The organism is Okeania sp. SIO1H4, from assembly GCF_010672695.1.
Classification (GTDB): domain Bacteria; phylum Cyanobacteriota; class Cyanobacteriia; order Cyanobacteriales; family Microcoleaceae; genus Okeania; species Okeania hirsuta.
In genome coordinates, this window is record NZ_JAAHGB010000034.1 from 1 (window position 1) to 57,671 (window position 57,671).

The window sequence follows — 57,671 nt, forward strand, 5'->3', positions numbered from 1 at the left end:
AAATTGTCTTTACTTTTCTCCAATATTTCCTCTTTTTCTCCAATATTTCCTCCTGACTCGGTCCTCCTGACTCCTGAGGACTCACAACATTTATTTATAAGTATTCAACCGTTAGCGTAGCTCCCCCTCCGGGGGAACATGATATAAGTAGGGCTTGCTGATTAATTCTCAAAGTATTGATAAATAAAGGTATTAGCCTTTTTGGGGTTCAAAAAAGTGCCAGCTTTTCGGTGCCTGTGAGCTGCAAAAAGCTAGTATTTTGGGCTGACTATGGTAGAAAAATCCCAAATTGACAATTCTTGCTCCTACCTCCTCGCTCATTCCCATTCCTCCCCTCCTGGGAGGGGGAGGGGTGAGGGGTGGGTTGTCTCCTGTCTCCAGTATTCCCCTCCTGGGAGGGGTTAGAGGTGGGTTGTCTCCTACCCCTACTAAAAGACTAGTGAAGCGCAAACCCTAAGTAGACAAAGAAAAGCAAGGAAAAACAGGAATTGTTCCAGTTAAAGCTAGATGGGTCATAGAAAGAACTAACCCCTGGATGGAAAGATGTAAATTATGAGTCAATGTCTAGAGTGCTTTGTAGACAAGACCTCATTTTTTCAGCTAAGATGCGCACACTGGGTTCTGAGAGAATCTTACTATGAGCGCCATGAATGTTATAAATTTCTAGTCCTTCTTCAGCTACACCTTCCCATCCATTTGTAGGATCGGAAGATGTTATAGTTGTATGTTTAGCTTTAAAAAGAGTTATTTTACCCGGATATGAATGTGGTGTATAGCATTGAGGAGATACAGACGGAGAATTTATTTTGTGATGCTTTTTAGTAACATTAGAAATTGATGACCTAATAGATAGATATAATTTTTTAGGAAATTGGGTAAACAACTTAGTTAACAATTTTTGTACCTTGTCGAATAAGTAAGGTAGTCTCTCTTGAGGTTCAAATAATAGAAAATTACCCCAATGAATATCAATATTTCGTATCACATTTAAAATTAATTTCTGGAAACGAGAAATCTTGTTCCAGTTTGGGGGAAGCTTAACATTTGGATGTATGGTATCAAACAAAATTAACTTGGCAACTGTTTGACCTTGTGCGTGAAGCTGTTTTGCCATTTCAAAAGCTACATTTCCTCCATTAGATACACCTAATAATATATAAGGTCCTTGGGGTTGAAAAGCTTGCATTTCTTGAATGTAGTGAGCTGCTAAATCTTTAGTAGGAGGTAGAGAAACTTTTTCTTCTTTCCCTTTTTTTGCCGCTAATCCATAATTTAGCCCATAAATTGGTTGTCTTTGACCCAAGTAACTTGCCAAAGGTCGGTAAAAACTTAAACCTTCACCGAGAAGATGAATAGCGAATAAGGGTGTTTTATCGCCCAGTGGTTGAATAGGGACTAATGATTGCCAAGATGATGACCATTTCTCTTCAGATAAAATCTTCGCTAGTTTTTCAACTGTTGGAGCTTGAAACAGAGCAGCTAAAGGTAAATCTTTGTGAACAATTTTTTCAATTTCAGCCAATAGTTTAACTGCCAAGATAGACTGTCCTCCTAAATCGAAGAAATTATTATAGATTCCGATAGGTTGAATTCCTAAAACTTTTTCCCAAATCTGAGTCAGTTGGCGTTCTAATTCGTTGCGAGGACCAACAAATGTATGTTCTAACGTTTGCTGAATGAGTGCATCTATCCATTTGATGATGGCATCAAATTCACCAGCTTCCAAACTCTGTTTAAGTTGTAAGCGTTTAATTTTACCCGTTGCTGTTCTCGGAATCGCTGATTTTTCAGTTAAAACTATATAATTGGGATTTATACCCAAGGTTTGAGTTACTTTTCCCCGAATTTGTTTAGCTAAATTGGCTAATTGACTTTCTTCCGTAATTAGTGTATTGAAGAAAATAGCTAACTCATCAGTATCACTTTCTTGTTGTCGAATATTACAGGCAACAGTATAAGAAGGTTCAACCCCTTCAACTGCTTCGACTACTAATTCAATTTCCTGACAGGAATAATTCTTACCATTGATAATGACGATCTCCTTTTCTCGTCCTGTCACCGTCAGGTAATTGTGATTGAGAAATCCTAAATCTCCAGTATTCAACCAACCATCTTCTGTAAAAAGCGTCCTATTCAATGTTGGATTATTGTAATATACACCAGTTCTGTTGACACCCCAAATCTGAATACGACCAACCTCACCCTCATTGAGTAAATTATCCTGGTCATCAACAATACGAATCCCACAACCCGGTAAAGGTTTACCAATTTGCACAAATTGTTCGCCACGCTGGTTATAACCCATTGCTATCCACTCACGGTTACTAGCAACAACTCCCGTTTCAGAAAGACCATAACCAACATTAAGGACATCCGCACCCAATCCCAATGGTTGTAAGGTCTGTAAAAAAGAACGGCAAGTTTGAGGCACAATTTTTTCCGCTCCTAAACCAATGGTTTCGATTGAAGTCAAATCCCAGTGAGGTTCGGAAATTTCCTGAATTTGCTCCATAATCTGTGTCATGGCAAAATTCGTTAAGACCGTTCCCTTCACCTTGTATTGATCGACAATATCTAACCAAAGTATAGGGTTTCCGAAAAAGCGTTCTGCAGGAAGATAAAGAGTTTTTCCTGATTTCGGGTTGACAATACCAAATCCTGACGCATTATCAAAAGGAACCCAAGTCAAGGAGCAGTAAGATGATTCAGATTTCTCATTCCCTGACAAAAATTGGCTAATAACTGTAACCGCATCAAAAGAAATCAGTTTTGGAGTACCTGTTGTACCGGAACTGGTGAGCAATAGAGCTAAATCTTCAGGTTGGTTGGAATGGAAATTCTGACTCGGAGCAAATTCTTGAGATTTTTCGATAGTTAGTAGGTTAGGAGTAGAATCTTTGAGAATATCGTTAATTGTTTCTGTCAGATTCTTGGTTGTCAAAATTACAGGATTATCTAACCCTTGCCAAACCTGTTGCAGTTTGGCATTTTGAGTAGTTGTGTTAGAACTATTGGGAGAAATTGTCACAGGTACGGCGACAAAACCACCCAAAAAACAACTCCAAACCGCTGCTACAAAATTATGACAATGTTCAAGATGAATGATGACAAAGTCCCCAGGAGATAAACCTTGTGCTTGTAAGTAACCGAGTAAGGTTGTGGACTGTTGCCAAAGCTCACCATAAGTTCTGGTTACTCCTTGCTCTTCCCTCAAATCAATTATTTCGCTTTCAGAAAAGCGTTCGATTTTTTGTTTTAAGGTTTCTGCTAGGGAGGATACGAACTCAACAGTTCCCGTCACTTTTTCCCCGTAGGCGATCGCTGCTGCTTTTTCTCCTATTTCATTCTTAGAGAACCCATCTAAACCTAAATTTGCTTGTAATTGAGTATCAATTTGTTGAAAATAATCAAAACGCTTGATGTGATTTAACGTTGCTTCTTTAACTGTCAAAAATTGGGCAGTTCCCGGTCGTAGATTATAAAGAAAAGACCCATTTCGTTGAAAGTCTAGGTCAGACACATCTGAGGGGATTTGAAGTTGAGTAATTTCTTGGTTAATCTGAGCAAGTTGTCTTTCTAATTCATTAAAAAGATCCTGACCTACCGGAGTGAATTTGGCATATTTGCGCAACTGCTCAAGTCCGATTTGCAGTTGTAAAGGAATCTTAATAAGTTGACTTTTGGTAAAGTCTAAAAGTTCACCAGTAGGGTTTGCTCGATAAACATTTAACCAGAACTGAGCAACGGGTGTATAAACATATATGGCATGGAAAATTCCTCGTAGGGGACGCAAATCTAAACGCCAAGGCGAATAATACAAATTGTTACCTTGACTCTCTTCAACTGAGTCCAACAAAAGGGGATTATTTTGTTCAATCAAGAATAAGCGATTATGGTGAAACTCGTGAATAAAGTTATCAGCTAATCTATAAGGATTTTCAATCACGCTACAAATTAGAGCGCCAGAAAAATCTGAGCTACTGAGGTTGGTGAAATTTCCTACACCTATCGGTTTGAGAGCTAATACCTGCATAAAATAATGCAATTGCTCAAAACTCTGAGGATGATATTGCTCAATCAGTGCTAGTCCATCTTTGACTAGAGTGACATATTGCCCCTGATACTTCATTCCTGCTTCAACAACTGCTTGACCATCTGGAAAAGCTGGAGAATTAAAACAATAAGGTTGAAATCGTAATTCCCGACTGGGAAGTTGAATGGTTGGGCATTTGCCTACTTTCAAATTTTCGTCACCTAATGTTGCATCTGGGGTTAATTCTAGGGTTTGTTTGTTGTTTGTGACTACAACTTCTAATTTTTCTGAATTAATACCGTAAATTTCTATTTTTCCATTCCCTTCTAGGTAAAGAGATGTACCTGGAATTGCTACTGGTAAATGACAAATTAAAGGGGTTTTAAATTGATAACTTTGCTGAGACAGAAAACCGTAAGCAAGTGCAAATAACTTAAACTGATTGAGGTGAAATATTAGTGCTTGAAGAGGTGTTTTTTGTTGAATTGCCTGACAATATTCTTGAGTAACGAGGGGTAAAGGTTTCTTAGTTATGGTTGCTGTGACTAGGTCTAACGCCAATAGACACCAATGATTGGCAAAAGGATCTGACCAAATTAAGCTAAACTTTTCTGATGCTTCTGTAGCGATTTGATGATAAACTTCTAAAAATTCTTGAATCTCCGAAATGTCTTCCTCAGAACCTTCAAACCTAGGGTGACGCATCAAAACTTGTTGTATGGCGATCAGGGTATTAATATTCTGCTGTTGGCGATCGTCAAACAGTTTAGGGTCAGTCCAAAAAAAACTTGATTGACCAAATTCATATTGATCTTCACCTATTTTAAGGTCTAGCTCTGTGTTTATTGACATTACAGCTCCATCTACATCTAATAGAATAACTTTACTTTTACATTTTCAGGACTTACGCTTTCCCAACCAATAAACCGGGTTTATTGCCCTGCTCTTGTTGTTCAAACCACGAAATTTCCTTTATAAACCCGGTTTCTGCGTAAGTCCTGATTTTAATATTATAGTAGGGACATTGTATACAACGTCCCTACTGTTTGAGTTGGTTACTTATCCATAGGTATTCATGGTTGAACCAACAGCATTTCAATCTCGATCTATTTGGAAGAAGGCTAGATCAAATCCTTGATTTTAGTCTACTCTATTAGTTAAAAATAGGGCCGCCGCCAGGGTTGCCTCCGCCGCCGCCAAACTCACCACCAGTAGCGCCGCGAGCAACGAAGCGAACAGCACAGTTGCTATTTTGTTGTTGCCCTTCCATCTGTGCAATTAAATTGCTGATTTGTTCTTTTTGTTCTGGGTTGAGTTGGCTATAGTTAAGACTTTTCATGGTTGTTTCCTTTTATTATTGAGGCATTTCAATGTCGATCTATTTGGGAGAAGGCTAGATCAAATCCTTGATTTTAGTCTACTCTATTAGTTAAGAATAGGGCCGCCACCAAACTCACCACCAGTAGCGCCGCGAGCAACGAAGCGAACAGCACAGTTGCTATTTTGTTGTTGCCCTTCCATCTGTGCAATTAAATTGCTGATTTGTTGTTTTTGCTCTGGGTTGAGTTGGCTATAGTTAAGACTTTTCATGGTTGTTTCCTTTTATTTGGTTATCTTTAATCACAACGATAATCTTAAAAAAAAACAAAAGCAATAGGAAGTTATAATTTTAATCAAATCTTCATCAAATCTTCATCAAACTAGGCTACATCTTCATCAAATCTTCATCAAACTAGGCTACTTTTCTCGGCGTTGCTGAAGCACGTGTATGATATTAATCCTAATTACTTAGGAGTCAACCCACCCGCGCGCCCCTCCCAGGAAGGGGAGTCAGGAGTCAGGAGGAGAGAGAATTACAAAGAACCTATCCCACTAATAAGACTTTTGCTAAAAACTCTAAATATGTTGATAGTTAAAAACGAAAAATCAAGCTTTTAAAACACATTTTACTTAAACAAATAAACTTGTTAAAAATAGTGGGATAGCTTCATCATAATTTGACTATTAATGGGATATATTCTTATATTATCGGCAATTTATTCCCCCTGTTGCCAGATGAGCTGTTGCCTGTTGCCTGCGCACAGCGCTATATTAGACATCTCCTATAATAAAAAATAAAATCAATTATCACACTAGATATATCAATTATTTCCCCTCCTGGGAGGGGGAGGGGCGAGGGGTGGGTTCCCTACTGCCTACAGCAAAGCTGCCTACTGCCTATGGGTGGAGGAGATGTCTATTAGAATAGAAAGTATTGAGGGACAATGATAATTTTACCATTCCCACACTTTCTTGATACACTACAGGAATATCCCAAATTTTTGCTCCGTTTCCAGTGTTCCCTCTTGAATTTATAGCAATGAGCGCTGGTATATTTACAAATTGTAGTAGGGGCAAAAGAGCTAGAAGTCTTATATTATCGGCAATTTATTCCCCCTGTTCCCTGTTCCCTGTTCCCTGTTCCCTGTTCCCTGTTGCCTGTTCCCTGCGCACAGCGCTATATATCATGTCCGGATAATAGCGTGATCAAAAACCTTTTCCCTTCTAACCTTTTCTTTCCTTCTGCCTCCTGCCTCCAGCATAGCTGCCTTACCTTCTCCAAAGTGTAAGTATTCAACCGGACATGATATTACACCTACCACCTAAGAACTTTATGAACGCACTACCCGAGCGGGCGTGATACTAAGGACTCGTGCAAAAATAACCTGAACAGTTTTTTTGATAGAAGCTATATTTCACAATTTATCCCAGATAAAATTTGTACAACTTATTTTTACATGGCTCCTAAGTGCAATTTCTACTCAACTTTTCATCCCTTTAAATCTATCTTTCGCTGACTCAAACGCCTCCTGCATAACACCTTGAATTTTCTTTGGATCTGGCTTTTTCCCTCCCATCAAATCTCCGAAATAAACACAGGCACTCTCACCTAACGCCCAAGTATATGCAGCAGACCAAGAAGCAGCGATCGCGCTCCCGAACCCAGGCACAAATTTAATCAACTCTCGCCCTACTGCTTGAGCAACAAAACCTCCACCAATAACACTAACAACTCCTCCTGCTTGAGATGGCGATATTGTTTGCCCATACAAATTTCCTAATAAACCTACCATGGACACTTGCAAAGCTGTTAATACTGGCATTGTGGCAAAAGGTAGAGGTACTGCTGCTACGGTGGCTGCCATCATAGTAAATGATAAAATATAACGTCGCCCCACATCTCGATAAATATTACCCAGTTGTTTGCTTGCTTGTTCGTCTAATAATTGATAAATTGTTTGTGCTTCTGCTTCTGGAAGTAATTCTGCTAAACTATCTCGAAAGGCTTCTAAACCATAAAATACAGGATTGTAGTCATCCTCTTCTAGGGTAAAATCGATAAGTACAGAGCGATCGCTCAACTTCCCAAAATCTTCCTGAATAGAAACAAAAGCACGGTTTATTTCTTCATATTCTGGAGGGTATTTGGGATGGTCATCAGTAGGGTTAGGATAAACTTCATGGAGACAAGTTACTGCTAAAAGACAAGGAATATTTGGATATTCTTGTCGCAACTGTTGTGCTATCTGTCGTAATGTATCGGTAGCAAAATCATTTATTTTTACGGTCAAAATCAAGATTCTGGCGCGGTTACTTTCCTGCTGTAATTCTCCGAGGAGTTCGTCAATAATAACTGGTGTTTCCTGTTTCACATCTCCCAACCCCACAGTATCAGTGAAAATCAATAAGGGCAAATCGTCGGAAGGATAAGCATAACGTTCGGTATGTTGGGTATGAGGGCGAAATCCTTGACCGACTATTTCTGGGGAAACTCCTGTTAAAGCACGCACGATGGAACTTTTACCTGCTTGGGGTTTACCAATTAATAGTGCTTCAGTGGTGGGAAGTTCTGCGCGTACTTTTGTTAATATTTCGGCTACTTTGGCTTCATCAATGCTAAACCATTGCACTAATGTTTGTGCTGCCCGGTCTACGGGTAACAGTTTCATTACACGGTTGCTGGTATCATTCCAAACTTCAGCGATACGATTTTTCCAAGAGTCTTTTTTTTGATCTTCAGTCGGTTGATGAAACTGTTCCGAATCAGTTGTTGTTTGGTTTATATCATGTTCCTCAGTCATTCTGAATATAGTAGGTAAATCTATAGGTTGACACTCCCCGTCCTAGAAGGACGGGGATTCTTTGATCGACGACCCGTCTTGCTCAACCAGACCGGAGTCAGGAAAAGTAGAGGACAGATCTCCCAAAGCGTTCGGATCAATGATCCAGGTTCCGGTGTGCCCCACCGTACCCAAGGCTATGTTTAGAATGTTGATTGCGGCGTTGTGGTCGCGGTCTAACTTGCAACCACATTTACAGACGTGAGTCCTAGTTGATAGCGACTTCTTCACTACCTCGCCGCACTCAGAGCAGTTTTGGCTAGTATATGCAGGATTTACAGCAACTGTGACTCTGCCAAATTTAGTGCCAAAATGCTCTAACCATTTTCTAAATTGATACCAACCTGCGTCATTAATAGACTTAGCTAGACAGTGGTTTTTCACCAAATTCTTAACTCTCAAATCTTCGTAGGCGACCAAGTCATTAGACTGGATTACGCAGCGCGCCAGTCTCTTGGCGTGCTCTTCACGTTGTCTACTTATTTTAAGGTGTTGTCTACCTAGTCTATTAACTGCCTTCTTACGATTGGATGAGCCTTTCTTTTTCCGAGAAACTCTGCGCTGATCAAACTTTAAACGTTTCTCCCCAGTCCTATAAAAACGGGGATTAGGTTCGGTGTTTCCTCTGGAATCAGTATAGAACTCTTTTAGTCCTACATCCAGTCCCACAGTCGCGTCAGCAGGATTTAATTGCTCCGTGACATCCACAGAGACGCAAAACTGAACATAGTAGCCGTCAGCCCTTTTGACTATGCGAACTCGCTTAACCTGCTTCTTGTCGAAGCGCCACAAGTCCCACGTACCTTTGAGTTTTAGCTTCCCAATTCCCTTCTTGTCGCTGAAAGTGATCGACTTTTTGTCAGGGGATATTTTCCATCCTGACTGCTTATATTCGACCGATCTACAATGCTTCTGGAATCGGGGGAACCCTTTCTTTCCAGGTACTTTCTTTTTGCAATTTTCAAAGAAACGAGAAATTGATGACCATGCTCTCTCAGCCGCAGCCTGTCGAGCTGTTGAGTTCAATTCATTAGCAAAAGGGAATTCTTTGGCCAGTATCTTGCAGTATTTACTAAGGTCGTACTTTCCTGTTCCCTTCTTATCCATCCACAGGCGAATACAGCTGTTTCGGATAAATTTAACCGTCCGAATAGCTTCATCAATAGCTGCATATTGGTTAACTTTGCCGTATGCTTTGAACTCAATAATGATCATCGAATCTCGACCTCCTTCGATATAATCTTACGCTAACACGCCTGACGAAAACTATCAAGTCTAGTTCTAAGAAAAGCCGTCCTAGAAGGACGGGGCTTTAAACCCAATTTTTTCGGTAAGTGGACTTATTTTATAAATGATTTGAAATAAATTTTATTCTGATTTTAAGTTTATCATGTAGAGAAGCTCTTTCTAGGCAAAAGTTTCCAATTTCCTTTTTGTAGATTTTTTTAGAATTGTTTTGCACTACTAGAATCATCACTTTTTCTAAAATTTATGACTATCCACAGGGTAGAATATTTGCTTCTTTTCTCAGTTTTAAAAGATGGTGAATTCCTCAAAAATGTTGCATCAGATTGGCGACTTTGTCATACAGAGGTAGCAGCAGCAAGCGATCGCTTGTTTCAGAATGGGGATATATTAGTCCTACTAACTACTAAAGAGGGAGTCAGGACTCCAGATGTGGTCTTAACCCTGTCCCAAATTAAGGCTGCGTTGGACGGAAAATTAAATATGGGTTACTACTTAAGTCCTCAAGGTGGAGCCAGGTGGGAAGCTCTATGTCATCCAGATTGGAATTGGTTTTACCAACAGAGTACTTTTTATGAGCGAAGAGAATCATACATCATCTGTTCCAGAATTTGATTAGAAGGTGCTTCTGTTACCCCGGAAAAAAATTTTCCTTATTGGAGAAAAATTTCTTTTTACAAATCGTTTATTTGGCACAACAACATTATCTACATAATATTGTTGGTTTGTGGGAGTAGAGACGTTGCATACAACGTCCCTAGAAACTTTCAATTTTCTCTTCCTATATTCTTACCCCTTCCTTCGTTTAAAGATTTTACCATCAAGATAGACTCAGACCGAAAACCTAACTTCTGGTAAAGATTAAGAGCGGGTTGGTTAGAGACAAACACTTGCAAACCAATTTGCCGATCGCCCCTAGCTTTTGCCCAATTTTCTGCATGGGTAACTAAAGCTGTACCGATACCAAGTCGTCTATGGGATGGGGAGACATACAGCAGAAATATATGAGTTACCCGATCGCCCTCTACCTGGTCTATGGCATTCCCCAACCACAGACAACCTATTGGTGAAGTTACAGGTTTATCTATGACCTCAACCCACCAAATAGGAGTTTGAGTTGATAAATAGCGATCGACTGTTTTAGCAAGATGGCTAAAATTTTGCTCTGGGAAAAGTTCTTGATAAGTCCAATGCATAAATTTAACCAGAATTGCTCTGTCTATACCGGAACCCTTACGAAGTTGGTAATTTGGAATTAACTTGCTAACCACTGAATATTACGAGAAATGAACATTGGGTGTGGATAGCATTGCCTCTTCTTGAGGATAACTTAATTCCTCTGTGGGAGCGGGTGCTGCTAGATCCCCTGGTAAAAAGATACGAGCGCTGACTGCTACCATAGCAATTAAAAATATGACGACTACGAGAAATGGAGCAATATATTGACGAAAAATTTGCATGGTTTTTGTATTAAATAGGGAGTAGGCAGTAGGCAGTAGGCAGTAGGGGAAAAGAATTGATAATTTTTGTAAGAGGGAGTAGGCAGTAGGCAGTCATTTCAGTTATCAGTTATCAGTTATCAGTACCTCTAGCTGTTTCGCAGCATTCCGTAGGAAAGCAAGAGGCTTGAAATACGGAATTCTATTTTCTCTTGGTCGATTAGATATGGCGAGGAAACCTCACCATCTCTCGACCGCTTTTTATCCCCTTAAAAGGGGAGGCGCCTATACCACGATTTTTCGGTAACTGCGCTTGATCTGTCGCTCCGCGACAAAAACTTTCTCCTCCTCTTCTCTCCCGACTCCTGGCTCCTGACTCCTGACTCCTGACTCCTGACTCCTGACTCCTCCCTAGACAAAATCGTCATCATCTAATCCTGGTCTTGGCATTGGCAAAATTTTTGATTTATTGAGCTGTTGCAACCAAACCCAACCGAGAACTCCAATAATTAGGAAGATCCAGCCAATGTTTGGCTTGAGCAACAGAAAGCCACCAGTTGCCAAAAGTGCCCCAAATAATAATAGTATAGATGCGAGTACCTTTTGTAAATCTTTACCTAAATCCTGTGCTGGAGATAAACCTGTTTTCATCCTTTGCTGTTTCCAACCAGGGCCACCGGGAAGTGTTCGTCGATAAAATTCGTCTAAAGTTGTATCAGACTCTCGTGGGGTTAAAAACATTGCTGTTACCCAGAGTAATGTTACGGTGCCAGTAATAAACATAATTCGCAAACCAAAGTCTTCAATTTTGAAAGCGGGAACTAAACTTGTTGTCATCCCTACGAAAAAACTAGCGACAATAGCGGTTAATTCTGCTGCTGCATTCACCCGACACCAAAACCAACGTAATATTAATACTAATCCTGAACCTGTTCCGATGGCTATTACTAATCTAAATACTGTTGCTACATCTGTTGCTAAAAATGCGGCAATTGCTCCTAAAACTGTTACTAATAGAGAAGAAAGTCGCCCCACTAAAACTAATTGTGGTTGAGTTGCATCAGGTTTAATAAATCTTCTATATAGGTCGTTAGTAATAAAAGAAGCACCCCAATTAATTGAGGTAGAAACTGTACTCATAAATGCGGCGACTAAAGAGGCAACAACTATACCTAAAATTCCTGGGGAAAGAAAGTCAATCATTAATTTGGGATAACCCAATTCTCGGTCTTCTAAATTAGGGTAAATTACAATGGATGCTAGAGCTACTAAAATCCAAGGCCAAGTTCTAATAACATAGTGCATGATATTAAATAACCAGGCTGCTTTTTCTGCTTCTGTTTCATTTTTCGCTGCTGCAAATCTTTGTACAAATTCTCCACCTCCATCACTTCGTCGCCAAGACCACCATTGAAGGGCAATATAAGCAAAAAATGTACTGGCAGTTATGCCTGCTGTTTTACTAAAATTAATCAAAGTATCGCCATTTTTACCAATAGTTAAAGGTGAAAGGGATAAAATATCTTTGTCTGGCATTACTTCAGGAACTTTTGTTATTAATTCTTGGATGCCACCGACACTATTAACAGCAAAAAAAGCGACAATAATTGCTCCAAATAGTGCTAAGAAAAATTGGAAAAAGTCTGTGGCAACTACTCCCCATAAACCGGATAAACCTGCATAAATTAATACAAATATACTGACACCTATAACACTTAGTAATTTGAGATTATTTTCACTAGCATCAATGCCTAAATTTTGCCAAATTTCTAATGCTTCGACAACTTTAACCATGGCTAACATAGCATAACCAATGGCAATACAATTCATGGGAATAGCAAAGATAAAAGCTTTAACTCCCCGGAGAATAGCAGCCATATTTCCACCGTAACGAAGTTCAGTTAATTCCGCATCAGTAATAACTTCCGAACGTCGCCACATTCTGGCAAAAATATAAATCATTATTACATGGGAAATACCAAAAATCCACCATTCCCAATTACCAGCAATTCCTCGGTTAGCTACAACTCCAGTAATATAGAGAGGAGTATCTATAGAGAAAGTTGTCGCTGCCATACTTGTGCCAGCTAACCACCAAGGAAGCGATCGCCCAGAAACAAAGAAGTCTGCTAAACTTTTTGAACCTTTGCGAGAAAGATATAGTCCCATCCACATTGTTAAGATGAGGTATATTAAAACAATCAGCCAATCAATTAGTTGCATAAATTTGTGTTTAATTGGGAGTCTGTGTGTGTGTGACTGTTTTTTGAGCACATAGTTTCAAACTTAAGAATATCATGGATTTTATAGATTAATTTACTGTTTATATTATTTATAGCAATCCTAAATAAAAAGATTAGAAAAAAAGGAAGGGGTTAGTATCATATAAAAAAATGCTAAAAAGCCAAGCTGAACCTAAATTATATAGCAGAATAAAGAAGGAAAAATATTGCTTTGTCTGAGTTTTAAGCTTTTTATATGTCCGCGCCCTTTGCTTCTACTGCTATATGAGTAAAAAAAACGCAATTAAGGGAATAATAGATTTATATTATGTGGATGAAAGCGGATTTAGTTTAGTGCTATATTTACTTTAACCACAGCAAAAAAAAGGATAAAAAGTATAAAGTAATATGAGTATAAGGTTAAATATTTTATAATTTATCAAAAAAAATAATCAATTTAAAAGTTATGTATTTGAAGGTTTTTTTAATAATATAATGATGATATTCTGCATATAAAAATTAAGTAATAACCTCTAAAAATTAACATTATTAGTAATAAATAATGCTTCTTTTTAGCATGTTCAAAAACTCTATAAGTGACAAACAGAATAGAAAAATAAGGATGAATAATATTATTTTTATCTACAGCTTAAAACTCAGACAACGCCAGATTTTTCCTTCTGCCTTTCCTAGGTCATGCTGGGCAAACAGCATAGCTGCTTTCTTCCTTCTTTCTTCTTTCTTCTTTCTTCTTCCTTCTTCCTTCTGCTATATCTTTACATCTGTAAAACTGGTGGGGACTTTCCATGAAAAGTCCCTACTACTTTGCCAGTTGGTAAACTCTAATCACTACCTAAAAGACTTACTAATAAAGCTTTTTGAGCGTGCATCCTGTTTTCTGCTTGATCCCAAACTCGCGATCGCTCTCCTTCTATCACTCCATCAGTAATTTCTTCATCCCGATGAGCTGGTAAACAATGCAACACGATCGCATCATCTGCTGCACTTTCTACCAACTTTTCATTAACCTGATAAGGCTGAAAAATAGGTATTCGACTATTAGCTTCCTCTTCTTGTCCCATACTTGCCCAAACATCAGTATAAAGTACCTGAGCACCCTTAACTGCCACTTGGGGATCTTCAGTAACTATAACTTCACTCTTACCATTAGTAATAGCTTTTGCTTGCTCCACAATTTCCACATTTGGTAAATAATTTGGTGGAGTTGCTATCCTGACATTCATCCCTACCATTGCACAACCTAACAGTAAAGAATTTGCCATATTATTACCATCACCAAAATAACTTAAAGTTAATCCATCTAGTTTGCCAAAACATTCTTGAATGGTCAATAAATCAGCCATTACCTGACAAGGATGTTCCCTATCTGTGAGAGCGTTAATTACAGGAATTTTTGTATAACTTGCAAAAGTTTCTAAATCTTTTTGCTCAAAAGTACGAATAGCTAAAATATCCAAATATCGGTCTAAAACTCTAGCAGTATCAGCCAAAGGTTCCCCACGACTAACTTGAGTAACATTAGGATTCAAATCAATAACTTGACCTCCCAATTGATACATTGCCACGGTAAAACTTACCCTAGTTCGTGTCGAAGCTTTAGAAAATAATAACCCCAAGACTTTATTACATTTGAGATTTATTTTACCTGATTTAAGTTTGCTTGCCAGTTGTAAAATTTCTTTTAATTCATCAGAACTCAAGTCTGCTAAACTTAATAAATTTCGTCCTTTTAAACTATCCATAATTTATCACTAATGTCAGGTTACCACTTATATTGTTTCAGTTAACATTGGAATTATTCAAAAAGTTGAAGCAGGTTTCATAACTGGGGTGAAAATTTTTACACCAAATTATTTATATTTCAAACCCGCCATGACAAATTCCAAAGCTACTAGAATTAATACTATTTCTTGATAAGTATAGTTTTACATTTACCAACTATTTAGAGCTAAGACTTTATAATGTCTTTACTCTAGTAAGTTAAAAGTTAATTTGGTTCAATCTATAACAATTTTTCCTCAAGTCCCAAAACAGCCGTCGAAGCATAAAGGCCACAGTCAGATACCTAATACCAATTTGATCAGTGTTTGTTACAAATAGTATCGGCAAAGAAGAAGTAAGAAGTAATAAACAAATCATAAAAAATCTAAATAGGTAGCTTAAAGGATTGGAGAGGTTCTTTTTAGGCATAATTTTCAGCCTTTTTTTTGTAGCATTCTATTTTTAAATTGGTATAACTAGGTTCATAAATTTTTGACTATTGGTTGAGTCTTGATGTAGCTGCTATTTGTCCTGCTAAAATTTGGCCACTATCTTCATACCTACTCTGGATGTTAGTCTTTTTCCAGCCACCAGAGGTATAGTTCTAAATTTGCTAATGGTTAACTAGCAGTAAATAAGAATGTATGAAATTAACTATGCAGAATATTTACTTGTCGGTATTCCTGATGTTTCAGTGCTGTAAAAAAAGCCAAATTAAGGATCAAATTTTACAGAATCTTAAGTTGTAGTCACAGCAACTCCTATAAAATCTAAAAAAATAAATTTACATTTTCAAAGACCATAAAAAATATTTACCAAGGACTACTAATAAGAGTAAAACCTGACCAATAGAAAGGATGAGAAAAATCTGTTTCTCCCAATATTTGTAAACTCTGAGGTAAAGAAATTTATACTCTAGAAAATTTCAATTTTTTATTTGTTAAATACACATCTCCTTGAATCATTTTAATTTGAGTTTTCCTAATTGTTTCGGCTTTCGTTGCTGCTGTTTTTAACTGTTCATAAAATTCACTCATTAAAGCTAAAGTACCAAGATCGTTAACATACCACAAACTTGCTAATGCAGATTGAACTCCCGCTTGTAAAGCTAATCCAGCAAAACCTAACTCCACATCTCGATCTCCAACGGCTGTTTTACAAGCACTTAAAACTAATAATTCTGCAGGAGGATTGTTCCAATTAATCTCTTGAATTTCGTCTAAATGGAGTTGAGTATCCCACAATTGAATATAAGAATTTTCGGGTTTTCCGGGTTTAAATTCTGCATGAGTTGCTAAGTGAATAATATTAAAAGATTGATAAGAAAGTTGATTTTTTAAGTTTTTTAAGGTGAAGTCTTGATTAAGAAATAATTTTCCAGGCCAACCTCTAGAAATATTTTTAGCTGAGATATTTTTTATGAGGTTTCTATTAACAATTGTTGATAGTTCAATTGGAACAGCAGGTAAGGGATTTTGGGCAGGAAATTCTGAAGCACCCATTGCCAAAATTCTGGCTTTTTGAATGGGAGTATAATTGGAATCGATTAAATTAAATGCAGGAATAATTGCTAGGCTATATTTCTCTACTAAAAATTGTTTTCCATCATGTAATGCTGCTATTGGTAGAGTACGCAAACCTGTTCCGAAACAAAACAATATTGTGTCTATTCTTTCTTCTTGAAGATTGGCTTCAAAGGGTTTAATTATCGATTTATAAAGTTGTTGGGTCAGACTTAAGTAAGAATTTGTGAAAAGCATCTGAGGATTAGTAATTTCATTATTAAATAATTTGACTTTACGAATGAGGCTTTCACGTTTGAGGGAGTCAATATCTTGAACTAAAGGTTTTTTTCCAGGATAAATTCAAAACAAAATGTAAATATTTTGATTCAGGAATTGCCCAAAATACGGCAGGTCTTATATTACTTTTTTGGCTAATTTCTAACAATTTTTGAGCAATGTCATTACCCGTTTTTGAAACTTCTGAAATTTCTCGGTCAAAATAATCTTCAAATTCTTTTTCTAGTCTTTGTTCCATTTTCATGACTTTTTCTGACAGGGTGAGATTAGAACTGATATTGTATCTATCTGTCTGACTTATATTGACATCTTCAGAAAGGATTTTGTCTGAATTAAAACTAAGCATAATAATTAGGGAAAGAATTAACCAAAAAATTGTTAGACTAACTTTGTATTTGCTCTTAGGAGAGAAGAATTTTCGGAACATATAATACTTGGTTTAATGAATTGAAGATTTAAAACTAGATTTAAGGTATTTGTCTACCCTTGGAAAATAATATAGCAATTCCCAAGAAGAGTGAGGTACAAAATTCCTTGATTTTAGGGAGTAGGGAGTAGGGAGTAGGGAGTAGAGAGTAGTAGTTCTAGTTCCGTAGGAATCTATAAAGAAGAAAAACAACTGTACCTCATTAGTTTGGGAAACGCTATATTAGCCAAGTAGGAAAGTATATTTGATGGCACATTCCGGATATTGCATAGATGATTAAATTCCTACTCTATCTACTCTCCTCTCTCCATATTTTACTAAACCCATCTACGACAAATAAAGATAAATTACTACATAAAAAATGGTATCACACCTATTCCCATAGGACTCCTGACTCCTGTCTTCCCCTCCTGAGAGGGGGAGGGGCGAGGGGTGGGTTGACTCCTAAGCAGTAACCTAAATATTTGTAGCAAAGATTTATCAAACTGGTAGAACTCAGTTTATATTTCTCTTTACTAATACCAAATTCAAAAAAGGCAGTTATACCAATTTTATATGAGGTTGCATAGAATGATGAAATTTATTAAATCGATCTATCTTTATCTACGCTTACCTACGGTCTATTCTGCTTGAAATATTATTCTATGCAGCTTCATCTCAATTTGGTATTACATCTTAATTTGTGATTTCTTCCTAAAAGAAAAAATTATAAATTCCATAAATTATAAAATTTCCTCTTTTTTCCTCTTTAATATTTATGTTTTTCTTTCCCTGTTCCCTGTTCCCTGTTCCCTGTGTCGTCACTGTAGCAATATTTTATGAAATTGGTATAACGATAATTTGGTTTGTTTTTACTGTGGATACTTCAGCCTGGTTAAAGTTGATCAACGTGGTATTCTATTTAAGACAAAATAAATATTTATATAAAAGAATGACAAACATTACTCCCACAGAAACTACTCCTAAATTGCTAGTTGTCGCTACTGGTAATCCGGGGAAATTTCAAGAAATGCAGGAATATCTAGCAGATTTGAATTTACAATTACAACTAAAACCAAAAGATTTAGAAGTTGAGGAAACTGAGGAAACTTTTCTAGCTAATGCTCGCCTCAAAGCTAGTGTTGTGGCCAAAGCTACTGGAAAATGGGCGATCGCTGATGATTCCGGATTGGCAGTAGATGCTTTGGATGGCAGACCAGGTATTTATTCTGCTCGTTATGCTCCTACTGTTGCCGAACAAATAGAGCGAGTATTAACAGAATTGGGAGATAATTCTAATCGTCAGGCACAGTTTGTCTGCGCTCTTGTCATTGCCAGACCTGACGGCACAATTGCATTAGAAACAGAGGGAATTTGCCGTGGAGAAATTCTATATAGTCTCCGTGGAAATGATGGGTTTGGTTACGACCCCATTTTTTATGTTCCTTCACAAGAAAAGACTTTTGCGGAAATGTCTGCTGAAATGAAGCGATCGCTATCTCATCGCGGTCAAGCTTTTCAAGTATTACTACCTAAGATGAAAGCTATTTTTGCCTAGTTTTCTGGGATACTATTTCTTTGATTAGCAGGGAACAGGGAAAAGTGGGAAAAAAAATTTCCCTGTCTTGCGGTTCATAATCAGTCTATACCAATCGCCTATCTTAAGACCATTTCACAATCCACCATCAGGTGATTTTTCTGAATATACCCAATTTTCTTCCCTATTCCCTGCTTGTAGTGCTATGCTTTCTAATAAGTATCGACGAACCGTATCAGCCTCTGTCACCGAACCAGCTAACGCCTTAATCAAAGCTGCTTGAGGGCGATAACGAAGTAACTCGGAAGTTGATGTAACCCAAATAGGTATAGGTCTAAACGTTCCTTGGGCTTTATCTAGAAGAATATTCATTGCCTCTACATTACCCATTTTGTAGAAAGGTCGCTTGGACATCACCTGAGATAAATCATCAAGGACGGTGTATTCTAAGGTTTCTCCTTCACGTTCAACCGCAAAATGTTCGCCACGAGCGAACTTCTTATTAACAAGAAAGGAATATTCTGGGTGAGCATAGGCAAATAACTGTAGACTCTCTTTAGTAAAAGAGGCATCACTCCGAAACCACTTCCCATCTAAATTTACCAAACAAAAATAGTGCCGAATATTTTTAGTAACCTTAAACCGATAAGCAGGTGGTAGAAATGGTATCAAGTATTTCGCTGCCACATTAGCTTCACCGTACTTAGCTTCAATTCCTAGTGCCCGTAATAATGCTACCTGTAAATTAGCTTTAGTCGTACACATTCCAAAACCAAATTCAAACGTTTGGGAAGCTTTGACAAACCAAAAGCCAAATCGGTAAGGCATTGTTCTCACATAATCCCAAATATTGATAGCTGATTCCCAATCATCCTTACCTTTCAATAGGTTAGCTACATAACGAATAGAAGGATGGTCAAAATCGCAATGATTAGTAACAATATCCTTTGCTACTTTAATCTCCTCGGTAAATTCCATCATTCTAATTTCCATATAAGGAGCAATTCCAATTAAGAGGTGAGACATCAAAATAGTTGTTTCTACATCATCTTTTTGAAATAATTTATCTCGAGTAACACACCACAAAGTGCAGCCATTTTCTCCGGCTTTTACTGTGCCTACACGCTCAGTTCCCAAAATAAAACCATTTTCGCCAATAAAATCTCCTGGGCCAATCCAAATTTCCGTGTCACCATAGTATAAAAAGACTTCACCTTCAAGTGTTATGTAGAGATGTTCTGATTTATCCCCATGAGTATACAAAACTTCATTTGGTCCTAAAACTACTTTTTTACCTAACCACTGTATTTTAAAAAGGACTTGTGGGGAAATCATCGTCGATAACTTTGTATCTGATAGCATTTTTAATTTTTGTACTAAACTATAACGTCTTAGTTTTTGTATATAATTTTCTAGTTTAAATTATAGCAAGTTTTTAGTTAAAATGAATTTATACTTAGGGCTTGATTTTGGCACTTCGGGAGCGCGTGCTGTGGTTATTGACTCTAACTTTCAAGTTAAAGCACAAACACAATATGTCTGGGAAAATACTCAACAAAATAAATTGCCTCATGTTTGGCAAACGGCTTTATTTAATCTAATTTCCCATATTCCCCAAGAAATGCGAGGGGAAATTCGAGCGATCGCTATTGATGGTACTTCGGCAACTGTACTATTGTGCAATAGTTATGGTGAACCTGTGACTGAAGCGCTTCTTTACAATGACAGTAGGGGAGTGGCAATGATGGATAAGTTGAAAAGTATTGCTCCTTCTAATCATCCTGTTATTAGTGCGACTTCTAGTTTTGCAAAGTTGTTATGGTTGATTGAAAATATTTCTCTGTCAAATCAAACTTATTATTTTTTGCATCAAGCTGACTGGTTAGGGTTTTTGCTGCATAGAAAACTAGGAGTGAGCGACTATAACAATGTTTTGAAACTAGGTTATGATGTCGGCGACTTATCTTATCCAGACTGGTTGACTGATTTTGTTAATTCTGAAGTTGGGGGAAATATTCTTTTACCTGAAGTCGTCACACCAGGTGCAATAGTGGGGAATGTTACTCCAGAAGTTGTTAATAGTCTTGGTCTCTCTCCTGAATGTGTTGTCTGTGGGGGTACAACAGATAGCATTGCTGCTTTTATCGCTAGTGGTGCTAATACTCCGGGAGAAGCAGTAACTTCTTTGGGTTCGACTCTGGTGCTAAAACTGTTGAGTCGCACTAGGGTTGATGATGCTAAATATGGAATTTATAGTCATCGTCTTGGAGATTTGTGGTTAGTCGGTGGTGCTTCTAATACTGGAGGTGCTGTTTTGCGACATTTTTTTACTGATGCTGAGTTGTCAAGTTTGAGTAGTCAAATAGACCCTAATACTGAAAGTGGGTTAGATTATTATCCCTTGCTACAAAAGGGCGATCGCTTTCCGATCAATGACCCAGAATTACTGCCAAGATTAGCGCCTAGACCAGAAAATTCTGTAAAATTTATTCATGGTTTGCTTGAAGGTATTGCTAAAATTGAATTACGAGGCTATGAATTGTTGCAAGCATTAAGCGCAGCTACACTCACCAATGTCTATACTGCTGGGGGCGGCGCTAAAAATCCTATTTTTACAGCGATTCGGGGACGGTATTTACAAGTACCTATTACGAAAGCTGTTTATACAGATGCAGCCTATGGTAGTGCTGTTTTAGCAAGTCGTCAGTTTATTGCACAATAGTTTTGAAATTTTTAACCGACCCACAAAAGCGATCGCCTTGGGGAATGGAATTTTACTTACACAGAGGGTAAATTAAGGTTTTTGCCTGATTCTAGCAATAGAATAGAGCCATCAAAAAAACTTCAACGTTATAGTTTTTCAACGGAATTCTTACCCACAAAAGCGATCGCCTTGGGGAATGGAATTATTGCACCGACGGTAAATTAAGACTTTTGCCAGACTCTAGCAATAGAATAGATAAATCAAAAAAACTTCAACGTTATAGTTTTTCGACGGAGGTTTGTATTTATCTATTGTACAATAGTTTTGAGATGTTTAACCGACTCACAAAAGCGATCGCCTTGGGGAATGGAATTTTACTTACACAGAGGGTAAATTAAGGTTTTTGCCTGATTCTAGCAATAGAATAGATAAATCAAAAAAAACTCCAACGTTATAGTTTTTCAACGGAATTCTTACCCACAAAAGCGATCATCTTGGGGAATGGAATTATTGCACCGACGGTAAATTAAGGCTTTTGCCAGACTCTAGCAATAGAATAGAGCCATCAAAAAAACTCCAACGTTATAGTTTTTCAAAGGGGTTCTTATTTATCTATTGTACAATAGTTTTGAGATGTTTAACCGACCCACAAAAGCGATCGCCTTGGGGAATGGAATTATTGTACCGACGGTAAATTAAGGTTTTTGCCAGACTCTAGCAATAAAATAGATAAATCAAAAAAAACTCCAACGTTATAGTTTTTCAACGGGGTTCTTATTTATCTATTGTACAATAGTTTTGAGATGTTTAACCGACCCACAAAAGCGATCGCCTTGGGGAATGGAATTATTGTACCGACGGTAAATTAAGGCTTTTGCCAGACTCTAGCAATAGAATAGAGCCATCAAAAAAACTCCAACGTTATAGTTTTTCGAGCTATCTTTGATATCAAATCCATTTAATTAGGTATAAAAATAATGTAGCAAACATTTATCACACTTGGTATAACATCATATCCGGATGATTAAGTATCATAAAAATATTCTCCCCTAAATATTGAAGAAATATCTCACATTTTCGCTCCGTTTCCAGTGTTCCCTCTTGAATTTACACCTATAGCAATGTTCGCTGGCATATTTACAAATTGCAGGAGTTGTCCAATAGCTAAAATTCTTATATTATCAGCTTTTTATTCCCCCTTCCGGAGCTGTTCCCAAATGAGCTGTTGCCTGCGCGCAGCGCTATACCATCGCGCCACCTAAGAATTTTATGTTCGCAGCGCGGAACGGAGTTCTATCGCGCTACCCGAGCTGACATGATATAACATGGTCATAACCTACACTCAAAAAGACCGTAATTTATCTTCATATTTTAGGAAGGTCTTGCTAAGATTTAAGTCCAGGTAGTTATTGCTAAAGTTTGTACTTTTACAAGTTGATCGGGAAAGTATTGATAGATTATTTCTTACTAATTTACTAATTAAATTAGAATTTATAGTATTTTATTAGGACTTATTAGTTATTTATACTTATTGAATTTTCTTGAAGAATTATTGAGAAATTGCTGGCAATATTAGGTCAGGATCAATTTTAAGCTTCAAACTCACCCATCTGGATGAGGCAAAAATCATCTAAATGAATGGGTTACTTTTTGAGTAATTTTAGGAGATAATAAAAAGTATCGAGTTGAGATGAACTTTATGAACAATGTTGTACTTTGCGAAAACAACAAACTCGTTGCTCAGGTTGCTAAATTAAGCGGAATGAGTTCTATTGAAGCAGCAAAATCATTATCCGCACTTGAAAGATTTACTACTTCAGATTTTCGTAAAATTAGACGGGCAGATAAAGAAGGAAAAAACGAAGGGAATGTTAAAATTCTTAACAATTTTATGCACAAAATGCCCGCTTATGATGGTGATATTTATCGGGGTATGTCTTTTAGTGAAAAATCAATAAAATCTTTTATTAAACAATTAAAACCCCACGGAGATTATACTTTAGATTCAGTCACCAGTTTTACTTGCGATCCAAAGATTGCTGAGACTTATTCCGGTCATTGTTACCAAGTAGTGATTCGGGTAAAGCATAATCATTCGGGAGTGTCTATTAGTGATTTTTCTGCAATGTATAGTGAAAGCGAAGTTTTAGTTCCCAAAGGTACTAAATATGAGGTAACTAATGTGCCCAAGGAAGTTAAATTAGGGAAAGTAAATTATGTTGACCTAGAAGAAATTTCCATTGAAGGGAATAATTTTGAGCATAATTAACCTTTGACATCCTCCCCGGCCTAAAGGCAGGGGGATTCCTACCGAGCCGTAGCTCCTCGGCGGGTTGACGTTTTGCTGGCGCAAAGCTCCGCTAACACAGGCTGCTGCACCCACCCCTCTTGCTCCCCTCCCGGGAGGGGATGGGGGTAGGTTACGCTTGCCTCCGCGTCCGTTTTTTGTCTCGGACTGCCCGCCCGCAACCAATATATTGATTGCTGCATTTTCATCACGGTCGTGTTTTGTACCACAGTTGAGACATTCCCACTCCCTTACTGAAAGGTCTAACTTTCCACCCTTGAATCCACAACATGAACACTTTTGTGATGTTGGTTCCCACTTGCTAATTACTCTAAAATCACGACCGTATTTTTCAGTTTTTCCTTCTAACAGTGTCCTAAATTGTCTCCAACCTAAATCTGATATGGCTCTGGATAATTTACGGTCTCTTGGTGCGCGTTCCGCAAGCGAGCTGTCGTCGTCGCGGGGTCGCACCGCTTTTTCACCATACCAGAAACGTTTAAATCTTCTAAAACAACTGTTTGGTTTTCACGAATTATTTTAGTAGATAATTTATGCAGAAAATCTGTCAAGCGTATCTTTTAGTTTGGCATGTTTGCGTAGCATTCTGTAGGAAAATTTGGCAACTCTTACTCTCGCTTTCTCATACCTTCTAGACCCCTTAGTTTTATGAGATAATGACTTACTTAACTTTCGATGCTTCTTAATTCTTTTCTTAAGTGGCTTAGGAGCATCAACTTTTGTACCGTCACTAAATGTAGCAAAGGTTGAAATGCCTAAATCTATACCTACTGAATTATCAGTTTTAGGTAAAGTTTCTGGTTGTATTTCTACTACAAAACTCAAGAAATATCTATGAGCTGAATCTTTGATTACTGTTACTGATGATGGGGCAGCGGGTAACTCTCTTGACCAGACTATTTTCAGCTTTCCAATCTTAGCCAAATAAACTTTATGTTGACCAACTTTAAATCCTCCTTTTGTAAACCTAGCAGTTTGCTTTGACTTTCTACTTTTAAATTTAGGAGGTTTTATAGGTCTACCTTTCTGTTGACCTTTTGTCGATTTGAAAAAATTTTGATAAGCCTGGTTTTAATCATTTAAAGATTGCTGCAATGGTATAGCAGAAACTTCTGATAACCATTCTCTGTCTTCAGTATTTTTCGATTGAGTGATAAACTGTTTTTGTAGTTGAGAATTCGTGGGTTTCTTTTCTCCCGATCTATATTTTTCTTGACAACAAGCTAGGCTATCATTCCAAACCACACGGACACAACCAAATAGCTTTGCTAATCAGTATTTTTGTCCCGGTGTTGGATAGATACGATACTTAAATCTAGCTTTCATAATTCCTATCTAAACTAAACAGCACGATAACATATTTATTAAAAAAAAACAACTAAAAAGTCACCCTAGAAGGGCGAGGCGTTAAACCCAATTTTTTGGTAAAAGTTATTTTTTCTTACTGTCTAAACCCCATAAATAAATTTAGGATAAACATTACTAGCAACTTAGATTCATATATGGATTTTTAGTAGTCATATTAATCTGATTTTTATCTATGATTTTCTCATATAGTTGGGAAAATTACTGGATTCATATCAGTTCCTAAGATGAGTTCCTTACCTTAGCGAGCAAGATGCCCGCACTAGAAACATTTAATTGTTAATATCTGTACTTCATCTACTTGGAATCTGCTGTATCAATTACTCCAATAAAAGTTTAGAAGTGTATTGTTGCATCCATTGCTAATGCTAAAATATCGGATGAATAAGAGCGAATATCACAAGCAAAAAAAGCAAGAATCATTAATACTTTTTCCTCGATTATCATAGGAATAGCAAAGCCAGTTATAACTCCAAAAGCTTTAGCAATTTGATTTCTCAAAAAATATCCTTCCGATTCAACCGAGACATTTAGTATCCATTCCGGCTGTTTGTATAACCAAACTCGTCCAGGTAATCCTTCACCTTCAGATATGATAAAGTCTTGACTACAGAGGTGAAATTTTTCTAAATTATCTTGGTAATTACCCCCAACAATATGGTAATAAGGGCTAAGTTCTAATAAATTATTTTCCCGGTTAGGCAACCAAATTTCACCATAATGAAAATCCGTCAATTTGCATATTTTACTTAGAGTATCTTCCAGATGAGTTACAGGTATTTGCCTGATTGATTTCTCCATATTTTAAATTATCAATTAACCTCAATTAGCAACTAATTTCAGCATTTTTTCTGGCATAAAACCACCAATTAACAATTAAACAACTGAGGTAATAAACCGCAAAACCATACAGTGCATATTCAGGATGACCAGCTTTGATTTGACCACCAAAAACTTTAGGAATAATAAACGCACCATAAGCAGCAACCGCTGAAGTCCAGCCTAAAACTGGTCCGGCTTGATTTGGTTCAAAAATAATGGGAATCATCCGAAAAGTTGAACCATTACCTATACCAGTAGTAATGAAAAGAATGAGAAAAAGGATGAGAAATGGCATGAAATAAACTTCAGGAGTTTGAGAAACACTTGCTTGTTTAACATAATAAGCTACTCCCAAAGCTGAACCAATCATCACAATTGTATCCCAATGGGTAACATTTGCACCTCCTAGTTTGTCAGACAACCAACCACCTAAAGGTCGAATCAATGAACCTACTAAAGGACCTAACCAAGCATAAGCAAAAGGATTAATAGCATTGGGATTTACTGTACCATCTGGTAACTCTCCAAATACAATTCTAATTAATAAAGGAAAGGCTGCTGAATAACCAATAAATGAACCGAATGTCATGGTATATAACCAAGTCATAATCCAATTATGCTTATTCTTAAAAATCCGGTATTGGGGAGTGAGGGAAATTTGGAAAGGCTTTTGCACCATGCCCATAATTACCACAGTCAAGGCAATTGTGATTGGTAAAACAATCCACATATTAATATTTACTACCAGAAGCATATATAACCCGATTGCTGCACTAACAAAAGCACAGAAAATTAGGGCAAGAGACTTTAATAAAGCTGTTAAAGTCTCTTTTATTGTTGAACCAACATCGGGACTAGCTGTTACTAAATTATTCATGTTAAACCAAGCATTAATCACTAGGATGACCAAAATAGGAACCCAAACCAGTCCACAGTTTTGTATCCAAACTAATGTTCCGGCAGTTTTATCTCCTATGTCTGTAGGTAAGGGAATTCCCTGTCCACTCAAGGTTCCGAATAATGGAATTGTCATTACAAAAGGTATTGAAGAAGGAGACAGGAGACAGGAGACAGGAGACAGGAGGAAAATTACATGGGGATTCTAACCCCAAGTAATTTTGAACACCGTGTAGACGGTGGGGTATTAAACCCACAAAGAAAATGATAAAACCTGCATGACGCTAACACCCACATTCCCCAAACCTGCATTTAAACCTAAAGCTGCTCCTTGATTTTTCTTGGGAAAGAAGAAGCTGATGTTAGACATGGAGGAAGCAAAATTTCCACCTCCAAAACCAGACAAGGCAGCTAAGATAATGAAAAGACTATAGGGAGTATTAGAGTTTTGTAGAGCTATCCCTGTACCTAATGACGGAATAATTAGTAATGTTGTGGTGATAACGATTACATTTCTTCCCCCGGATATAGCAACTAAGAAGGAATTTGGAATGCGTAAAGTTGCACCAGTAAGTCCAGCAACTGCACTCAAGTTGAAAAGTTGAGCTGTCTCAAATGGAAAACCTAAGTTCTTCATTTGTACGGTAATAATACTCCAATAGAGCCATATAGCAAAAGCACATAATAAACAAGGGATAGAAGACCAAAGATTACGATTTGCTATTTTCGATCCTTGTTGTTGCCAAAAATCTATATTTTCTGGATTCCAATTAGCTATTTTACTCATCAATAATTTACCAATAATTATGGTCTAATAGAATAGAAAGGAGATAGTAGGTTATGTTAAATAAGTCAGGTTATTTCTGTATGAAAACTCCGAACTGTGACTGCTTGTAAAACTTTAATATCTCTCAAGAGACTTATAACCATCAGTCTCAACTTTATTCAGCCCTTCCTACTTAGCTCCTAATTGATTATTAGTTTATTACCTTAAATTTCTTGGAAATGCAATGGCTTAAAAACATTTCTTTACTAAAACAAATATATGTTTAGAAATATATATAAATCTTATATAGCAATATGAAATCATTCGTGAGAAAAAATTGTAGGGGTTTGGTCTCTAAACCAAAGCGCCAAGGGATTTGGAGACCAAACCCTGCATTTAGAAAATCTGACAACATAAGCGCGGATTGCTATACCAATTACTGAATAATTAACAATTAAATAATTCATGTTTAAAGCTTCCCTTTTCAAGGGAAGAAACGGTAGTTTTGCTGGCGCATAATATCAAATCCGGTAGCATTGGTGTAATTTGTGGGGAGTTTGGGGAGTTTGGGGAAATAAGCTTCATATTTGGCAATAGCTGAAGATGGAACATTTTTTATACCGAACCCGAGCGGATTTGATATAACCCTCTTAATAGCTATCGCCGACATACAAAGGGGAAGTACTCTGTAAGAGCGAGCGTGTTATACTTTATTAACAAAAAAGATTCTAAGCATTTAGTTATTCGTGGTCAACTCTTCCTGCTGAATGCTTACTAAAGATTAGCTATAAATTATTGAACTGGCAAGAAAATAGTCATTATTTCTCCTTCTAAAGATTAGCTATAAATTATTGAACTGGTAAGAAAATAGTCATAATTTCCCCTTTTGTTGGTCGTTGTCGCACTACTAATTTTCCTCCCATTGCTTGAAAAAGATTTTTAGTCACCTTTAAATTTAAACTAAGATTACCTGTTTCTGGTTGAAACATTAATAAAGGACCGATAGATTTAAAGGGTGTTTTTGTGCAACTTGTAAAAGGTGAGTGACTTTTTCCACCCATATTAGAATCAGATTTAAGCTGTAATTTTAACTGACTTCCAGCTAACATTACTTCTACCTGAATAAGACTGCCAGGAGGTAAATTTCGCGAAAAGTTTTCAATCAAATTTCCTAATACTTGGTCAAGCATAACAGGGTCACTAACAACCGTTGGCATATTAGGAGGTAAAATAACTTTTAGAGTGTGATTTCTTTGAGTTGCCTTTTGTTGCCAATGAGGTATACTATTTTCAAAGACTTGAGCTAGAGGAATAGTTGTTAATTGTAGGTATGAATGTTTTTCTTTTAAGAGTTGCTGAGTTTCTAATTCTGTCGCTCTAAAAATTAGATTAAAGCGGTTTATTTGGGAAGTACATTCAGCATCAATCATTTGTAAACGCTTTTTTATTACTTCTTGATTTAGATGAGGACGTTTTAATAATAGGCGAGTTAAAGTCTGAATTGTGGCTAAAGGAGTTTTGACTTCATGAGCGATCGCTTGTAACAATTCTACATCAGGAGATTTGAAATTTTCAATGGGAGATTTTAGCGATACAGTAATTTCCCGGTCTTTTAGACTTTGGTCATCAGTATTGAGTTCTAATATTTTATTTTTACTATCTACAGTTGGTAAATTATCTAATAATAAACGACTAAATTTCATAACTATTTTATAGTCTGGTTCGCGGGGTGTAAATTTATCAAAAACACCGTCTAAAATTGCTAAATTTTGAGAATATTGATCGATTATTTTTTGATGTTTATCGACATTTTGAGAATAAAAATGGGTAGGTAATACTATTCGTTGACGTAAGATAATCCATGCTCTTTCAACTACTTCTGGGTCAAAAGAAAATTGAAAAGCTGGTGTATTATTTATGCTTTTTCCTAAGACCATAACTAAACTAAACTCAGCAGTTAAAACCAAACAAAACTGCTCATTTGTTATTGGGTCTTTAGTTGATAAAGGTAGTATTGGTATAACAGTAGATAAGGAATTAATACTATCTGCTGCTGGTAATAGAGGCAAACTTTGTCTTCTAAAAATGGATAACCAGTCTGAATTTTCCTGTATTTTACTGGTAAAAACTGAAGTATAAAAATTATTAGTTAAAGCAGGATTTGTTAAGATAGGAGTAGGACTAGATAATACTAATCCACGATATGATTTGATATCAGAGAATAACGAATTAGGAGTAGATTTTTTTGAATTGTCGATAAAATCTCTCTCATTTAATGAATAAATAGTTTTTGTCATCTCTTGATTTTGAAAATCTTGAGAACCAGACTTTTTTGATGAATTTTCCAATAATTGATTAACAGTAGCGATCGCACTATACCATTCCTTTTGAGCCTTTGAATACAAATTTTGATTTCTCTGTCTCATAGAAGGAGGAGAATTTTCTTTTGCCAGTTCCATTGTTTTTTTAGGCAAATCATCACTTGACATTTCGAGGGCAAAAATGTCACTTACAGTTGGTAATATATAGTTATAGTTGTCCATTTTTTTCATAATATAAATAAATAATCTTAATTTATTAACTGTTGAAGAAGGAAGAAGGAAGAAGGAAGAAAAAATGGATGGGGATAGTCTTCGACAAGCCGCTCCGCGTCTACAACCTCCAACCAATTGTAAACACCCCCGTTGACGGTGGGGTATTAAACCCAAAATAAAAAGATAAATTTAAACTTCTACAGAAACTTTAACTAGCTTTGCTAAAAAAAATAGTAAAATAAAATGCAAAACTTTCAATATTTTTTTCTTGTCTTATATCTTAAATTTTGTGTATTAAGTTTTCCGCACAAGAAGAAAAAATTGGATCATATTTAATTAATGGGAAAATTGCTCCTCTTCCTTAGTTATAGTCTTTCCCAAGCTAATGAGGTACAGTTGTTTTTCTTTTTTATCGATCCCTACAGAACCAGAATTACTACTCCCTACTCCCTAATGCCTAAAACCAAGGAATTTTGTACCTCACTCTTTTTGCGAATTGCTATAGATTGAAGCATTCCCCGATTAGTTGTCCAAAAAATAAGTAAATCATTAATACTTAGGGTATCGGTATTTATCCGTTACTGATGTTGGTAGAACCGAACTAAATAACCGCAATCTCCGCTTATTATGAAAAAAGTCAATAATTTGATTGTTGAATTGATAGAAAACTTTAACTAATAGCAATTCAATTGAAAGATTTCACAAATAATTTTGCTTCTGACTATCTGAAATAATTATTTGAAATTACTATAATATTAAAGTTTTTAGCTGAATCGGCAGCAAATTGAATAAGTTCGATGCCCATTCAATTTGTCAACATCCCACCTTTTTTAACTTATCAAAACCTCTAATGCCTGTATTACTGACTGACGCAAAAAATATGTTATCCGACTTGCTCGCTAATTATAGTTCTCAAGTGGATTATTTGGCCATTCGCCTAGAAGAATCTCAAGGAACAGATATTCTCTTGCGAGGCAACAAAATAGAAACCTTAAGCGAAGGTCTTTCCATAGGTGGTCAAGTTCGAGCTTGTTACCGAGGAGGTTGGGGTTTTGCCAGCTTTAATCAACTCTCAACCTTGAAAAACAGAATAGAAGAGGCGATCGCTGTGGCCAAATTGATTGGAGAAGAAGAAACAATTCTAGCTCCCATCCCCATAATTCAAGCAACTCATGCAGTTCATCTCACAGGTACAGATCCATGCCATATATCTTTGGCCAACAAAAAAGAACTATGCGAACATTATGGCCAAATATTGCGGAGTGTTGATGGTCGAATTGCCACCGTATCTGTTCGTTATGGGGATAGTACCCAAAAAGTAATTCTCGCTACTTCCGAAGGCACTATGCTAGAACAATCTTGGGTAGATATGGAAATACGTTTTGCTGCCACCGCCAGGGATGGGGAAACCGTACAAACAGGTAGGGAAACTACTGGTTCCCGCAAAGCTTATGAAGATTTAACTAATTTAGATAATTATGTTCGCAGTGCTGCGGAAAGAGCTGTAAATTCTCTAGCTTTACCAATTGTTCAAGGTAATACTTACACTGTAGTTATTGACCCAATTCTTACAGGTCTATTTGTTCATGAAGCTTTTGGTCATCTCTCGGAAGCAGATATGGTCTACGAAAATCCTGATTTATTGGAAGTAATGACAATTGGTCGGAGGTTTGGTCCAGAAAATTTACAAATATTTGATGGTGCTAAGGTGTCGCCCTTCCTAAATAATAATGTAGAAGAAGAAGTACATCGGGGTAGTTATATATATGATGATGAAGGTACTCCAGCAACTACTACCCAGTTGATTCAAGATGGCGTTTTGGTAGGACGTTTACACTCGCGGGAGACTGCGGGAAAATTGGGAGAAGCACCGACGGGTAATGCACGCTGTCTTGACTATCATTATCCACCTATAGTCAGGATGACTAATACTTGGATAGCACCAGGAAATACTCCTACTTCAGATTTATTTACTGATATTAAGGAGGGAGTTTATGCTCGCAACTGGTTGGGTGGAATGACTAATGGGGAAATGTTTACTTTCAGTGCTGGAGAAGCTTGGATGATTAGAAATGGTAAGTTAGCTGAACCCGTGCGGGATGTGACTCTTTCTGGAAATGTGTTTGAGACTTTGGCTGATATTGAGGCGATCGGCGATGATTTTTATTGGGATGAGTCAGGGGGTTGTGGTAAGGGTGGGCAAGATGGTTTACCTGTTGGTTGTGGCGGTCCGAGTTTGCGTATTAGGAATGTTGTTGTTGGTGGAGATGCTTCTGAAGTCTGAAGTCTGAAGGAAGAGGGAAGAAGGAAGAAGTCTGAAGTCTGAAGGAAGAAGGAAGAAGGAAGAAAGAGGGTGGGAAGTGTGGGGAGTGTGGGGAGTGTGGGGAGTGTGGGGAGATGGGGAGATGGAGAGGTGGGGATATCGAGAAAGATGTGGCAATGGCGCTCAGATGGAACATTTTTTTATACCGAACCCGAAAGGATTTGATATAACCCCTACTGAAATGACTCCTTTGCCAAAAACCCGTACCCCGTGCAAAGATACCATAAGGATTCTATAGCAATCGAAGCAAAGGGGGCGGACATATCAAATGCTTAAAATTCAGACAACGCCAGATTTTTCCTTCTGCTATATAAAAAACAAAAATATAGCAATCACCGAATCAGATGTGAGAATTGAGGTGTTCCTTTAAAGGAAGGAATATAGCAGTTATCTTATTGATATATTTTATTTTTTTCTTCTTCCCTGTTCCCTGTTCCCTGTTCCCTGTTCCCTGTTCCCTGTTCTCTAAAAGTATCCAATATCTCACAACTAAAATCATATTACTATACTAAGGATAAAAATCTCATGACATCTCCGCCTTTACTTCGACGAGAAATTGGTGTGTTCGGCGCTACCCTCATGGGTTTAGGTTCAATTGTGGGTACTGGAGTATTTGTCAGTATTGGTATTGCTGCTGGTATTTCGGGTCCATCGGTAATTATTGCGGTGGCAATAGGTGCTGTTGTTGCTATCTGCAATGGTTTTAATAGCGCCCAGTTAGCAGCAAATCATCCTGTGAGTGGTGGTACTTATGAATATGGTTATAAATATCTGAATCATTGGTTGGGTTTTATTGCGGGGTGGATGTTTCTGTTGGCGAAAAGTGCTTCTGCTGCAACTGCTGCTTTGGGTTTTGCTGGTTATTTGCTGAATGCTTTTGGTATCAATAATCAAACTTGGTTGGTGTTGACTGCTTTAACTGCTGTGGTTGTATTAACAATAGTTGTGTTAAGTGGAATTCGTCGTTCTAATTTTACTAATATTATTATTGTTTCAATTACGTTATTTTCTCTGGTTGTGTTTATCTTGGCAGGGGTGCCTCAAGTAGTATCGTCTGCTGGGGACAATTTAACGCCTTTTTTTCCTGGGGATAAACCTATAGCATCTTTGCTTCAAGCTGCTGCTTTAATGTTTGTTGCTTATACTGGTTATGGTCGTATTGCAACTTTGGGGGAGGAAGTTAAGGAACCACGACGTACTATTCCGAGAGCGATCGCTCTGACTATGATAGTTACTTGTCTGTTATATATATCGATCGCTGTGGTTACTGTGGTGGTTGGTCAGGAAGTTATTAATAAATTGTCTCAAGCAGATGTTAGTTTAGCTGCTCCTCTGGAAGTTATTGCTAGAGTGGGAGGTTTAGGTGTTCCTGTGATTCCGAAGTTAATTGCTATTGGTGCTATTACGGCAATGTTGGGAGTGTTGTTAAATTTAATTTTGGGTTTGTCCAGGGTTTTGTTGGCAATGGGGCGTCGGCGAGATGTACCGAGAGTTGTTGCTAGATTGAATAGTGAGCAAACTACTCCTTATATAGCTGTGATAGTCGTGGGAGTAGCGATCGCTTTTTTAGTTTTAATTGGTGATGTGAAAACTACTTGGTCTTTTAGTGCTTTTAATGTTCTGATTTATTATGCTATTACTAATTTTGCTGCTCTGAAACTTTCTCCAGAAGAAAGACTTTATCCTAAATGGTTAGGTTGGGTAGGTTTAGCTGCTTGTTTGTTTTTAGCTTTTTGGGTAGAGCAGCAAATTTGGTTAGTAGGTTTAGGGTTAATTTTTGTTGGTTTAATTTGGCATAGTTTAATTCATAGATTAATTAACGAATAGATTTAATTTTCCTCTCCTTTAAAGGTGAAAAAAGAAAATATTTTCTTTTTAGTCAATCCTCTTCTTTTCAAGGAGAGGTAATTGTTAATTAAGGTTTGCTGAAAAAGTCTTATGGGTGAAGGTAGGAGACAGGAGACAACCCACCCCTCGCCCCTCCGGTGGAGGGGAAGACAGGAGACAACCCACCCCTCGCCCCTCCGGTGGAGGGGAGAAATGGGAATGAGCGAGGAGGTAGGAGTAAGAATTTTCCCAAGATAGTTCTGCCCAACTCTTGACCAAAATCCTGAATTTTTGAACCATTACCACCTAAAACCTTGCACCCCCTCCAGAGCTAAAATTGCTCAAACCAATATCAGTCAATAATTTGATATTTAATCAGCAAACCCTAATAATTAATTATTAATTATTAATTATTAATTATTAATTGTTGAACCATTCTCCCCGGTGACTTATCCCGTAAATTCTCAAAAGAATCGTCATCAATACTTTCTAAATCTACCCTTTTCCTAAAATCTTGTAAAGCTGACCAAAAATCACCTACCTTTTTAATTTCTACTAAAACCTCTTGATTATCAGGAAAATCTACCTCCTCTAATAACTCAATAATTTTACCTTTTTTGATTCCTTTGACAAACATAAATTTACTCCATTTCTCTTGAAAATTACTTATAAAATCTTGCTCGACAACAATAATTTAGGCTTCTATAGTTTTTTAAGTTTTCTTATATTAACTTAATTTCCCTTGAAAGAGAAATCAGATTTGAAAGATTTAATAGAATTAAAAGTCTGAAATAAATTAGCTACTTGCTCACGACTCAATATTACTCAAATCCTTAAACTACTAATTCCTGAAAGCTGACCGCTAATTGCTGAATGCTTACACTAAAACCTTCCTCCTTCTTCCTTCTCTCCTAGATAACTAAAACCTTCTTCCTTCTTCCTTCTTCCCTCTTCCTTCTGCTTTTGAAAATAATAAAAGCTTACAGAAGTTGGAATCATAATTTCTCCCCCCTCCAATTTTTGGGAATTGCTGCTCAAATAATCCAGCAATACTTGTAATTGCGAAGGAGAAAAATATGTCGTATTAGCACCAACTATAAAATCTAGTAAATGTTTACCCAAATGAGAATCTTTCTGAAAACATTCTGTAATATTCAATGGAGATTCTATAATTTCTTGATGAACAGAAATATTGTGTTCAGAAAAGAATTGATGTAAATCGTCGCTAAAAAGCATTGATCTTTGATCAAGTCGCTGATTTACATAGTAATAAGGTTCGCTTATTTCTGTTTTTATGGCTATTACAATAATTGCTATCCCTTCTTCTCTCAGAAGTTCGTGAATTTTCTCAAAAGAGGATTCAATTTCTGAAAAATAGTAAAATGAATAAATTAATAGAATGATGTCAAAACTTTGGGATGATTCAAATTTTTCCAATTTAACCGGATGAATTTTAAATCTAAATTTCTCTGGTTTAAATCTGCTAAGTTCCTGACACCATTCTTGTGTTTTTGCACATTCTACTTTGTTTGGGTCTACTCCAAAAAGTGAATAGATTTGTTCAACTCAAGCAGCTTTGTCAAAAAAGGTTTCTCAAAAATTCCACTGCCACAACCTATACTCAAAATAGTGTAACTTTCTTCTGAAGACTTATATTTTTCTATGGCCTGAAATGTAGCTTCAAGGATTATTTCTTGTTCATTTTGCTGACTGCGATAAGCAATTAGTCCCTCCATATATTCTTGCTCATTAAGTTTGACGAGCTTGAGTTTTGGGTCTGAGATAAAGTTAGCGATCACTGATTTTTGTAAACTATCCATCATCATTTTTTCTATTTTTTCCTCTACCTTTGATTACTGATTATGTCAATTCCCAAAAATCACGCGATATTTCCTCAAGACTTCAGTTATTAAGTAATAAAATGTTTGTAAGGATTATAGGAAAAGACTGAGGATATTTTATTCGGTCGAACCCTATCCCTACTCCCTACTCCCTACTCCCTACTCTCAATTAAATTTACAATTTTTCTTTAGTCTTTTCAAATAACCAGTCCGGGATTGCGTGTTCTTTTTCATACACAGAATTATATTTATATTCTATTTTTTCCCAGTCAATTCTAGTATCCGATAAAACTTCTTCAGCAAACATATTTAATGCTTTACCAGATAAACCTTTTTCCAGACATTTTTTCATCATCAAACGACTTTCATCAATTTCGCCAATACATTCAAAGGGAGTATGGGTTGATAAACCTATCATTGCTTGAAAAATCGGCAGTAAATCTTCATCATCAAATAAATTTACCTGAAAAACTTCATCAACAATATCTGTCTGACAAAAAGCCATTAACCCTAACCAAACATAGGCACATTTCGGGCATTTTTTACACCAAGGTTTTTTAATATTACAGGAATGAATTTTCGGAATAACTTCAGGATATTTACTCAAGTTTTGAAAAATACGAAGGTCGTAAATAGGTTGTAGGATACTAAAGTATTTAAAATTAGATAAGAGATTATCCCGAATAAATTGGTCTAAAAGTTGTTCTGCTTCTAGACCTTTTCCCCATTGATGGTTAACTTCTCTGCCTATTTCTTCCCAAAACATATTTCCCGTATTAGCACTTTTTTCGTGAGCTAAACATAAGTAATTGTATCCTTTATCCAACATTAAAAATAATGATTCAAAGACAGATACTGGAGTTTCTGGAGCGATAATTCCTGAATTTTCTGGGAAATATAATTGAAAAAGAGGAAAGTCAACAAAATCATCAAAAATAGAAATTTTATGACTTTTAACTGGATTCACCTCTGCTACTACTCCAGCAATTAAATTATGTTGTAAATCTGCTTTTCCATAAATACTATGAGAATATTGCATAGAGGCAAAAGGAATATTTGCTTCTTCTAACATTTTCATAGCAACAATACTATCTTTACCACCGCCACAACCTGTCAGAATAGTACGATTATCTCCTAATATTGATACAGGATTAGCCTCTCCTAAATCTTGTGCATAAATAAATTCTGGTTGCTGATAATCTGTAATATTATTTTCATACCAATGCTGACCAAATACCCCTTGATAAATTTTGACAAAAAATTCTAAAACAGGTTTTTCTAAATGTGTAGCTATTCTAGAAATATCGTAATATTTCGGAAATAACGAACATAACTTCATCCCTTCAAATAAAGCAATATAACTTGCTATTTTTTCGATAAGTTCTTGAGAGTATTTTTGTTGCAAGGCAGAGAAAGATACATCCTGATAAAAAACTTTTGTTGAGAATTGAAATTTATCGGCACTATAGATAACATTTAGATGATGTTCGTGAATTGTAAAATCAGATATTTTAATCACTTCTATTTTCACGGAATTTATCTCCTTATCTTGCTAAATATTGCTAACTTCGTCAATGATAAGCAAATCAACTATCTGCTCAAATTGGTATTGATTAGTTTCTCGATCAAAAGACTCTTGTAATATAGGTTGAAAAAAATTCAATACATCTAATGTATTATCAAAAACACATTTTTTCAAATATATTTCTAGTATATTCTTACTTTCAAAATTTATCCTGTGGGAAAAACGGAATCTAATATTTTCATAATTTATTCCTAACGTATCCAAAATTTGTTTGTGGTCTTCAGATGTTAGAAAATATGTGGTATTTTTTCGTTCTGCATAATGGCTCAGATAAAAACTATATAAATTGTTGTAAGAAGATTTTTCAGCAAGTTGATAAATTAAAAACTTACCATTATCACCTAATAAATCTAAACAATAAAGATATACATCTGCCATTCTATTTGGATCGACAGTGCAAAGAGAATGAATTGCCCATTTGAAGAAGGAGACAGGAGACAGGAGACAGGAGACAGGAGGAAAATTACATGGGGATTCTCACCCCAAGTAATTTTGAACACCGTGTAGACGGTGGGGTATTAAACCCACAAAGAAAATGATAATATCGTAGCTATTAGTTTTTTCAACTAATTGTTGAAGATTTTCTGTCCCAGATAAGTAGGTTTTATTTATACTAAAATGCTGACAACTATCAAATTGTTTTTGCGCTACCTGTAGACAGTATTCTGAAATGTCAAGTAAATCTGCTGATATATGAATATCGCCCTCAAGTTTCTTGTCTAACAAACTAGGAAATTTAGCAGTACCACATCCTATATCTAGAAGCTTGAGTTTATTTTTAGCAAATCCTTTAAATAGATTATTAAATGAATATTCTTCAATTAATTTTTCATAATCTATTTGAGTCACCTGAAACCATGAATATAGGTCTAACTTTTCTGCTTGATAATAAGATTTTGAAGGATTAGAATTATCATTTGTTAATTTCATATTATTTTGAATTTTGTAGTTATAAAAAGGTCATTATAAGTATTATATAACAAATAATAATTATCATATGCTTGCTTTTTGAGAACTGTCTTAATTTTCAATTACTTATATTTTCATTATTTAATTATTTACCACCATCTTGTACCTGGTTCGCCTTTAAATGGCCCGACAATATCAGCAGTAATCCATCCTGCATAAAAATCTCCTGCTTGAGGCGTAGCTAACTCATCATTAACATAACAAGCATCCATTAAAGCAGCCACAAAACTATAGTATTCTTGAATAGCTACAAAATTTGCCGTAGGTTCAACACATCGCCAAGCGGCATTTTTTATATACTTTTCACCAATACAAACATCGTAATATTGATAAATACCTTTCCACTCACAAAAACCTTTCTTTGGTGTTTCAATTAGATGTTCTAATTTAATATCTTCGGGGGAAAAATAATAGGTAGGAGTATGACTCGTTTCTAAGACTCTTTTCCCAGACAAAATAGCCTTTTACTATAATATTTTAACGTCAATTTACCACCTACTACTGTTCTGATTCTTGGTGCAAATTAGACAAATCTTCTAAACTACTAAAATTATCAATTGCTCTTCCTAAATTTTCTAACTTTTCCAGAGATAACTTCAGTCAATTTTTTTTGACCAAAGTATTTTTGATGAAAGTTTTTTCTTTCTGTAATTACTTTGTTTGATTGAACTTCCTCTTTAACTAATATTCCTTGAAATTCTGGCATTTTTTCAAAAGCTTCAATCCATTTAGATACCAGATAAGAAAAAATAATGCTTGAGTCAGTTAGTAGGTAAAACTTTTTCTGAGTCATAACTTCTGTTAGTCTATAATTATGCCAAATTTTTACCAAGACCAGAGGAATGTTTTATTCAAGAATATTTAGAGCTTATTTACCTGTTATTACTACCCTTGAACAATCCTAAAACCAGCGTGTTGATAAAAGTTTGGACGGAACCAATTACGATAATATTTCAAAGCTTCTGTTCCATTAGTTATCCAACATCCCCCTAACATCATATTATGTTGACTATCAAAAAATGGAGCCGAATAATCTTCATAGAGTTGATGAGTTTTAAATCCTGAAAGAGGATTCAAATTATCAGTTAACCATTCCCAAACATTACCCCGTAAATCATATAATCCCGATTCATTTTTTGCTGTTTCTAAGAAACCAACAGGAGTAGGAGAACCAAATTTAAAATTCAGATTATAATTATCTACCTCTACTTCCCTACCATTTCCATAAGTTGCTAAATTATATTCAGCTTCACCCATTAACCTAGTATTTTCACCTTTCCAATTACAATAAGCCATTGCTTCATAATGATTAACTTCTACAGGCCAATCTAAGGGTAAATCTATTTCATCAAACATAGCTCGATATTTATAACCACCATTTTCAGCTATCCAAAATTTAGGATGTTTGATGTTATTTTCAGTTTTCCAATGCCAACTTTCTTGAGTCCAATAATCTTGATTTTCGTAACCACCAGCCTTGACAAATTCTAGAAAATCTGCATTGGTAATTAAATATTTACTAGCAACAAAAGACGAGACTTCTACTTGGCGATCGCCATATTCTATATCCCAACCAAAAGTAGGATTATCTTCTGGTTTACCTATTTTTACTACCCCACCAGAAACTTCAACCATTTCATTATTAATTGGCCTAGCATTTGTAGGAGCATATTCCCAATTACTAGGACGTTTTACTTTTTCTACAGGTAGTTGCCGAAACAACATGGATGAAGTTTCGATATGAATGCGTTGATGTTCGATACCCATCATCAATGCCCACAGAGGATGATTTTGATGGATAGGGAGATTTAGAGGGGTTTTCTCAATTAGGTCCAAAATGATTTGATAGACTTTTTCTCGATACTGCCAAACATCTTCAAGTTTAGGCCAGTTGATATGGGCGATCGCTTGGTCTAACTCTTCTGGTATTTCTGGATCTACTCCTAGCTCAAATAATATTTCGTAGTTAGGGTTGAGGCGTTTTTCTAATAATTCCACACGAATTAATTTATTGATGTAGAAAACCGCTGAATGTCCGAGATAAAAAATTAAAGGATTTCTCAAAGGGTCGGGATTGGAATAAAATGTTTCTTCACCGACTAGACTGTTCATCAAAATATCTTCAAGTTGCCAAGCATTATTAAAGTAATCAAGGATATCTTGGCGTAGTTTATTGTTAGTATTACTATTATCAAGTTTTGGTGGAGTAGTAGATTTTATCTGGTTCATAGTGTTATTAACGGGAAAATAATTTTAATTGTTTACTTTTGCAAGGTGTTTAAGATTTAGGATTCAGTTTTTTTGTGAATAAGTAATAAAGAAAGTAAAGGAAAACAACATTAAGTAGTAGCTTTCCACAAGGATTAGTAGGCACTCAAGACAGGATTATTTTTATGATAAAAAACCTCAATCTAGATTTACACTTCATTTGAAAACGCTATAGGTTTTAATATTTTACCGTAGGAATTTGGAAACCAAAACCCTACAGTTTTTTCCCACTAATTGCTGAGACATGACCTCTCTTTGGGCAACATTCCATAGGAAATGTTTACCATATTTTTTTTCTTCCTTCTTCCTTCTTCCTTCTTCCTTCAAATTAAGCTTGACAAAGAATTAATCCAAACCACTGTTTAGGGTCTGTCCAAACTTTTTTAACTTTAAGTCCTTTTTTTTCCAGCTCTACTTTAATAGCTGCTAAATCAAACTTGCGAGAAACTTCAGTCAGAATACTTTCCCCTTTCTCAAAATCAACCTTTAAATCTAGAATTTCCAAAGAGAATGTGACATTTTCTTGACAATAAAGACGCATTTCTATTTGCGATTTTTCTTGATTATAAATAGCTTTATGAGTAAATAAATCGAGGTCAAAATTGCCTTGGAAACGCCAATTTAAATGGGATAAAATATTCAAATTAAAAGCAGCCGTAACTTCTTTACTATCGTTATAAGCTGGTTCTAAAATTTCTTTGGGTTTTTGTAAATCAATACCAAGTAAAAAATAATTTCCTGGTTTTAAAGCATTAACAACTTTGTTCAAAAAACAGTCAAATTCTTGTGGTGGAAAATTGCCAGCAGAACTTCCCAGAAAACAAATTGTTCTGTTTAGGGAAGTTCTTTCAAAAGAGGTTTGTGTAGGGTGTGACTTTAGATGAACTAAAGTTTCATCATAAGTGCCAATAAATCCCTCAATGGAGAAATTTGGATATTTTTCTTGTAGCTCTAGTACGCTAGTTTTGAGTATTCCCCCACTTACATCAGTAGGTACATATCTAAAAGAACCACCTATTTTTTGATAAGCATCCAACAACAAGCGAGTTTTGGTCGAACTACCACTGCCTAATTCTACTAATTCACAACATCCAGTTAGTTGAGCAATTTCATCTGCATATTCCTCTAGAATAGAAGCTTCTGTACGAGTCGGATAATATTCAGGTAACTGACAAATATCTTCAAATAGTTCTGAACCGCGATCGTCATAAAAATATTTGGGGGGCAAATTCTTGGGACTTTTTGTCAATCCGGCAATCACATCTTGTCCATCATTTTTCACTGCTTGATAGTTGTCATTGATAATGGTCAAAGGTTGTGAGGACATTGTTTAACTCCTACATAATAGGTTGGATAATCAAGAGTTTTTTGTTAACAAATTCTGGACAAAAATTTGTCATCATAAAATTCTTCTGGAAAAATTTTAGTATAAATTTTCCTTGAAGTAAATGACTACCTTTGAGGAATAAAAGCAACATATAAATCTTTTAGTTATTTTATGGATTGAATGGTAGATCGCGCAAGTAGGGAATACCATAAATGGGAACAGGAATAAGGAAGAGGGAGGAAAGCTTAAAAGTCTGAAAAAAAACTTCAATTTATTCTAGATATTCACTAGATATTTACGCTTAGGTTTACACCAACTATAAAGTGCGGACATTATATAAATGGTAGAAGTAAGGAAGAAGAAAGAAACAAGAAGGAATAAGGAATAAATATTGAAAAAGATATAAAACGATAGATATAATTATCTAAGAATAAATTTAATTAGCTATTTTTAATACCAATTTCATGGGTGCATCTCAATTTTGAATAAAGCAAAAAAATTATCGCTTTTAGGGAACAGGGAACAGGGGACAGGGAACAGGGAATATATAGGAAAAAAGTATTTTTGCTTGCTATGAGATGCACCCAATTTCATATACTTAAACAACGGTTTTCAAGAATTAATAATTTAGAATTAATAATTTAGAATTACCTCTCCTTTAAAACGGATAGGATTAACTAATCATGAAAATTTTTCTTCTCTTGGTCGATTGGATATGGCGCAGGTTTCGGAGCCATCCCACCCTAACGGGAAGCTCCGAATATCAACCGCTTTTACCCTCTTAAAAGAGGAGGCTTTCAACCACAATTTTTCGGTAAAAGTAATCTATCAAGCTTAAAAACCAAGATGTCAAGTTATATGTAGTTTTACTTGAGGAAATTGGTATAAGCATATCTGAATTAATATATACCTTATTTTGAGCATTCTTTTTTAAAAGTGATCTTAGATAAAAACAATAGACATTGAATATTATTTACAATAAAACCAGCTTTTTCCCAAAAAAAATTTGGGCTTAATTAACTAACTATAAAACTATAAATTTAGATAGATTATTTTGTTGACGAAGAGTGATTTTTTGCTATTGTTATAATATTCAGTATTTATTGAATCCTTCAACGAGGAAAAAACATGAACAATCTTATGACTAAGTTTTTCAGCAGTGTGTGGCATAAATTCCCACAACAAATATCTAAATTAGTAGCTACATTAGTAATAACATTTGTTTTTCTGTTTGTCGGCACAATTTTTCTACCAGTACCTTTCGCCCAGGCAGCAATGGTCTTATACTGTGATGGATTGGATGCTGGTGGCAATCCTTATACAGCAACCTATCTAGATGGATTGTTTACTCAAGTCCGGTTTGATCGTTCTCCAGATTTACCCCCTGTAGTCTCGGAATTAACCTACGATACTGTAAATGGGCAAGGTCAACCAATTTACCGAGGTGGTTACTTGGGAGCAGCAGATGTAGTTCTTATCGATATATCAGGAGGTAATGTCAAACCTGGTTCAGAAGTATCAGTATCAGTTGACAACCAATGGAACTTAGAAAGGGGTATTTGTGGAGTTTAATTAATAATACCATTTCTTTGTAAGAATACCCTTGATAATTATTACCGAATAATTAAGGTTTAAAGCCTCTCCTTTAAAGGAGAAACAAGAAAAAATTTTCATTATGAGTCAATCCTCTTCTTTTCAAGGAGAGGTAATAATTAATAATTATTAATTATTAATTGTTGAATCAGACCTTAATTGTGCTGACGATTTTCATTTTTTATTAAGTAAAATTTCATATAGAAGTGGTGTTAGTTGTAGGGTGTGTCAGTTTCTTGCACCCTAAAATTATTATTAGATTAAATATCTAAGTTTTTAGTAGTAATAACCCACATCAAGTTAAATAAAATAGTTTTAATTAGGGTGAGCTGAAAAAGTTTTCTGATGTCTGGTGAAAGTAGGGAACGCCACATATGGAAATAGGTAAGAGTTTTCCCATCCTTTTTATTCTCTAAAAGTTGATAAATTTTGATAGCATAAAAGTTTAATTGTAAACATTCAGCTATTAGTATTCAGCATTTTCGTTTGTCATGTTGTGCAAACAGATGCATGAAAATACAGGACTTACTAAGGTTAGCTAGTGACCTTTTTCTTTCCTGTAGAATGCTGCATAAACATAATTTTGAATTCTCCTTCTCAGATAATAAGTTAATAACTGGTAAGTAATAGCTGATAGCTGACTGCTAACTGCTGTTTGCGCAGCATTCCGAAGGAAATGCTTACGCTTCATGTATAATCCTTTTAATTTTATTCAGTCAGTTCTAATTAGATTTGATTTGACTTAAATTTGAAGATTTGATGCCAAATTATTTCAGACAAAAACTTCCACACTATAAATATACAATTTTGCTCCTTTTAGTCCTGAATAGTAATTGTGGATCTCGCTGAAATGCAAACTATACTGTTACCAAAATAATTACCGAAAAATTAAGGTATAAAGCCTCTCCATTCATGGAGAAAAAAGTGGTCGTTAGCGCAGCTTCCCGAAAGGTGGGATGGTGAGGTTTCCTTGCCATATCCAATCGACCAAGAGAAGAAAAAAAATCCTTTTAGAGCTGATTTATTAACTGAGCTGTTTGCGCAGCATTCCGCAGGAAAACTCTTATGCTATCTAGGTCTCATAAATTTCTACTTTACTGGCCGACAATCGGTAAAACCTTTTTCCTGTAAGAAATTCAGCCTCTTAATATTTACTTTATAAATCAGCTCTTAGCCAATCCTCTTTTTTATAAGAAGAGGTAATTATTAATTATTAATTGTTGAAAATACACCACTACCTACTCCTTTTAGTTATGTATGTTATGTATAGTAATGATGAATGGTGGCTGAGATGCAAACTATACTGTTACCGAAATAATTACAATGCACCACTACTAAATTTTAATCTTAATAAAAATTAACTCTAAGAGGGATATATTAAACACAAATCAATTAATTTATCATACAATGCTAAATGAAGTTAAAGTCACATTTAGCTCGGGAATCTTCACATAAGTTAATCAAAAAATAACACTAGGCAATTACTGTACTTAATAGTTATATTGTAAAGGAGTTAAAATATAATTTTAACCCACCCTTGACGCTTACTCTAGACTCAAGTCCTCAAAATATAACTGTTATAAAAGGAGAACTTTATGAAGTGGCCTTGGTATAAATTTCCTACTCCCATTGCATTGTTAAAATTACTTGGATTTCGGAACAAATTAAGAGAAGAAAACCTTCATAATACGGCACAATTACCTACTCAAGATGATACCGAGTTACCTTTACCTCTACCTGACGATCGCCATTTAGTTGTGCGTACTGCTGATGGTAGTTTTAATGACTTGGAAGACCCCAAAATGGGTATGGCGGGTACCCGCTTTGGGCGTAATTTTCCACTTAAGAATGTTTATCCTAATGAAGAGAATTTACTTAATCCTAACCCTCGTATTATTAGTCGAAAGTTATTGACGCGAGAGGAATTTGTACCAGCGACTACCCTAAATCTATTAGCTGCTGCTTGGATTCAATTTCAAACCCATGACTGGTTTTCCCATGGAGATAACCAACAGGATAATAAGTTTCAAATTCCCCTGGAAGAAGGCGATCCTTGGCCTGAAGAATATCGACCTTTGGAAATTAAAAAAACTTTATCAGATACAACTCGTAGCGATGATAATACCCAAGGTCCTCCTACTTATATTAATAAAGTTACTCATTGGTGGGATGCTTCTCAAATTTATGGTAGCGATCGCGAAACAATAGATAAATTACGCTCCCATGTAGACGGCAAAATGTTAATTGAGGATGATGGTTTATTACCTATTAATTCTGAAAATGGTATCGATCTAGTAGGCTTTGACGATAATTGGTGGATTGGACTGAGTATGCTCCACACTATATTTGTCAAAGAACACAACACAATTTGCGACCATCTTAAACAAAAGTATCCTGCATGGACAGATGAAGACCTATTTGACCATGCTCGTTTGATTAATGCTGCTTTACTAGCAAAAATTCATACTGTGGAATGGACTCCGGGAATTCTAGGACTTCCTGCTTTGCAAATAGCAATGGATGCTAACTGGTGGGGTTTATTGGGTCAACATTTCAAGAAGATTTTTGGCCGTGTGGGAGATAGCGAACTGCTGAGTGGTATTATTGGTTCTTCTACTGACCATCATACAGCTCCCTACTATTTAACTGAAGAATTTGTCTCTGTGTATCGAATGCACCCATTAATGCCAGATGAATTTGAATTTTATTCGGTTAAAAACGGGAATTTATTACAAAAGAATAATTTATTTGAAGTTGCTGGTAATCGTACTAGAAATCTTTTAGAAAATTTAGAAATGTCGGATTTATTTTACTCATTTGGTATTAGTTATCCAGGAGCGATTACTCTATATAATTATCCGAGTTTTCTCCAGCAACTTGTAAGAGATAATGGTGAAGTTTTTGATTTAGCTGCTGTAGATATTTTGCGAGACCGGGAGCGGGGTGTTCCTCGTTATAATGATTTTAGAGAATTAATTGGTCGTGGACGAGTAAAATCTTTTGAAGAGATTACTGATAATGAAAAATGGGTGAAAGAATTACGAGAAGTTTATCAGAATAATATTGATAGTGTAGATTTAATGGTGGGTATGTTTGCGGAAAATCCTCCCACGGGATTTGGTTTTAGTGATACTGCTTTTCGTGTGTTTATTCTTATGGCGTCTCGAAGGTTGAAAAGCGATCGTTTCTTTACTGAAGATTATCGAGCTGAAATTTATACCCAATTTGGTTTAGATTGGATTGATAATAACAGTATGTTGACTGTTTTGCGTCGGCATTATCCGAGTTTAAGTCTGGCTTTATTTAGTGTGGAAAATGCTTTTGCACCTTGGCGAAAGGTGGGGTTTCAATAATTAATAATTAATAATTAATAATTAACAATTACCTCTCCTTGAAAAGAAGAGGATTGACTCAAAGGAAATTTTTTTCTTATTTCTCCTTTAAAGGAGAGGCTTTAAACCTTAATTATTCGGTAATAACGAAGTTAGAAGTCAGAAGCTATAAGGGTTATCATTTTAGTTAAACACACAACTTTCTAGATGTTTTAAATGCACAACAGTTTACTATTTCTTAAAAGTCTTGCTACATATTCTTGAGAATAGAGAGCAAGGAGTAGGAAGTAGGGTTTCACCGAATAAGATATTTTTGCTTAATGCCTAGAAAAAATTCTTGACGCTTACTTATTACTTAATATTTGACTTGGGTGTATCTCAATATTTGCAAAAATACTTTTTTCTTATTCCCTGTTCCCTATTCCCTGTTCCCTGTTCCCTAAAAGCGATAAATTTTTGGCTTTATTCAAAATTGAGATGTACTCTTTAACTTTTAACTTCCGCGTAGCGACACTAGCTATTAGAAAAGCAATAAAACCTATATTTAGGAAACAGAAAAAATGTTAGATATTATCAGCTTTAATCCATTTCGAGTAAAAATTCCATTTTTACTAGACATCATTATAGTTTCTGATTCAGAGCAAATAAAGAAAATTGAAACTTCGGGAGATGTAGACCGTTTACATACATACGATACTACTTCCTTACCTTGGTGGGCAAAAATTTATTTTAGAGCTACTAAATTTCACGATCAAGAGCGTGACTTATGGTTTTGTCCTTTCGAGTCAATTTCTAATCCTACCTATCAACAAAGAAGAGCATATCTTGAGGAAAAAGTGGCAACAAGTTATAGTGAAGCAGATGTCAAAAGAATTGCTGAACTTTTAAATAAAGATACAGAAGATGAAGTTCTTGCTTATGAAATGGTGCAAATAGTTAATCAAAGATTTTTTGATCAAGAAATTCCTCTACCTATTACTAAAACTGCCAAAAATACAGTACAAAGTTTAGGCGAAGCTATCTTGCCGTGGAAATATATAGCTGGTAGAAAAGCACAGAATCAACTGATGAATTACTGTGCAAAAAATCTTCCCAATGATGTTCATATTTTAGATGTCGGACATAATATTGGGGAGGTTGTGCAAGCAACAACAGGTGGATTAAGAACGTTAAAAAATAACCTAGATAAATCAGTAGAAGAAATTTTTACATCTAATCCTTTGACTCCTCAAGCACCACGAATAGCTGTGAAGGAATCAAATTTTGATGGGTTATTATCATCTCCTACAATTCCAGGAAAAACAGTTTTCATGTTTCAAATTGGAAAAGCTGCTATTGAAACCCAGGATATAAACTTTACTTTTAGCACTGGAACTTCAGAAAGAGTTTGTGTATTTAAAGATTTTTTTCTGGAATTTATGAAGGATTTACAACAAGAGTTGCGTCAGACAAAATCTCAAAGTTAGGATTAGGGTATTAGTAGTTAGTAGATATTGCAAAAAAAAATATTAATGGGTTGAGTTACTGAAAAAAAATTAAATACTAGGGATTGATTTGGAATTTATTTGGCTTTGTACTAAAACTCTAGAACAAAGTTAAGAACTCGATATTTTTCCCAGTAAGCATTTCCTAGATAAATATTTGGCGCAACTTCTCTAATTTCATCCCTAATTTTTTGAGCAATAAAAGATGTTTGAGAATAGTCAAGAATGATAGACTCTTCCTGATCAAGCCAACTTTTGCCTAAATAAACTTCTGCTTTAACAAATTCTAAATTTAGAGGAGTTATTTTATTGAGTAAATAACCTTTTTCTCGATAAAATATTTTACCTTGCCAAGCTAGAAATTTAATAATTGAGGAAACATTCTGAGAAAAAGAAGTACCAGGAGCAAATATTACTGTGCCTTTACTTTCACCATCAGGAATAATACCTGCATGGCTATTTTTGTAAAGTTCATCTAGCTCAGGCTGTAGCATATTCTGTAAGTCATTAACTGTAATTGTCATTTTTCTAAATTTTTAACTTCCAATAATAATCATAACTTAAGGTAGTTTATAGCTGGCTAATCTAATCGTTAATTATCCTTCTTTGGTATATTGTTGAATTTCTCGAAAAAGTAATGTTCAACAGGTTGTTTCTGTTGAAGATTTTTGGGGAGGAATATTTGCTGGATTTTTAGTTGGTTATACCGGAGAATAATTTATCAAATCATTATTGGAGTTGTGATTAACTCACAACTTACAGCACTTTTTAGGAAGCGTGAGGTACAGTTTTAAAATTAATCTTTTTTTCCCTACTCCCTACTCCCTAAAGTCCTAAAATTTTGACCTCATCAACTCCAAAACTGCTGTAATTAATTACTAAAATTTTCTGGCAATTCTATCTCAAAGTTTCTGAGCAAAAAAGCAAATTCGTCTGTAATTTCTTCAATAATTTTCGTAGTAGGTTTTCCTGCTCCATGACCTGCTTTAGTTTCAATTCTAATTAATACTGGATTATCTCCAACATGAGCTGCTTGTAAAGCAGAAATAAACTTAAAACTATGAGCTGGAACAACTCGGTCATCATGGTCAGCAGTAGTAACTAAAGTTGCCGGATAAGATATTTCTGGCTTTAAATTATGTAGGGGAGAATAAGCATATAAAGCTTTAAATTCTTCTGGATTATCTGGAGAACCATAATCATCTACCCACGCCCAACCAATAGTAAATTTAGGGAAACGTAACATATCCATTACTCCCACTGCAGGTAAAGCTGCACCAAATAATTCTGGTCTTTGAGTCATACAAGCACCTACCAATAAACCACCATTACTTGCACCAGTAATAGCTAATTTTTTCGATGAAGTCCACTTATTTTCAATCAACCATTCAGCAGCACTAATAAAGTCATCAAATACATTTTGTTTCTGTTGTTTTATCCCTGCTTTATGCCACTCTTCACCATATTCTCCACCACCACGAATATTGGCAACTGCATACACGCCACCCATCTCTAACCAAACTAATCTACTAATAGAAAAGTTGGGAGTTAGAGAAATACTAAATCCCCCATATCCATAAAGAATAGTCGGATTATTACCATCTAGCTTTACACCTTTTTTGTGAGTAATAAACATGGGAATTCTTGTACCATCCTTACTACTATAAAAAATTTGCTTGGTTTCAAATTCATCAGGATTAAAATCTACAGTTGGTTGACGATAAATTTTACTTTCACCACTTACCATATCGTACTGATAAATAGTTGATGGAGTTGTGAAACTAACATAACTATAAAATGTGGTTGTGTCATGACGTTTACCATAAAAACCACCCACAGAACCAATTCCGGGTAAGTCTACATTTCTGACTGGGGAACCATCAAGATTAAATATTTTTACCTGAGTATGAGCATCTTTTAAATAGAAAGCAACAAACTGATTATTAAGTGTGCCTACCCCTCTCAATGTATCTGTTGTTTCAGGAATAATTTCTTGCCATTTATCCTTATTTTCTCCTGTGACTAAAGAAGGAGATGGAGAATTATTAATATCAATGGCAATAACTCGTCTTTTCGGAGCATCAAAATCTGTGACAAACCAAAAGATATTATCATCATTATCAATTAGACGATATTCGGCTTCAAACTCACTAATTAGTTCTACTATCGGCGCATCTTCTATAGTTAAATCTTGATAAAAAACCAAATTTTTGCGGTCTGTACTTTGCCAAACTGTAATAACTAAATATTTACTATCTTCCGTGACATAGCAATTAAAACTCCATTCTTTTCGCTCTGGTTTTTCATAAATTAGTACATCATCACTTTGAGGAGTACCTAAACTATGGTAGTAAATTTTTTGTAAATAATTAGTTTCTTCTAATTCTCCTGCTTGTGGTTGTTCGTAGCGACTATAAAACAAACCTTGATTATCATTTTTCCAAGCTGGTACATTAAATTTTATCCATTGCAAAACATCTGGTAAATCTTCTCCTGTCTCAATATTTTTAATCCGCCATTCTTGCCAGTCTGAACCAGACTTAGAAATACCATAAGCGATTAATTTGCCATCTTTACTAATAGCAATTCCTGAAAGAGCGACTGTTCCATCTTCTGATAATTTATTAGGGTCTATCAAAACTTTTGGTTCGGCATCAAGAGTAGGCAAAGTGTATAAAATACTTTGATTTTGTAAACCATCATTTTTGTAATAAAAGTAGCGATCGCCTTGTTTGAAAGGAACGCTATATTTTTCATAATCCCAGATTTTAGTCAGTCGTTTTTTGATGTTTTCTCCTTCGGAAATTTCTGCGAGATAATTAAAGGTAATTTCATTCTGAGATTTTACCCACTCTTGAGTTTCTTCTGAATTAGGGTCTTCTAACCATCGATAGGGGTCGGCCACTTCTACACCATGATAATTTTCTACTATGTCTGTTTTGTGGGTGATGGGATATGTTAGAGGTTCTTTTGAATATTTCATATTTTTGATTTGTGAATGGTTGATTTAATCTTAGAAGTTGATTGGATTTTTATCAAGTAAAGAACGTCTAACTTTTGTCATTGTCACATCAGGAAAATCTCAATATTGTTGAATTTTTTGGATAATTTCTAGAGTTGTCTAGAAAATTTTCAGTGGTGCAAGGGTGGAGAGATATAAATGATTTACTCTATGGGAAATATCTCTTTGACTTTTGTCATTGTCACATCAGGAAAATCTCAATATTGTTGAATTTTTCGGATAAGTTCTAGAGTTGCCTAGAACATTTTCAGTGGTGCAAGGATGGAGGGATATAAATGATTTACTCTATGGCAAGTATCTCTTTGACTTTGGTCAATATTGTTGAATTTTTTGGATAAGTTATAGAGGTGCCTAGAACATTTTTAGTGGTGGAAGGGTGGAGAGATATAAATGATTTACTCTATGGGAAATATCTCTTTTGCTTTGGTCATTGCCAAACCAGAAAAATCTCAATATTGTTGATTTTTTTGGATAAGTTCTAGAATTGCCTAGAAAATTTTCAGTAGTGGAAGGGTAGAGATATAAATGATTTACTCCATCACAAGTATTTCTTGGATTTTTCTCATTCCCACATCAGTAAAATCTCAATATTGTTGAATTTTTTGGATAATTTCTAGAGTTGTCTAGAAAATTTTCAGTGGTGCAAGGGTGGAGAGATATAAATGATTTACTCTATGGGAAATATCTCTTTGACTTTTGTCATTGTCACATCAGGAAAATCTCAATATTGTTGAATTTTTCGGATAAGTTCTAGAGTTGCCTAGAACATTTTCAGTGGTGGAAGGGTGGAGAGATATAAATGATTTACTCCATGGCAAGTATCTCTTTGACTTTGGTCATTGTCACACTAGCAAAATCTCAATATTTTTAATTTTTTCGGATAATTTATAGAGTTGCCTAGAAAATTTTTAGTGGTGGAAGGGTGGAGAGATATAAATGATTTATTCCATATATATATTGTTGATTTTTTCGGATAATTTATAGAGTTGCCTAGAAAATTTTCAGTGGTGGAAGGGTGGAGAGAGGGAAATGATTTATTCCATGGCAAGTATCTCTTTGACTTTGGTCATTCCCACATCAGTAAAATCTCAATATTGTTGAATTTTTTGGATAACTTCTAGAGTTGCCTAGAAAATTTTTAGTAGTGGAAGGGTGGAGAGATATAAATGATTTACTCTATGGGAAATATCTCTTGGATTTTTCTCATTCCCACATCAGTAAAATCTCAATATTGTTGAATTTTTTGGATAACTTCTAGAGTTGCCTAGAAAATTTTCAGTGGTGGAAGGGTGGAGAGATATAAATGATTTATTCCATATATATATTGTTGAATTTTTCGGATAACTTCTAGAGTTGCCTAGAAAATTTTCAGTGGTGGAAGGGTGGAGATATAAATGATTTACTCCATCACAAGTATCTCTTGGATTTTTCTCATTCCCACATCAGTAAAATCTCAATATTGTTGAATTTTTTGGATAACTTCTAGAGTTGCCTAGAAAATTTTTAGTAGTGGAAGGGTGGAGAGATATAAATGATTTACTCTATGGGAAATATCTCTTTGACTTTTGTCATTCCCACATCAGTAAAATCTCAATATTGTTGAATTTTTTGGATAACTTCTAGAGTTGCCTAGAAAATTTTCAGTGGTGGAAGGGTGGAGAGAGGGAAATGATTTATTCCATGGCAAGTATCTCTTTGACTTTGGTCATTGTCACACTAGCAAAATCTCAATATTTTTAATTTTTTCGGATAATTTATAGAGTTGCCTAGAAAATTTTTAGTAGTGGAAGGGTGGAGAGATATAAATGATTTATTCCATGGCAAGTATCTCTTTGACTTTTGTTACTTCAATCAGAAAAACTAATTTCTTCATTATCGAGTTTAATTTGAAGTTTAGCTTTTACATTATCGCTAAACTTAAGATCCGATACCAGATGATTTAAGTCTTTGTAAGGATTACTTTTTCTATTATTTAGCAGCTTTTGAATAGTTTTGTTCTTAACACTTGTTCTTTTAAAAGCAATTATTAATTTTGCTTCGTTCGCTGTATTGATATTAACAGCAGTTGAGCTTGTCGAATGTGAGGATGAAGTTGATTTTGTTTCAATAATTTTCTCTATAGTTGAACTTGTTGAATTTGGTAATTTACTTGATTTTTTATCAATAACCTTATCTACTTGAATAAATTCAATATTTTGTAACTCTAGCTTTCTTTTAAGACGTTCTGGACATGAAGGAGCAATCATAAAAGCTAAGTCCGGAGGAGTATTTTCTGAAGGGTATGGATTAAATCCTAAATCATCTAACCATCGACTAAAATCATCCAAGTGTTCAATAATCAATTTATAATTTTTAGCTTCACCAAAAGTTCTAGCTATTACTCTATTATTATCAAGCAATTCTACATAACAATCTAAGGCATGCTTTTGTCCTGTTTTTTTGCCTTGAATTACTTTTGTAGTTTCCACTGTTGATAATGTGTATACTCTCTGTTGTAAATATTTTCCCCACCTTTTTTGACATTCTGCTTTGACTAATTCACAAGCATCACCTTCAAATTTCTGCTCTTCTGCTTCGGCAAAATACCTTTCATGTATTTCTAGAACTTTTCCTGAATAATATTGACAAAATTCTCTAAAATTTTTAGCTGGTCTCAAAGGTATATTCTGAATTTCTTGCCAAGCATTATTAAAATTTTTATATCCTTTATATGCTCCTTTAATTCTTTCATCTATCTCTTGTTTAATCATCATAAATTCTTTATCAGAACCTAAACTAAGATTAATCGTTGACTTTTTGACTAAACTTTTTAATACAGAGTCTCCTTCAATTAAAGAACTGACATTATCTGATGTACCTACCAAATAAATTAGCAGAGGAATACTTCTTCTAAATTTCTGAGCAGCTTGCTTGATTAATGCTCTAAAAATTACTCTAGTTTCTTCTATTTCTTGTTGAAATTTTTCTAATGAATCTAATTCATCTGTTAGATAGACAAAAGTAAATCTGGGGTCTACTTTTGTGACTTGAGATATCACATCAAAAAATAATTCAACAAAATTTACTTCACTTGTTGCGAAAAATTTACTAAATTTTGACCTAAAAGGATTTAATTTTATCTCTTCTCTAGTTCCTGTATTTAATAATGACCCTGCATCAAATTCTTCGAGAATGTTTTTAGCAACTTCTTTTACATCTGGCAATAAATTTTGATTATGTATTAATTGCCAAAAAGTATCTCCTAAAATATAACAGTAAAGTTTAATGCTAAAATTATGACTACTACCAACTGTCCGTAAATGAGAAAGTGGAAACTGAATTACTACAGAATGTTTTTCATAATTTGACTGAGTTGTTGTTAATTCATGCAAATAAGTTAATAGGGAAGTTTTACCACTACCAAGAAATGCCGCCACAAATCTAAATGTAAAAGATCTATCATCAAAAGTATGTTTAAGATCGTCTCGAAGCAATTCCGTTATATTTGATATTGAAGAGTTACCAGATAAACTTTCAGCTGTAGTTGTAGTATCATCTTCACCCTCTTTTCCTGGTAATCTTACATCACGTTCAACCCAAATATTTTCCACATAACCTTCTCCTGGTTGAATTTGCTGTAAAAACTTTCTAATATATCTTTTTTTTCCTGCATCTTCCGGCATAATTTAGTTCACCCATTGAATTAATTCTTTATTGTTTTCTTGTACCGCAAATACTAAACCATCAGATTTCAATTGCTCAAAATATTTTTCTAGTAGCAATTCAGAAATATGATTATTTTGCCTAAACTTTTGGCAAATTTCTTTACTACGAATAGCCACAACACCTTCCAATTCTTGACGCCTCCTTTCTTCAAGGTAAAGCTTTTTAAACTTATCTACAAAAGTCTCAAAATCCATATCCTCATTTTGATAATTTATCTGATTATATTTTGCTGTTAATTTTAAACAAGCCATCAGAGCATTTAAAATTTTAGGTCCTTTGTTAGACCTAAATTTATACTCCGTTGTTTGAAGATTAAGAACTAGAGCTTTCATTCCCATCTCAGTAACTTTAATTCTCCCTCGTTTAGGAGACTCCAATAACTTCAGCTCACATAAACTCTCACAAACCTGTTTTGCATTGGGGCGGCGTTTTTTAGATAAATGATTCCTAACTGTACTTCTAGTAACAGTTCCTTCTGTTGAATAAGCAAATGTGTAAAGCAAATAAAGCAATTGTTCAGTGGAAAGCTCTGTCATTAGTTCCTCTTATAAAATTTATGGCGTTGGTGAATTAGTGTATGATATTAATCTTAATTATTTAGGAGTCAGGAGTCAGGAGGAAAGAAAGAAGAAGAAAAATTAGTAGAGGGAGCAGGGGGCTAACTGATAACTTAAATAACAACTTAGAATAGAGTATCTCTACAAAATTTAAACTACCAATATACCTAAATTTTTAATTGGAGTAGAGGCTGTTTATTACTTATTTATTAATTTTCGGATAAGTTAAATTTTGATTCAAGTATGACACAATTTATTTCACTCAAAATACCCCCGTTAAAAGTAATCCCTATAGCTATTTTATAAGGAACATTTACTCATAAGAAAAACTCCTATTTTCATTGATTCAATAATTTACTTATTCCATACAGTTCAGGACTACTTTTAACATTAATAATCTCCTCAAAAACAACCTTTTATTTTTTCAGCATTAAATTACATTGAAGGATAAAAAAATTAAACTCTTAATTTATGCTGTTAACCCTGACATTGATAGATTAGGTAATCTGCTAATAACTAAATACTAATTTTTTTCCATACCTGAATCTGAATGAAATATAGTTAATTCTTGACCAAAAGACTCTCCAATTAATTTGTAAATTTCTCTTAAATCCTCATCTTTAAACGACTTAATCAATTTTTCTGCAGCCTTTTTAGGATTTTTAGGAACTACTACCCAAAGTTCTTGATTCAACTTACCTTCTGGCTGTTGCTCTAACCAATTTTTAACCGCATTTTTTCCTGATTCAGTAATTTGATAAAAACCTCTCCCACTACTTTTTGATTGTTCTAACCATCCTAAATGTTCCCATCGTTTTCTCCATAATTGAGCAGTGCTATGAGCATAATCCAAAATCTCTCCTATTTTCGGTGCATTTAAAGCTTGATTATCCGGGCAAGCTTCCACAAGTTTAGAGAATTTATGAAAATAATTTGATGGATTTCCTAAATCTTTGACCGGGTCTTCCGGTGTCTCAACTGTTTTTATTCCAGTTGATTCTAACCTGCTAATTAATTCTTCAATTTCTTTAGCTTCACAACCTAATCCATAAGGTGGTTGAGCACGACATAATTCTTCATAGCTATTAAATGGTTTTCCTTGCTCATCAAGCAATTGTTGATAAGCAGCTGGCTGTTTCATTAATTCACGCCATGCCTTTAATTGTTCCCCATTAACAACTACATCTTTTTTCAGAACAGATTGTAGTTTTAACTTAATAGCAAGTGCCCATTGGGGTGTGCCAGGAGTTGTGCTAATTCCTCCTGCTTTTCCTAAAGTTTCATAATCCATTTTTCCCTGGATAGCAAAGGATATAGTTTTCAAAGGTTTCTCAAATAAATTTTGATTTTTTTACCATTTTATTGGTAAGCATTCAGCAGTCAGCCATCAGCTATCAGCTATCAGGTATTTGTTATTAACTCATGATCATAACTAGAAAGGAATTATCCACCAATGAGAATTAAAATTCATTAATGAAATTGGCTATAACCTAACCTCAGTTATTACTTGCATAAGTTTAAAAGCTGATTACTGTTTGCGGAGCATTCCGTAGGAAATGCTAATAACTGAATGCTTACTTTTATTGTTTATTAACTCATGCCTTAATAGACTTATTTTGAAGTAAGAATCTTTTCTTCTCACCCCTGAGAGCTAACTAAAATGGTATTAGTAGGTATATTTGCTTGACAATCAAATTTGTCAGCTTTCTTATACCTCCTATTTGTATATTTTAGATTGTAGATTCACTAAGTCAACTATTGCAGAAACAATTCTATTAATTTGGCTACTTTTGCTATGAATAAGTTCTTTGTAATA

Annotated in this window: 54 protein-coding genes (1 of these 54 running past the window's edge); 16 read left to right on the forward strand and 38 right to left on the reverse strand. The window is 35.2% G+C overall.

Features of this window, described 5'->3' with window-relative positions; all coding sequences use genetic code 11:
- Positions 1-192: 192 nt before the first annotated feature.
- The 6 genes from F6K06_RS20070 to F6K06_RS20095 all read right to left on the reverse strand — a co-directional run bounded on the left by F6K06_RS20070 (position 193) and on the right by F6K06_RS20095 (position 9,408).
- Positions 193-450, reverse strand: coding sequence for a hypothetical protein (locus F6K06_RS20070; protein WP_287240784.1), 258 nt, complete (start codon positions 448-450; stop codon positions 193-195).
- A 100-nt stretch (positions 451-550) separates the two neighbouring features.
- Positions 551-4,885 (reverse strand): AMP-binding protein, encoded by a 4,335-nt coding sequence (locus F6K06_RS20075; RefSeq protein ID WP_124155396.1) that lies wholly within the window; start codon positions 4,883-4,885, stop codon positions 551-553.
- Positions 4,886-5,186: 301 nt separating this feature from the next.
- The gene (locus F6K06_RS20080; protein WP_124155395.1) at positions 5,187-5,372 is read right to left on the reverse strand and encodes a hypothetical protein; all 186 of its coding nucleotides are present in this window, start codon (positions 5,370-5,372) and stop codon (positions 5,187-5,189) included.
- 86 nt (positions 5,373-5,458) lie between these two features.
- Positions 5,459-5,623: a hypothetical protein gene (locus tag F6K06_RS20085; protein WP_161564691.1), complete on the reverse strand. Its 165-nt coding sequence runs from the start codon at positions 5,621-5,623 to the stop codon at positions 5,459-5,461.
- Positions 5,624-6,834: 1,211 nt separating this feature from the next.
- The gene (locus tag F6K06_RS20090; RefSeq protein ID WP_287240781.1) at positions 6,835-8,154 is read right to left on the reverse strand and encodes a GTPase family protein; all 1,320 of its coding nucleotides are present in this window, start codon (positions 8,152-8,154) and stop codon (positions 6,835-6,837) included.
- A 42-nt stretch (positions 8,155-8,196) separates the two neighbouring features.
- The gene (locus F6K06_RS20095) at positions 8,197-9,408 is read right to left on the reverse strand and encodes a transposase (protein WP_287240779.1); all 1,212 of its coding nucleotides are present in this window, start codon (positions 9,406-9,408) and stop codon (positions 8,197-8,199) included.
- A gap of 276 nt (positions 9,409-9,684) precedes the next feature.
- Between F6K06_RS20095 and F6K06_RS20100 the strand changes: the two genes are divergently transcribed.
- Positions 9,685-10,053: a hypothetical protein gene (locus F6K06_RS20100; RefSeq protein ID WP_124155392.1), complete on the forward strand. Its 369-nt coding sequence runs from the start codon at positions 9,685-9,687 to the stop codon at positions 10,051-10,053.
- Positions 10,054-10,205: 152 nt separating this feature from the next.
- Here F6K06_RS20100 and F6K06_RS20105 read toward each other — a convergent pair whose 3' ends face one another.
- From F6K06_RS20105 to F6K06_RS20135, 7 genes are all read right to left on the reverse strand, one after another.
- Positions 10,206-10,634, reverse strand: a complete 429-nt coding sequence (locus F6K06_RS20105; protein ID WP_375340278.1) for a GNAT family N-acetyltransferase — start codon at positions 10,632-10,634, stop codon at positions 10,206-10,208.
- 81 nt (positions 10,635-10,715) lie between these two features.
- A complete protein-coding gene (locus F6K06_RS20110; protein WP_124143773.1) occupies positions 10,716-10,898 on the reverse strand; it encodes a hypothetical protein in 183 nt (60 codons plus the stop codon).
- A gap of 390 nt (positions 10,899-11,288) precedes the next feature.
- Entirely contained in the window at positions 11,289-13,100 is a 1,812-nt protein-coding gene (locus tag F6K06_RS20115; protein ID WP_124143772.1) for a sodium:solute symporter family protein, read from the reverse strand.
- 841 nt (positions 13,101-13,941) lie between these two features.
- Positions 13,942-14,862 (reverse strand): ornithine carbamoyltransferase, encoded by a 921-nt coding sequence (gene argF, locus F6K06_RS20120; protein ID WP_124143771.1) that lies wholly within the window; start codon positions 14,860-14,862, stop codon positions 13,942-13,944.
- Between the two features lie 927 nt (positions 14,863-15,789).
- On the reverse strand, positions 15,790-16,641 hold the full coding sequence (locus F6K06_RS20125; RefSeq protein WP_240038817.1) for a CHAT domain-containing protein: 852 nt from the start codon (positions 16,639-16,641) through the stop codon (positions 15,790-15,792).
- A gap of 67 nt (positions 16,642-16,708) precedes the next feature.
- Complete coding sequence (locus F6K06_RS20130; RefSeq protein ID WP_240038816.1) at positions 16,709-17,029, reverse strand: hypothetical protein; 321 nt, start codon at positions 17,027-17,029, stop codon at positions 16,709-16,711.
- A 431-nt stretch (positions 17,030-17,460) separates the two neighbouring features.
- Complete coding sequence (locus tag F6K06_RS20135) at positions 17,461-17,583, reverse strand: hypothetical protein (RefSeq protein WP_287308856.1); 123 nt, start codon at positions 17,581-17,583, stop codon at positions 17,461-17,463.
- Positions 17,584-18,041: 458 nt separating this feature from the next.
- Here F6K06_RS20135 and rdgB point away from each other — a divergent pair, with 458 nt between their 5' ends.
- Positions 18,042-18,647, forward strand: a complete 606-nt coding sequence (gene rdgB, locus F6K06_RS20140; protein ID WP_124143770.1) for an RdgB/HAM1 family non-canonical purine NTP pyrophosphatase — start codon at positions 18,042-18,044, stop codon at positions 18,645-18,647.
- Positions 18,648-18,761: 114 nt separating this feature from the next.
- Here the strand turns inward: rdgB and F6K06_RS20145 are convergent, their stop codons facing one another.
- Positions 18,762-19,988, reverse strand: coding sequence for a cyclic nucleotide-binding domain-containing protein (locus tag F6K06_RS20145; RefSeq protein WP_124143769.1), 1,227 nt, complete (start codon positions 19,986-19,988; stop codon positions 18,762-18,764).
- An 82-nt stretch (positions 19,989-20,070) separates the two neighbouring features.
- Here F6K06_RS20145 and F6K06_RS20150 point away from each other — a divergent pair, with 82 nt between their 5' ends.
- From F6K06_RS20150 to F6K06_RS20170, 5 genes are all read left to right on the forward strand, one after another.
- The gene (locus F6K06_RS20150) at positions 20,071-21,348 is read left to right on the forward strand and encodes an FGGY-family carbohydrate kinase (protein WP_124143768.1); all 1,278 of its coding nucleotides are present in this window, start codon (positions 20,071-20,073) and stop codon (positions 21,346-21,348) included.
- An 81-nt stretch (positions 21,349-21,429) separates the two neighbouring features.
- Entirely contained in the window at positions 21,430-21,555 is a 126-nt protein-coding gene (locus tag F6K06_RS20155; protein ID WP_275670305.1) for a hypothetical protein, read from the forward strand.
- 5 nt (positions 21,556-21,560) lie between these two features.
- On the forward strand, positions 21,561-21,728 hold the full coding sequence (locus F6K06_RS20160) for a hypothetical protein (protein WP_287240771.1): 168 nt from the start codon (positions 21,561-21,563) through the stop codon (positions 21,726-21,728).
- A 137-nt stretch (positions 21,729-21,865) separates the two neighbouring features.
- Positions 21,866-22,024, forward strand: a complete 159-nt coding sequence (locus F6K06_RS20165; RefSeq protein WP_287240769.1) for a hypothetical protein — start codon at positions 21,866-21,868, stop codon at positions 22,022-22,024.
- Between the two features lie 1,005 nt (positions 22,025-23,029).
- On the forward strand, positions 23,030-23,599 hold the full coding sequence (locus F6K06_RS20170) for an ADP-ribosyltransferase (RefSeq protein ID WP_161564375.1): 570 nt from the start codon (positions 23,030-23,032) through the stop codon (positions 23,597-23,599).
- Here F6K06_RS20170 and F6K06_RS34095 read toward each other — a convergent pair.
- The 6 genes from F6K06_RS34095 to F6K06_RS20185 all read right to left on the reverse strand — a co-directional run bounded on the left by F6K06_RS34095 (position 23,555) and on the right by F6K06_RS20185 (position 26,702).
- Positions 23,555-24,091 (reverse strand): zinc ribbon domain-containing protein, encoded by a 537-nt coding sequence (locus F6K06_RS34095; protein WP_205127631.1) that lies wholly within the window; start codon positions 24,089-24,091, stop codon positions 23,555-23,557. The genes F6K06_RS20170 and F6K06_RS34095 overlap by 45 nt on opposite strands.
- A complete protein-coding gene (locus F6K06_RS34100) occupies positions 24,010-24,189 on the reverse strand; it encodes a transposase (protein WP_287274869.1) in 180 nt (59 codons plus the stop codon). The genes F6K06_RS34095 and F6K06_RS34100 overlap by 82 nt, the downstream gene beginning before the upstream one ends.
- On the reverse strand, positions 24,170-24,652 hold the full coding sequence (locus tag F6K06_RS34105) for a transposase (protein WP_338043136.1): 483 nt from the start codon (positions 24,650-24,652) through the stop codon (positions 24,170-24,172). Before F6K06_RS34105 ends, F6K06_RS34100 begins: the two co-directional genes overlap by 20 nt.
- A gap of 57 nt (positions 24,653-24,709) precedes the next feature.
- Positions 24,710-24,883, reverse strand: coding sequence for a hypothetical protein (locus F6K06_RS34110; RefSeq protein ID WP_338043135.1), 174 nt, complete (start codon positions 24,881-24,883; stop codon positions 24,710-24,712).
- Between the two features lie 456 nt (positions 24,884-25,339).
- On the reverse strand, positions 25,340-25,804 hold the full coding sequence (locus F6K06_RS20180; RefSeq protein WP_124143766.1) for a GAF domain-containing protein: 465 nt from the start codon (positions 25,802-25,804) through the stop codon (positions 25,340-25,342).
- Positions 25,805-25,829: 25 nt separating this feature from the next.
- Entirely contained in the window at positions 25,830-26,702 is an 873-nt protein-coding gene (locus tag F6K06_RS20185; RefSeq protein WP_287308855.1) for a hypothetical protein, read from the reverse strand.
- 25 nt (positions 26,703-26,727) lie between these two features.
- Here F6K06_RS20185 and F6K06_RS20190 point away from each other — a divergent pair, with 25 nt between their 5' ends.
- Positions 26,728-26,931, forward strand: coding sequence for a hypothetical protein (locus F6K06_RS20190; RefSeq protein WP_287308854.1), 204 nt, complete (start codon positions 26,728-26,730; stop codon positions 26,929-26,931).
- 38 nt (positions 26,932-26,969) lie between these two features.
- On the opposite strand, the gene F6K06_RS20195 is transcribed toward F6K06_RS20190, so the two are convergent.
- Together F6K06_RS20195 and F6K06_RS20200 are read right to left on the reverse strand one after the other, a co-directional pair.
- Positions 26,970-27,509, reverse strand: coding sequence for an MFS transporter (locus tag F6K06_RS20195; protein WP_287240761.1), 540 nt, complete (start codon positions 27,507-27,509; stop codon positions 26,970-26,972).
- A gap of 827 nt (positions 27,510-28,336) precedes the next feature.
- A complete protein-coding gene (locus tag F6K06_RS20200; RefSeq protein ID WP_124143764.1) occupies positions 28,337-30,031 on the reverse strand; it encodes a sensor histidine kinase KdpD in 1,695 nt (564 codons plus the stop codon).
- Between the two features lie 41 nt (positions 30,032-30,072).
- On the opposite strand from F6K06_RS20200, the gene F6K06_RS20205 reads away from it, so the two are divergent.
- From F6K06_RS20205 to F6K06_RS20220, 4 genes are all read left to right on the forward strand, one after another.
- The gene (locus F6K06_RS20205; RefSeq protein WP_275670304.1) at positions 30,073-30,201 is read left to right on the forward strand and encodes a hypothetical protein; all 129 of its coding nucleotides are present in this window, start codon (positions 30,073-30,075) and stop codon (positions 30,199-30,201) included.
- Positions 30,202-30,872: 671 nt separating this feature from the next.
- Positions 30,873-32,306: a TldD/PmbA family protein gene (locus F6K06_RS20210; protein WP_287240804.1), complete on the forward strand. Its 1,434-nt coding sequence runs from the start codon at positions 30,873-30,875 to the stop codon at positions 32,304-32,306.
- A 69-nt stretch (positions 32,307-32,375) separates the two neighbouring features.
- Positions 32,376-32,510 (forward strand): hypothetical protein, encoded by a 135-nt coding sequence (locus F6K06_RS20215; protein WP_287274765.1) that lies wholly within the window; start codon positions 32,376-32,378, stop codon positions 32,508-32,510.
- Between the two features lie 360 nt (positions 32,511-32,870).
- Entirely contained in the window at positions 32,871-34,172 is a 1,302-nt protein-coding gene (locus tag F6K06_RS20220) for an APC family permease (RefSeq protein ID WP_287240758.1), read from the forward strand.
- A gap of 406 nt (positions 34,173-34,578) precedes the next feature.
- Here F6K06_RS20220 and F6K06_RS20225 read toward each other — a convergent pair whose 3' ends face one another.
- From F6K06_RS20225 to egtD, 10 genes are all read right to left on the reverse strand, one after another.
- Positions 34,579-34,809: a hypothetical protein gene (locus F6K06_RS20225; RefSeq protein WP_287240756.1), complete on the reverse strand. Its 231-nt coding sequence runs from the start codon at positions 34,807-34,809 to the stop codon at positions 34,579-34,581.
- Positions 34,810-35,054: 245 nt separating this feature from the next.
- Complete coding sequence (locus F6K06_RS20230) at positions 35,055-35,729, reverse strand: methyltransferase domain-containing protein (protein WP_287240802.1); 675 nt, start codon at positions 35,727-35,729, stop codon at positions 35,055-35,057.
- Positions 35,708-35,998 carry a hypothetical protein gene (locus tag F6K06_RS20235; protein WP_287240754.1) on the reverse strand — a complete coding sequence of 97 codons (291 nt, stop codon included), beginning with the start codon at positions 35,996-35,998 and terminating at the stop codon, positions 35,708-35,710. The genes F6K06_RS20230 and F6K06_RS20235 overlap by 22 nt, the downstream gene beginning before the upstream one ends.
- A gap of 190 nt (positions 35,999-36,188) precedes the next feature.
- Positions 36,189-37,544 (reverse strand): hypothetical protein, encoded by a 1,356-nt coding sequence (locus tag F6K06_RS20240; protein WP_287240753.1) that lies wholly within the window; start codon positions 37,542-37,544, stop codon positions 36,189-36,191.
- Positions 37,545-37,565: 21 nt separating this feature from the next.
- On the reverse strand, positions 37,566-37,976 hold the full coding sequence (locus tag F6K06_RS20245) for a hypothetical protein (RefSeq protein WP_287240751.1): 411 nt from the start codon (positions 37,974-37,976) through the stop codon (positions 37,566-37,568).
- Between the two features lie 99 nt (positions 37,977-38,075).
- Positions 38,076-38,528, reverse strand: coding sequence for a methyltransferase domain-containing protein (locus F6K06_RS20250; protein ID WP_287240749.1), 453 nt, complete (start codon positions 38,526-38,528; stop codon positions 38,076-38,078).
- A 128-nt stretch (positions 38,529-38,656) separates the two neighbouring features.
- Positions 38,657-39,022 (reverse strand): DUF427 domain-containing protein, encoded by a 366-nt coding sequence (locus tag F6K06_RS20255; RefSeq protein ID WP_287240747.1) that lies wholly within the window; start codon positions 39,020-39,022, stop codon positions 38,657-38,659.
- 98 nt (positions 39,023-39,120) lie between these two features.
- Positions 39,121-39,360 carry a hypothetical protein gene (locus F6K06_RS20260; protein ID WP_287240745.1) on the reverse strand — a complete coding sequence of 80 codons (240 nt, stop codon included), beginning with the start codon at positions 39,358-39,360 and terminating at the stop codon, positions 39,121-39,123.
- Between the two features lie 92 nt (positions 39,361-39,452).
- The gene (gene ovoA, locus F6K06_RS20265; RefSeq protein ID WP_287240743.1) at positions 39,453-40,796 is read right to left on the reverse strand and encodes a 5-histidylcysteine sulfoxide synthase; all 1,344 of its coding nucleotides are present in this window, start codon (positions 40,794-40,796) and stop codon (positions 39,453-39,455) included.
- Between the two features lie 367 nt (positions 40,797-41,163).
- Positions 41,164-42,162 carry an L-histidine N(alpha)-methyltransferase gene (egtD, locus tag F6K06_RS20270; protein ID WP_287240741.1) on the reverse strand — a complete coding sequence of 333 codons (999 nt, stop codon included), beginning with the start codon at positions 42,160-42,162 and terminating at the stop codon, positions 41,164-41,166.
- 1,128 nt (positions 42,163-43,290) lie between these two features.
- Here egtD and F6K06_RS20275 point away from each other — a divergent pair.
- The 3 genes from F6K06_RS20275 (at position 43,291) to F6K06_RS20285 (ending at position 48,553) form a co-directional block, all read left to right on the forward strand.
- Positions 43,291-43,734 carry a hypothetical protein gene (locus F6K06_RS20275; protein ID WP_124143758.1) on the forward strand — a complete coding sequence of 148 codons (444 nt, stop codon included), beginning with the start codon at positions 43,291-43,293 and terminating at the stop codon, positions 43,732-43,734.
- A 1,616-nt stretch (positions 43,735-45,350) separates the two neighbouring features.
- The gene (locus F6K06_RS20280) at positions 45,351-47,108 is read left to right on the forward strand and encodes a peroxidase family protein (RefSeq protein WP_287240739.1); all 1,758 of its coding nucleotides are present in this window, start codon (positions 45,351-45,353) and stop codon (positions 47,106-47,108) included.
- 539 nt (positions 47,109-47,647) lie between these two features.
- Positions 47,648-48,553, forward strand: coding sequence for a hypothetical protein (locus F6K06_RS20285; protein ID WP_124154610.1), 906 nt, complete (start codon positions 47,648-47,650; stop codon positions 48,551-48,553).
- A 110-nt stretch (positions 48,554-48,663) separates the two neighbouring features.
- On the opposite strand, the gene F6K06_RS20290 is transcribed toward F6K06_RS20285, so the two are convergent.
- From F6K06_RS20290 to F6K06_RS20305, 4 genes are all read right to left on the reverse strand, one after another.
- Positions 48,664-49,095 carry a hypothetical protein gene (locus F6K06_RS20290; RefSeq protein ID WP_287240737.1) on the reverse strand — a complete coding sequence of 144 codons (432 nt, stop codon included), beginning with the start codon at positions 49,093-49,095 and terminating at the stop codon, positions 48,664-48,666.
- A gap of 347 nt (positions 49,096-49,442) precedes the next feature.
- A complete protein-coding gene (locus F6K06_RS20295; protein WP_287240736.1) occupies positions 49,443-51,554 on the reverse strand; it encodes a prolyl oligopeptidase family protein in 2,112 nt (703 codons plus the stop codon).
- 1,886 nt (positions 51,555-53,440) lie between these two features.
- Positions 53,441-55,183, reverse strand: coding sequence for a hypothetical protein (locus tag F6K06_RS20300; protein WP_124143753.1), 1,743 nt, complete (start codon positions 55,181-55,183; stop codon positions 53,441-53,443).
- Positions 55,184-55,258: 75 nt separating this feature from the next.
- Complete coding sequence (locus F6K06_RS20305) at positions 55,259-55,630, reverse strand: hypothetical protein (RefSeq protein WP_124143752.1); 372 nt, start codon at positions 55,628-55,630, stop codon at positions 55,259-55,261.
- Positions 55,631-55,817: 187 nt separating this feature from the next.
- Here F6K06_RS20305 and F6K06_RS20310 point away from each other — a divergent pair, with 187 nt between their 5' ends.
- Positions 55,818-55,940: a hypothetical protein gene (locus tag F6K06_RS20310; RefSeq protein ID WP_275670303.1), complete on the forward strand. Its 123-nt coding sequence runs from the start codon at positions 55,818-55,820 to the stop codon at positions 55,938-55,940.
- A gap of 438 nt (positions 55,941-56,378) precedes the next feature.
- Here F6K06_RS20310 and F6K06_RS20315 read toward each other — a convergent pair whose 3' ends face one another.
- The gene (locus F6K06_RS20315; RefSeq protein WP_287240733.1) at positions 56,379-57,179 is read right to left on the reverse strand and encodes a hypothetical protein; all 801 of its coding nucleotides are present in this window, start codon (positions 57,177-57,179) and stop codon (positions 56,379-56,381) included.
- Between the two features lie 469 nt (positions 57,180-57,648).
- On the reverse strand, positions 57,649-57,671 hold the 3' portion of the coding sequence (gene pdxA, locus F6K06_RS20320) for a 4-hydroxythreonine-4-phosphate dehydrogenase PdxA (protein WP_124146141.1). It continues 1,048 nt past the right edge of the window; 23 of the gene's 1,071 nt are visible here — the last part of the coding sequence; the start codon falls outside the window, past its right edge; it ends in the stop codon at positions 57,649-57,651.

What these genes read in the sequence shown, in the direction of transcription:
- F6K06_RS20250 (WP_287240749.1), bottom strand. Translation starts at nt 38,528, where the DNA reads ATGAAATTAACAAATGATAATTCTAATCCTTCAAAATCTTATTATCAA.
- egtD (WP_287240741.1), bottom strand. Translation starts at nt 42,162, where the DNA reads ATGTCCTCACAACCTTTGACCATTATCAATGACAACTATCAAGCAGTG.
- F6K06_RS20100 (WP_124155392.1), top strand. Translation starts at nt 9,685, where the DNA reads ATGACTATCCACAGGGTAGAATATTTGCTTCTTTTCTCAGTTTTAAAA.
- F6K06_RS20290 (WP_287240737.1), bottom strand. Translation starts at nt 49,095, where the DNA reads ATGACAATTACAGTTAATGACTTACAGAATATGCTACAGCCTGAGCTA.
- F6K06_RS20125 (WP_240038817.1), bottom strand. Translation starts at nt 16,641, where the DNA reads ATGCTTTTCACAAATTCTTACTTAAGTCTGACCCAACAACTTTATAAA.
- F6K06_RS20090 (WP_287240781.1), bottom strand. Translation starts at nt 8,154, where the DNA reads ATGACTGAGGAACATGATATAAACCAAACAACAACTGATTCGGAACAG.
- F6K06_RS20180 (WP_124143766.1), bottom strand. Translation starts at nt 25,804, where the DNA reads ATGGAGAAATCAATCAGGCAAATACCTGTAACTCATCTGGAAGATACT.
- F6K06_RS20150 (WP_124143768.1), top strand. Translation starts at nt 20,071, where the DNA reads ATGAATTTATACTTAGGGCTTGATTTTGGCACTTCGGGAGCGCGTGCT.
- F6K06_RS20145 (WP_124143769.1), bottom strand. Translation starts at nt 19,988, where the DNA reads ATGCTATCAGATACAAAGTTATCGACGATGATTTCCCCACAAGTCCTT.
- F6K06_RS20195 (WP_287240761.1), bottom strand. Translation starts at nt 27,509, where the DNA reads ATGAGTAAAATAGCTAATTGGAATCCAGAAAATATAGATTTTTGGCAA.
- F6K06_RS20220 (WP_287240758.1), top strand. Translation starts at nt 32,871, where the DNA reads ATGACATCTCCGCCTTTACTTCGACGAGAAATTGGTGTGTTCGGCGCT.
- rdgB (WP_124143770.1), top strand. Translation starts at nt 18,042, where the DNA reads ATGACAAACATTACTCCCACAGAAACTACTCCTAAATTGCTAGTTGTC.
- F6K06_RS20130 (WP_240038816.1), bottom strand. Translation starts at nt 17,029, where the DNA reads ATGCTTAGTTTTAATTCAGACAAAATCCTTTCTGAAGATGTCAATATA.
- F6K06_RS20260 (WP_287240745.1), bottom strand. Translation starts at nt 39,360, where the DNA reads ATGACTCAGAAAAAGTTTTACCTACTAACTGACTCAAGCATTATTTTT.
- F6K06_RS20305 (WP_124143752.1), bottom strand. Translation starts at nt 55,630, where the DNA reads ATGAAAGCTCTAGTTCTTAATCTTCAAACAACGGAGTATAAATTTAGG.
- F6K06_RS20245 (WP_287240751.1), bottom strand. Translation starts at nt 37,976, where the DNA reads ATGGCAGATGTATATCTTTATTGTTTAGATTTATTAGGTGATAATGGT.
- F6K06_RS20185 (WP_287308855.1), bottom strand. Translation starts at nt 26,702, where the DNA reads ATGAATAATTTAGTAACAGCTAGTCCCGATGTTGGTTCAACAATAAAA.
- F6K06_RS20285 (WP_124154610.1), top strand. Translation starts at nt 47,648, where the DNA reads ATGTTAGATATTATCAGCTTTAATCCATTTCGAGTAAAAATTCCATTT.
- F6K06_RS20200 (WP_124143764.1), bottom strand. Translation starts at nt 30,031, where the DNA reads ATGGACAACTATAACTATATATTACCAACTGTAAGTGACATTTTTGCC.
- F6K06_RS20110 (WP_124143773.1), bottom strand. Translation starts at nt 10,898, where the DNA reads ATGCAAATTTTTCGTCAATATATTGCTCCATTTCTCGTAGTCGTCATA.
- F6K06_RS20170 (WP_161564375.1), top strand. Translation starts at nt 23,030, where the DNA reads ATGAACAATGTTGTACTTTGCGAAAACAACAAACTCGTTGCTCAGGTT.
- F6K06_RS20295 (WP_287240736.1), bottom strand. Translation starts at nt 51,554, where the DNA reads ATGAAATATTCAAAAGAACCTCTAACATATCCCATCACCCACAAAACA.
- F6K06_RS20085 (WP_161564691.1), bottom strand. Translation starts at nt 5,623, where the DNA reads ATGAAAAGTCTTAACTATAGCCAACTCAACCCAGAGCAAAAACAACAA.
- F6K06_RS20095 (WP_287240779.1), bottom strand. Translation starts at nt 9,408, where the DNA reads ATGATCATTATTGAGTTCAAAGCATACGGCAAAGTTAACCAATATGCA.
- F6K06_RS20105 (WP_375340278.1), bottom strand. Translation starts at nt 10,634, where the DNA reads ATGCATTGGACTTATCAAGAACTTTTCCCAGAGCAAAATTTTAGCCAT.
- F6K06_RS20275 (WP_124143758.1), top strand. Translation starts at nt 43,291, where the DNA reads ATGAACAATCTTATGACTAAGTTTTTCAGCAGTGTGTGGCATAAATTC.
- F6K06_RS20235 (WP_287240754.1), bottom strand. Translation starts at nt 35,998, where the DNA reads ATGATGATGGATAGTTTACAAAAATCAGTGATCGCTAACTTTATCTCA.
- argF (WP_124143771.1), bottom strand. Translation starts at nt 14,862, where the DNA reads ATGGATAGTTTAAAAGGACGAAATTTATTAAGTTTAGCAGACTTGAGT.
- F6K06_RS20080 (WP_124155395.1), bottom strand. Translation starts at nt 5,372, where the DNA reads ATGAAAAGTCTTAACTATAGCCAACTCAACCCAGAACAAAAAGAACAA.
- F6K06_RS20190 (WP_287308854.1), top strand. Translation starts at nt 26,728, where the DNA reads ATGACCAAAATAGGAACCCAAACCAGTCCACAGTTTTGTATCCAAACT.
- F6K06_RS20075 (WP_124155396.1), bottom strand. Translation starts at nt 4,885, where the DNA reads ATGTCAATAAACACAGAGCTAGACCTTAAAATAGGTGAAGATCAATAT.
- F6K06_RS20210 (WP_287240804.1), top strand. Translation starts at nt 30,873, where the DNA reads ATGCCTGTATTACTGACTGACGCAAAAAATATGTTATCCGACTTGCTC.
- F6K06_RS20225 (WP_287240756.1), bottom strand. Translation starts at nt 34,809, where the DNA reads ATGTTTGTCAAAGGAATCAAAAAAGGTAAAATTATTGAGTTATTAGAG.
- ovoA (WP_287240743.1), bottom strand. Translation starts at nt 40,796, where the DNA reads ATGAACCAGATAAAATCTACTACTCCACCAAAACTTGATAATAGTAAT.
- F6K06_RS20280 (WP_287240739.1), top strand. Translation starts at nt 45,351, where the DNA reads ATGAAGTGGCCTTGGTATAAATTTCCTACTCCCATTGCATTGTTAAAA.
- F6K06_RS20115 (WP_124143772.1), bottom strand. Translation starts at nt 13,100, where the DNA reads ATGCAACTAATTGATTGGCTGATTGTTTTAATATACCTCATCTTAACA.